Here is a 57,671-nt window from a genome sequence, read left to right on the forward strand (position 1 = left end):
GATGCCGGGGGACAATATTGAGATGACGGTGGAGTTGATCATCCCGGTGGCGTTGGAGAAGAACTCGAAGTTCGCCATTCGCGAAGGCGGCCTGACCGTCGGCTCCGGCGTCATTACGGAGATTCTGGACTAACATGGCAAGCAAATCAAAAGACGTTCGCCCGGTGATCGCGCTGGCGTGCGCGGATTGCAAAGAGCGCAACTACACCACGCAGAAGAATCGCCGGAACGATCCGAACCGGATCGAGTTGAAGAAGTTCTGCCCGCGGTGCCGTAAGCATACGGTGCACCGCGAGACGAAGTAGTCGAGTGGTCGAATAGTCGAGTGGTCGGGTAGCCAGAGATAGACTACCTGACTACTAGACCAAGTGACCGCTTGACTAAACAACACAGGCCAGTAGCTCAATTGGCAGAGCACCGCTCTCCAAAAGCGGGGGTTGTGGGTTCAATTCCTACCTGGCCTGCCTGATCTAAATCTTTAGGAGACCAAGCTGTGTCAAGGGTGTCCACGGTTATGAGTGATAATCCAGTTTTCCGTTACTTGCGCGAAACCCGCGCCGAATTGAGCAAAGTGTCCTGGCCCACCCGGCAGGAGGCCACCAATTTGACGATTGTGGTGTTGATCACGGTTGTAGCAAGCGCAGCGGTGCTCGGCTCCTTTGACATTTTGTTTGGGAAATTGTTCCAGTTGATCCTGGGGATCAGCTAACTTGCCGACTCTGGCTGAGAGATGATGTTATTCATGTCCGAAGAAGAGCGCACTGAAGAAGAAGGCGTGCCTGACGAAAACGAGGGCGCTGAAGAACAGGAATCGCTGTCGACTCCTGAGTCTGAGGCCGCCTCGGCTCCGGAATCGGAAGTGGATGAGACGCGCGGCTCGCCCTCGCCTGAAGTGGCCGAGATTTTGCAGGACGCCGACGATCAGCGTCATTGGTACGTCGTGCATTGCTATTCGGGCTACGAGAACAAAGTCCGGCACAATCTTGAGCAACGCATTGACACGATGGGCATGAAGAACAAAATCTTCGATGTCGTCGTGCCGACCGAAGAAGAGATCGAAGTTAAGGATGGACAACGCCGCACGGTCGAGCGACGGGTCTTCCCCGGCTATATTTTGGTGCAGATGGTTCTCAGCGAGGACTCGTGGTACGTCGTCCGCAACACACCGGGCGTCACCGGTTTTGTGGGCATGGGCAACACGCCCACCCCGCTCCAGCCGCAGGAAGTGTCGCAAATCATGCGCCGCATGGAAGCCGAAGCGCCCAAGATCAAAGTCAGCTTCAAAGTCGGTCAGAAGGTGCGGATTGTTGACGGGCCGTTCAACGATTTCATTGGAACCGTCGGCGAGATTGACGCCGAACGGGCCAAAGTGCGAGTCATGGTGTCGTTCTTTGGTCGCGAAACGCCGGTAGAACTGGATTTCTTGCAGGTGGAGAAGGCGTAGAAGATGTTGGCAACAAGCGAACCCGATGACCTGCCTTTTAATACCGGTCAAAAGGTGCGCGTGATAGAAGGGTCTTTTAGAGATTTCATTGGCATAGTATTTGAAGTTGAGAGAGAACACGCTAAATTGCGGATCAAGGTGTCGCTCTTTGGCCGTGAGCTAGTTTTGAAGTTGGACTTTTCGCAAATAGAGAAAGTGTAATCTCTAATTCTCCAATCCTCCAAAGTAAGGCAGAGGAATGGAGAATTAGAGAATTAGAGAATTCGTGGGAGGGCTGGCCCAGGCCGCCCGCTAACACCACAAAGGAGAGACCAAAGTGGCAAAGAAACTTAAAGCAGTCGTGCGCCTGCAACTTGAAGCAGGCAAGGCTAACCCTGCGCCGCCTGTCGGCCCGGCCCTGGCCGGCCACGGCATCAACCTGATGGGGTTCTGCAAAGAATACAATGCTCGAACCTCCAACCGGCCCGGCGAAGTGATTCCGGTGGACATCACTATTTACAGTGATGGCTCGTTCCAGCTTGCCCTGCGCACTTCACCAACCGCCGTGCTTCTTCGCAAGGCCGCCGGCCTGGAGAAAGGCTCGGCCGTGCCCAACCGCAATAAAGTAGGCAAGGTGACGCGAGCCCAGGTCAAAGAGATCGCCGAAATCAAAATGAAAGACCTGAATGCTATCGATCTGCCGGGCGCGATGTTGCAAGTGGAAGGCACCGCCCGCTCGATGGGAATCACGGTCGAAGGCTAAATTCCTTTGTTTCCCGTGTTTCCTTATCTTGCCTCAAAGGAAATGAAGGAACAAGGGGAAATGCGGGAAAGTGGGAGGGCCGTTGTGCCCGCCAGCACCACAGGAGACTCTAATGGCTAAACCAGGAAAAAAATATCGCGCCGCGGCGGCGAAAGTTGATCAGAGCAAAGCCTACCAGCCCAAAGAAGCGTTGATGCTGGCGAAAGAAACCAGCATCACCAAGTTCGATGCCTCGGTCGAGGTTCACATGCGCATGGGCCTCGATCCCAAGCAGGCCGACCAGCAGGTGCGCGCCGCAGTTGTCATGCCGGCCGGGCTGGGCAAGCACGTGCGGGTGATGGTCTTCGCCGAAGGCGACGCCGCCCGCGTTGCCAAAGAATCCGGGGCCGATTACGTAGCCGACGACGAAATGATGAAGAAGATTCAGGATGGCTGGACGGATTTCGACGTGTCCATCGCCGTCCCGGAAATGATGGGCAAGGTTGGCCGGTTGGGCCGTATCCTCGGCACGCGCGGCCTCATGCCCAATCCCAAAGCCGGCACCGTGGCTCCGGCCAACGACCTGCCCCGGCTCATCAAAGAAGCCAAAGCCGGCCGCGTCGAGTTCCGCCTCGACAAGACGGCCAACATTCACGTCGTCATCGGCAAAGCGTCGTTTACGTCGGACGCCCTGTACGAGAACTTCTCTTCGCTCATGGAAGCGATTAAGAAGGCCAAGCCCGCCGGCTCAAAGGGTATTTATATCAGGCGAATCACTGTCGCCACCACGATGGGGCCGGGCGTCAAAGTGGACGCCAATGCCGCCCAGTCGTTGGGCGGGGCGGCATAATCAATCCCCAATTCTCTAATTCTCCAATTCTCTATTTGAGAATTGGAGAATCAGAGAATTGCCTTCGCCATAGACCGCAGGCGTCGGGCGCACACTTCGCGCCCGACTTAATCTCCTGCCGAGGTGAAGACTTCTTCTAGAATCAGGCGGCCCCTGCAAAGGCGGCGCGCCCGTTCAGAAAGTCTTTGCGCGATGCGGGTCGAAGGCGTGAAGACTTTTTGATTTCCCTTTCGCTGAAATGATTGGGCGATCAAAAGGTCGAGTAAACAGATCGTCCATTCATCAGCGAAAGGAGGTGACTTACACTTGGCAATCACAAAGAAACGCAGGTCAGAGCTGGTGCAGGAGTACGGCGAACTGCTCAAGAAAAGCGAAGCCCTGATCATCACATCGTACAGCGGCCTCAACATGAAGGGCATTGACACGTTGCGCGGCAAGGTGCGCGACGCTTCGGGCGAGTTTCACATTGTGAAGAACACCCTGGCCGCCCTGGCCCTCAAAGAAGCCGGCCTGCCCGTCCCGGAAGATGTATTGACCGGAAGCAGCGCCATCGGCTTTGCCTTCAAAGATGTGCCGGCTGTGGCTAAAGCCATTGCCGATTTCGCCAAAGACTCGGAGTTTGTCAAAGTCAAAGGCGCAGTGATGGGCAGTAAAACCCTGAGTATCAAACAGGTGGAAGCGCTGGCGTCATTGCCGCCCTTGCCTGTGGTTCGGGCGCAACTGCTCGGCCTGCTCAACACACCCGCCACCCGCCTCACCGGTGCCATCGCCGGCGGCGTGCGGCAAATCGTCAACGTGGTCAAGGCTTACGCCGACAAAGAACAAGAAGTGGCGCCGGCCCAATAACCAATAACTAGTAACCAATAACCCATAACTTGTTATTAGTTATTGGTTATTGGCAAACCAAGGAGAATTTTGCAATGGCTGATTTAAACAAACTCGTCGAGGACCTGAGCGGTCTCACCGTCCTCGAAGCGGCAGAACTGACGAAGATGCTGGAAGCGAAGTGGGGCGTGTCTGCCGCCGCCCCGGTGGCTATGGCCGCCATGCCCGGCATGATGGCCGGCGCCGCCGCCGCCCCTGTTGAAGAGAAGACCGAGTTCACTGTCGTTCTCAAGGACGTTGGCCCCAAGAAGATCGAGGTCATCAAGGTCATCCGCCAGCTCACCAGCCTGGGCCTGAAGGAAGCCAAAGAGATGGCCGAGACTGCCAACGCCAAAGTGCTCGAAGCAGTGGGCAAGGAAGCCGCCGAAGACGGCAAGAAGAAGCTGGTCGAAGTCGGCGCGACGGTGGACATCGCCTAGTTCCAAACCAGACCTGCCGCGCTTGGTCGAAAGTTTGGCAAAACTTCACGGCGAAGCCGGTCAGGTCTTACCGCAACAAGCGCTCCAGAAGATACTCCTGGGGCGCTTTTGATTCTCTTGTTTGGGGCTTGTGCAACCCCTCCAACCCGCTCCCCACAAACCCTCTTCACTCTTAACAATGGACTGAATCCGCGCCCCGAAGCTATACTGTCTAACAATCACCCGGAGAAACAAATCGTGTTCTTCTCACTGTCGGTCGTCCTTATTGTCGTCATTAGCGTGCTCCTCGTCGAGGAGCGTTTGACGTTTGAGGCGGCGACGGTACCGGTGAGAAAAGATTAGCAACCGACATCCAGCCACAGGATCAACAATGAGCCGCCTCAAACGAGGCGGCTTTTTTGTTATCTGTGGCAGGAGCTTACTGTAGAGCGAATTGGCAAATCGCTCTACAAAAGGAGAGAGAACCTCATGAACGAAGAATTTACCCCTCAAGCCGATCTGTCTTACGACGGCGTCCCCGGCGAGCCGGTGGTGACGCCCGAGGCCGAAGCCGCCCAGTGGGTGAGCGACGCCATGTTTGATGCTTACAATGGCTGATAGCCGATAGCTCACCATGCGTTCCGATCTCATCAAATCCGGTTTCGAGCGCGCTCCGCACCGCGCCCTGCTCAAGGCCACCGGCGTCACCGACGCCGACATGAGCAAGCCCTTCATCGCCATCGTCAACTCCTACGTTGACGTTGTCCCCGGCCACGTCCATTTGCAGTCGTTCGGCAAAGTGGTGAAGGAGGCCGTCCGCGCCGCCGGCGGCGTCCCCTTTGAATTCAACACCATCGGCGTGGACGACGGCATTGCCATGGGCCACAAAGGTATGAAGTACAGTCTGCCCTCACGCGAGCTGATCGCTGACTGCGTGGAGACGATGATCGAGGCCCACCGCTTTGACGGGATGGTGTGCATCCCCAATTGCGACAAGATTGTGCCGGGCATGCTCATGGCCGCGATGCGCGTTGACATCCCGGCCATTTTTGTTTCCGGCGGGCCGATGGCCGCCGGCCGCACGCCCGACGGCGAAGCCATTGATCTCATCTCGGTGTTTGAGGGCGTAGGTGCATTCAAAGCCGGCAAGATTGACGAGAAGCGGCTGAAGGTGCTGGAGGACTTTGCCTGTCCTTCGTGCGGCTCGTGTTCGGGTATGTTCACCGCCAACTCGATGAACTGCCTGATGGAAGCCCTCGGCCTGGCCCTGCCCTACAACGGCTCGGCTCTGGCCCTCACCGCCGAACGTGAAGCCCTCGCCCGCAAAGCCGCCACCCTCATCCTCGACCTCGTTGCTCAAAACATCACTCCCCGCCAAATCGTCACCGCCGAAGCGCTGGACGATGCCTTTGCCCTCGACATGGCCATGGGCGGCTCGACCAACACCGTTCTGCACGCGCTGGCAATCGCGCAAGAGGCCGGGCTGGAGTATCCGCTCGCCCGCATCAACGCCGTTGCCGACCGCGTGCCGCACCTGTGCAAGGTCAGCCCGGCGGGCAAGTGGCACATGGAAGACGTGCATCGCGCGGGCGGCATCCCGGCCATCCTCACCGAGATCGCCTCGGACGGAAATACGTTACATCTGGATCGAGTCACGGTGAGCGGGGTAACGTTGCGCGAGTCCATTTCGGGCGCGGCGGTGAAAGATGCTGAGGTGATCCGGCCTCTGGATAATCCGCACTCCAAGACCGGCGGCCTGGCCGTTCTCTTCGGCAACCTTGCACCCGACGGGGCAGTCGTGAAAACAGGCGGCGTGAGCGATGGCATGAAGCGGCACAGCGGCCCGGCCCGGATTTACGAATCGCAAGAGGCGGCGATGCGCGGCATCTTGAATCACGAAGTGCAAGCCGGCGATGTGGTCGTCATTCGCTACGAAGGACCGGCCGGCGGCCCCGGCATGCAGGAAATGTTGTCGCCCACCAGCGCCATCATGGGTATGGGCCTGGGCGACAAGGTGGCCTTGATCACCGATGGCCGCTTCAGCGGCGGCACGCGCGGCGCTTGCATCGGCCATGTCAGCCCGGAAGCGGCGGCCCGCGGCCCGATTGCGGCTCTGCAAAACGGCGACATCGTCGAACTCGATCTTTATGCTCGGGCACTCAACGTCCGCCTCTCGGACGAAGAAATTCAATCGCGTTTGGCCGCCCTGCCGCCCTTCGTGCCTAACATCGAAAGCAAGTGGCTGAGGCGCTACGCCAAAATGGTGCAGAGCGCGGATAAGGGAGCGGTGTTGAGAGACTGAATGCGAATTCTCCAATTCTCTAATTCTCAAATCAGAGAATTGGAGAATTAGAGAATTCTTTGGAGGTAATTATGAAACGAACCGGCGCACAAACTGTTTGGGAATGTTTAGTTCGCGAAGGCGTGAAGACGATCTTCGGCTACCCAGGCGGGGCGATTTTGCCGACTTATGACGCCATGCTCGACTATCCGATCCATCACGTTTTGGTCCGGCACGAGCAGGGGGCCACCCACATGGCCGACGGCTACGCCCGGGCTTCGGGCAAAGTGGGAGCCGCCATCGCCACCTCCGGCCCCGGCGCTACCAACATGGTCACCGGCATCGCCACAGCCATGATGGACTCGTCGCCCATCGTCTGCATCACCGGCCAGGTCGGCTCAAAGGCCATCGGCTCGGATGCGTTTCAAGAGACCGACGTGACCGGCGTCACCTTGCCGGTCACCAAGCACAATTATCTTGTCACTCGCGCTGAAGATATTGCCCGCACGATTCGCGAAGCGTTCTACATCGCCGCCAGTGGCCGCCCCGGCCCGGTGCTGGTGGACATCACTAAAGACGCCCAGCAGAGTTCGTGCGAATTTGACTGGGAGGCCGCCGCCCCGCAACTCCCCGGCTATCGTCCCAACCTTCGCGCCCTGCCCGAAGAATTTCAAAAGGCCCTCGACCTGATCAACAACGCCAAACGCCCGCTCATTCTCGCCGGGCATGGCATCCTAATGAGTGGCGCGCGCAAGCAGGTGCTGGAGTTCGCCGAACGGGCGCAAGTGCCGATTGCGATGACGCTTCTCGGCCTCGGCGCCATCCCCGCCAGCCACCCGCTCAACCTGGGCATGATGGGCATGCACGGCGAAGCCTGGGTCAACAACGCCATCCAGCAAGCCGATCTTCTGCTCGCCTTCGGCATGAGGTTCGACGACCGGGTGACCGGTAACATCAAGACTTACGCGCTGAATGCCAAAAAGATTCACATTGAGATCGATCCTTCTGAGATCAACAAGAACGTGAAGGTGGACGTGGGCATCGTCGGCGATTTGCGGGAGACGTTGGACGAGTTGTTGCCCGGCGTGAAGTCTGCCGACCACAGCGAGTGGATCGATCACATCAACGAGATGAAGGGCGACACGGCGGTGCGCGACATCCAGAGCCTGCCCGACAGCGGCCACCTGTACGCGGCGCACGTCATCAACGACATCTGGCATTACACCAGCGGCAAGGCGATTGTCGTCAGCGACGTGGGCCAGCACCAGATGTGGGAAGCGCAATACTACAAGCACGACGACGAGCGTTCGCTCATCACCTCCGGCGGCCTGGGCACGATGGGCTTTGCTTTGCCAGCGGCCATCGGCGCAAAATTCGCCTGCCCCGACAAAGAAGTGTGGGTCGTCGCCGGCGACGGCGGCTTCCAGATGACGATGGCCGAACTGGCCACCATCGCTCAGGAGAATCTCAAGATCAACATCGCCATCATCAACAACGGCTACCTGGGCATGGTGCGCCAGTGGCAGGAATTTTTCTACGAGAAGCGTTACGCGGCCACGCCCATGCTCAGCCCCGATTTTGTGAAACTGGCCGACGCCTTCGACATCAAAGGCGTGCGAGTCACCAAACGCTCCGAAGTGCAGGTGGCTGTCGAAGAGGCCCGCGCTCACCCTGGCACGGTCATCATGGACTTCCGCGTGGAGCAGGAAGACAGTGTCTTCCCGATGGTTCCCGCCGGGGCTGACCTGCAAGCCATGATCCGCCGCCCCAAGCGCGATGTGATGGCCGAGACGGGCGCGGACGAGAGTGAGTGGGATTTGGGAGCAACCAAGTAGACAGGGAGACAAGGAGAAGGGGAGAGTCGGATTCTCCGTGTCTCCCCTTTTCCCCTTCTCCTTGTCTTGTGAAGAATGGCAAACCATATTTTCGTAGCTTATGTTGAAGACAAACCCGGCGTGCTCAATCGCGTCGCTTCGCTCTTCCGCCGGCGCGCCTTCAACATCGAGTCGCTCACCGTCGGCCACACCGAACAGCTTGGCGTGAGCCGCATGACGATTGTGGTGGACGGGGACGACCTGACCGCCCGCCGCATCGAGGCCAACCTTTACAAGCTGGTCAACGTTCTGCGCGTGGACGACGTAACCCACCAGCCCTCGGTCGTGCGCGACCTGGCGCTCATCAAAGTGGCCGTCACTTCCGCCAACCGCACCGAAGTCATGCAGTTGGCCGACGTCTTCCGCGCCCGCATCGTGGACGTGACCAACGACTCGCTCGTCATCGAAATCACCGGCGTCGAAGACAAGATCGAAGGCCTGATCGAAGTCCTGCGCCCGTTCGGCATCATCGAGATGGTGCGCACCGGTTTGGTTGCCATGTCGCGCGGGGCCAGTTCGGTCAGCCCCAACCCGCCGCTGGTGGCCGCCGCCGTGCCCGAAGGCGCGCCCGCCCAGCTTGACCCGGCGGTTGCAATGTCAGTTTAGTGATAGAGGATTGGAGAATTCTCCAATCCTCTAATTCTCAAATTTTTCGGAGAACTCATGGCAAAAATTTACTACGACAACAACGCCGACCTGGCCCTCATCCAGGCCAAAAAAGTGGCCGTCGTCGGCTATGGCTCGCAGGGCCACGCCCACTCGCTCAGCCTGAAGGACAGCGGCGTGCAGGTGAAGGTAGGACTCGCGCCCGACAGCAAATCGAAGGCCAAAGCCGAAGCCGCCGGCCTCACCGTGGAGGCAGTCGCCGACGTCTCAGCCTGGGCCGACGTGATCATGATTCTGGCCCCCGACACCAAGCAGGCCAAAATCTACAAGGACTCAATTGAGGGACATCTGACCAAAGGCAAGATGCTGATGTTCGGGCACGGCTTCAACATTCGCTTCGGGGCCATCGTTCCACCCGCCGACGTGGACGTGACCATGATCGCCCCCAAAGCCCCCGGCCACCGCGTGCGCGAAGTGTTTGTGGAAGGCGGCGGCACCCCGGCGCTGTTGGCAGTTCACCAGGACGCGACCGGGGACGCGAAAGCGCTGGCGCTGTCTTACGCCAAAGCGATGGGCCTCACCCGGGCCGGAGTCATCGAAACCACCTTCGCCGAAGAAACCGAGACCGATCTGTTTGGTGAGCAAGTGGTGTTGTGTGGCGGCGTCAGCGCGCTGGTCAAGGCCGCGTTTGAGACGCTGGTGAAGGCCGGCTACCAGCCGGAGATCGCGTACTTCGAGTGCATGCACGAACTCAAGCTCATCGTGGACTTGATGTATCGCGGCGGCCTCAACTACATGCACTACTCGGTGAGCGACACCGCCGAGCACGGCAGTTACACCGGCGGCCCGCGCATCATCACCGAAGAGACGATGGGTGAGATGAAGAAGATGCTGTCCGAAATTCAGGACGGCACGTACGCCAAAAAGTGGATCGCCGAAAACGAAGCGGGCCGCCCCTGGTTCAAAGAACAGCGCCGCCTCGGCCAGGATCATCCCATCGAAAAGATCGGCGTTGAGCTACGTGGCATGATGCCGTTTTTGAATCCGGTGGTCGTCAGGCCCGAAGAGCAAGGCTAGGCCTGGTAGTCAGGTAGTCGAGTGGTCAGGTAGTCAACGGATGAAGATCGAACGATTTGAAGATGTAAAAGCATGGCAGGCGGCGCGAGTGTTAGCGAACTTGGTTTACGATGCAACGGGGAGTGGCGCTTTTGCCAAAGATTTCGGGTTGCGCAACCAGATTCAATCTGCCGCCGGATCGGTCATGCACAACATTGCCGAAGGCTTCGAGTCCGGTTCCGATGCCGAGTTTGTTCGTTTTCTGAAATACGCCCGCCGTTCAGCGAGTGAAGTGCAATCGGAAACCTATCTTGCCTTAGATCGCAAATACGTTGACAACCAGGTCTTCCAAAGAATCTACGACAAGGCCACCGAAACCAAAAAACTTATCAACGCTTTCATCGGCTATCTCAACCATTGACTACTCGACCACTCGACCATTTGACTACTCGACTATGAACAACTACGTCAGTATCTTTGATACCACCCTCCGCGACGGCGAACAGTCGCCGGGCGCGACGATGACCTCTTCCGAGAAGATCGAAGTGGCCCGCGCCCTGGCCCGCCTCGGCGTGGACATCATCGAGGCCGGGTTCCCCGCCGCCTCGCCCGACGACCTCGAAGCCGTGCGCCGCATTGCCGTCGAAGTGGGCAACCCGCCCGAAGGCGGGCGCGCGCCCGTCATCTGCGGCCTGGCCCGCGCCAACAAAGGTGACATTGATAAAGCCTGGGAAGCAATTCGCCATGCGAAGCACCCGCGCATCCACACCTTCCTCGCCACCTCCGAGATTCACATGAAGTACAAGCTCAAGATGGATCCGGAGCAGGTCATCGAGCGTGCCGCCGAGATGGTGGCCTACGCCCGCAGTTTTTGCGAAGACGTGGAGTTTTCGCCGGAAGACGCCGGGCGGAGCGACCCCGAATTTTTATACGTGGTGCTGGCCGAGGCGATCAAAGCCGGGGCGACCACCCTCAACATCCCCGACACCGTCGGCTACACCACGCCCGACGAGTTCGGCAAACTGATTGACGGCATCATCAAGCACACGTCGGGAATCGAGAACTGCATCGTCTCCGTCCATTGCCACGACGACTTGGGGCTGGCCACGGCCAACACCCTGGCCGGCATCGCCGCCGGGGCGCGGCAGGCCGAGGTGACCATTAACGGCATCGGCGAGCGGGCGGGTAATACTTCCCTCGAGGAGGTGGTGATGGCCCTGCACACGCGCAAGCCGGTATTCAAGCTCGAAACCGGAATTGACACCACTCAGCTTATGCGCGTGAGCAAGCTGGTGAGCAACTACACCGGCATGGTCGTCCAGCCGAACAAGGCCATTGTCGGGGCCAACGCCTTTGCTCACGAGGCGGGCATCCACCAGGATGGCATGCTCAAGCACCAGCAGACGTACGAGATCATGCGGCCCGAAACCGTCGGCGTCACCCAGACTCGATTGGTGCTGGGCAAACATTCGGGCCGCCACGCGCTGAAGAAACGGCTGGCCGAACTTGGCTACGAGTTGAACGACGCCGAACTCGACAAAGCTTTTGAGCGCTTCAAGAATCTGGCCGACAAAAAGAAGACCATCACCGACGCCGACCTCGAAGCCATCATCTCGGACGAAATCTATCAGCCGCGTGAGGTGTTCGCGCTGGAAGAGATGCAGGTAGTGTGCGGCACGCTGGGGATGCCCACCGCCACCGTACGCCTGCGCGGGCCGGACGGCGCCAGTGTCGTGCGGGCGGCGATGGGCACCGGCCCGGTGGACGCAACCTACAAAGCCATTGACGAGATCGTCGCCATGCCGAACACCCTGTTGGAGTTCGTCATTCACGCGGTGACCGAGGGTATTGACGCGCTGGGCGAAGTGACGGTGCGCATCGAAGGCGGGAACGGCCATCACACGCTGGACGCGCAGAAAGAAACCGAACAAGTTCGCACCTTCGGCGGCCACGGGGCCGACACCGACATCATCGTCGCCAGCGCCAAGGCATATTTGTCGGCGCTGAACAAATTGTTGGTGGCAAGCGGGAAGTATGGCGAGCCAGAAACGATAGCGACGGTAGAAGCCGTTGCGTAATTCTCGCCACGAGTCGCACGAATTATCATGAATTGGCTTCAAAAGGAATTCGTGTTCATTCGTGGAATTCGTGGCAAAAAGCTATGACCACTTCTGACCCTCACGACGACTCCATGCCCGACTGGTATGACCCATTCGGCGAACCACACACCATTCCCGGCGGCTGGGATTTGTCGGGCATGGACGCCGCCAACCCGACTCCGAGCCAGCAACCCGGCCCGGCCCGGCGGCAACTGCTCGAACTTTTCTATCGTCTCGACCTCAACCCAAACTAAATCATGTCTCAGCCCCAAACCCTTTTTGAAAAAGTCTGGAACGCGCACGTCGTATCTCAGGAGCCGGACTCCCCGGCGGTGCTTTATATTGATCTTCACCTTGTTCACGAGGTGACCTCACCGCAAGCCTTCACCGGCCTGCGCGGGCGCGGCCTCAAAGTCCGCCGCCCCGATAAGACGCTGGCGACTATGGATCACAGTATCCCCACTCACGATCCGTCGCTTCCCATCTTAGACGAACTGGCGGCCAAACAAATTCGACAAATGGAAATCAATGCCAAAGAGTTTGGCATTACCCTGCACGGCATGAACAGCCCGCATCGCGGCATCGTCCACGTCATCGGCCCGGAGCTTGGCGCGACGCAACCGGGCATGACGATTGTGTGCGGCGACAGCCACACCAGCACCCACGGCGCGTTCGGGGCGCTGGCTTTCGGCATCGGCACCAGCGAAGTAGAGATGGTGCTGGCCTCGCAATGCCTGCTCCAGCGCAAACCGAAAACCTGTGAAGTGCGTGTTGAAGGTCAATTGAGCAAAGGCGTCTCGTCTAAAGACATCATCCTGGCCCTCATCGCCAAAATCGGCGTGGGCGGCGGGACGGGCCACGTGCTCGAATACACCGGCCCGGCCATTCGCGCCCTGACGATGGAACAGCGGATGACGATCTGCAACATGTCCATCGAAGGCGGTGCGCGGGCGGGGATGATTGCGCCCGACGAGGCGACGTTTGACTATATTGCCGACCGCGAGTTTGCGCCGAAAGGTGAGGATTGGGAAGCCGCCACTGCCAGGTGGCGGCGTCTGCCTACCGATGACGGCGCCACCTACGATAAAACCGTCACCCTGAATGCCGGCGAACTTGTCCCCATGATCACTTACGGAACGAATCCTGGTATGGGCATGGCGATCACCGACCGCATTCCCGACCCTGATCAACTGGCCGACGCTTCGCAAAAGCTGGCCTTGAGCAAGGCGCTCATTTACATGGGCCTCCAACCCGGCCAGCCCTTGCTCGGCCATCCGGTGGACGTAGTCTTCATCGGCAGTTGCACCAACTCGCGCATCTCGGATTTGCGGCTGGCGGCCTCGCTGTTGAAGGATCGCAAAGTCGCGCCTAGCTTGCGGGTGATGGTCGTGCCCGGCTCGCAAGAGGTGAAGAAGCAGGCCGAGCAGGAAGGCTTAGACAGGATTTTCAAAGAAGCGGGCGCAGAGTGGCGCGAAGCCGGTTGCAGTATGTGCATCGCCATGAATGGCGATCAATTGCAACCGGGCCAGTACGCCGTCAGTACCAGCAACCGCAACTTTGAAGGTCGGCAGGGCAAAGGCGGCCGCACGTTTTTGGCGAGTCCGCTCACGGCGGCGGCGGCGGCCCTGACGGGAAAGATTACGGATGTGCGAACGTTATTGAACTGACACGATGACAAGATGAAGGGATGACAAGATGATCTGTCGTTTTGGATCACCTTGTCACCTTGTCATCCTGTCACCCACTCATCGAAGATGGCTCAATTCACCACCCTCACCTCCCGCATCCTCCCTCTCCCCGTCAACGACATTGACACGGATCAGATCATCCCGGCCCGGTTCCTCAAGGCCACCGACAAGAACGGCATGGGCGACAACTTGTTCGCCGACTGGCGCTACAACGCCGACGGTTCGCCCAAGCCCGACTTCGCCTTGAACAAGCCTGAATACAAAGGCGCGCAAATTTTGCTGGCCGGCGACAACTTTGGTTGCGGATCGTCGCGTGAGCACGCGCCCTGGGCCTTGCGCGGCTACGGCTTCCAGGTCGTCATCAGCACCTCGTTCGCCGACATCTTCTGCAACAACGCGCTCAAGAACGGCTTGCTTCCCATCGCCGTTGACTCACAAACACACCGTGAACTGCTTGACCTGACCGAAGAGGCCTCGCAAGCTGAAGTTGCTGTTGATCTGGCCTCGCAAACCGTGACTCTGCCCGGCGGCAAAAAAGTATCGTTTCCGATTGACGGCTTCTCAAAGGCTTGCCTGCTCAACGGTGTGGACGAACTGGGTTATTTGTTGGGTTTTGAGGAAAAGATTGTGGCGTATGAAACTGCGCACGCCTGAGATGAGCACGTCAACATTTGAAGACCTGATGCGTGAGATGTTTCGCCTGTATGAGGAAAAAGCCTATGCAGACGGGTTGGCTATGCTCGTGCGAGAAGCTGATCGCTTCTCAGGGCACCGTAGCCGGACGCTGTTTTGGTGCGCGTGTTTCGCCTCGCTCACAGGCGACAGTGCTGGAGCGCTCCAGTGGTTGCAAACGGGCGTGGCTGAGGGTGAGTGGTTTTCGCCAGATCAATTGCGCGGTGACCCGGACTTGAAACCGTTGCAGGGCGTAGCGGAGTTTGAACACATCGTAGCTTACTGTGAACAGAGGTTGGCTGAGGCTGAAAAAGAAGTTGCACCTGACCGCCGTGTGCTCGTGCCACAGAACATCGCTCCGCCCTTTCCATTGCTCATCGCGTTGCATGGCTACAACGTAACGCAGGTCTATTTCGAGACCGTTCACCTTGATGCGTGGAAACCGGTTGTGGAAATGGGATGGCTTTTGGCTTCGCCTCGGGCCTCTCAGCGCGCCGGGCCGGATTCGTATGCCTGGCGTGACACGGCGCGGTCGCTACAAGAAGTGTATGACCATTACACCCAGGTATGTATGCAATATGCCATTGACCCGGAGCGGATTGTCATCAGCGGTTTCTCGCGAGGCGGAGCGTTGGCGCTTGAACTGGCGTTGCACGCGCGAATACCGGCGTGCGGGGTGATAGCTGTTGGGCCTGGCGCGGCGGTGATGCGCGAACTCAACGCGTGGTTGCCAACTGGCGATGCAAGACGTGCACGGGTGTATTTCGTTATGGGAGAACTGGACACACCTTGTCTGCCCGAGGTGAACGCGATGGCTGGGATTTTCAAATCATTGGGCATCTCGTATGAGATTGAACTGCATCCCAATCTTGGGCATGAGTTCCCGCCGACCTTTGAACAGAGCTTGAAGCGCGCTCTCGATTTCATTACCCAAAGTTAGAGCAAGGAGTTAGAGTCAGATCGCCTGACTCCAATCTCTAATCCTCTAATCTCCAATCTCTAACATGCACATCCAAATCTACGACACCACTCTCCGAGACGGCACCCAGCGCGAAGGCATTTCGCTTTCGTGCGAAGACAAACTTAAGATTGCCCAGAAGCTGGACGACCTGGGCGTGGAATACATTGAAGGCGGCTGGCCCGGATCGAACCCGAAGGACGCCGAGTTCTTCGAGCGGGTGCAGGACATGAAGTTTAAGAACGCCACCATTTGCGCTTTCGGCGCTACTTGTCGCGTGGACAGCGACCCTGCCGACGACCCCAACGTCAAGGCTCTGCTCGACTCGCACACTGGCGTTTGCACCGTGGTCGGCAAAACCTCCATGCTCCACGTCACCGAAGTTCTGCAAACCACGCCCGGCGAGAATCTGCGCATCATTGAAGAGAGCATTCGTTATTTGCTGAGTCAGGGGCGACGGGTGATTTACGACGCCGAACATTTCTTCGACGGCTTCAAGCTGGACAAGACCTACGCCCTCGAAACCCTGCGCGCCGCCTCGCGCGGGGGAGCCGACATCGTGGTGTTGTGCGACACCAACGGCGGCGCCATGCCCTGGGAGATTGCCGACATCGTCCGGGCCGTCAAACGCGATCGCGGCGGCCTGCTCGGAATCCACACTCACAACGACGGCGAGTGCGCGGTGGCGAACTCGCTGGCGGCGGTGCGCGAGGGCTGTGTGCAAGTGCAAGGCACAATCAACGGTTATGGCGAGCGGTGCGGCAACGCCAACCTGGTCTCCATCATCGCCGACCTTGAGTTGAAGATGGGGCACAAGTGCGTGCCCAACGGCAATGCCAAACGCCTGACAGAGGTGGCTCACTTCGTGGCCGAGATTGCCAACCTGTCGCCCGACGAGCACATGGCCTACGTGGGCAAGTCGGCTTTTGCCCACAAAGGCGGCATCCACGTGGCCGCCATCCGCCGCAACGTGGACTCGTATCAGCACATCAACCCGGAACTGGTGGGCAACAAGATGCGGATCGTCGTCTCGGAACTTTCGGGGCGGGGCAATTTGTTGAGCAAAGCCGAAGAATACGGCCTGGACGTGAACGGCGGGGCCGAAGTGGCCGAGGTGTTGAACGAAATCAAGGTCCTCGAAGCGCAAGGCTTCTCGTTTGAGGCCGCCGAGGCCTCGGTGGCGATGATGCTCAAACGGCAACAGTCCGGCTACACCCCGCCGTTTGAGTTGGTTGACTTTTCGGTGAACGTCGAACACCGCCAGGGCCGGGGCATCTTTGCCGAAGCAACAGTGAAGGTGAAGGTTGACGGCGAAACCATTCACACTGTGGCCGAGGGCAACGGCCCGGTCAACGCCCTCGACGCGGCGCTCCGCAAGGCGCTCACGCCCGTCTATCCTCAATTGAGTCACTTCCAACTGGCCGATTACAAAGTCCGCATCCTCGACGGCGAGAACGGCACTGCCGCGCTGACCCGCGTGTTGATTGACACCCAAAACGGCACGAATCGCTGGAGCACGGTGGGCGCGAGCACCAACATCATCGAAGCTTCGTGGCGGGCGCTGGCGGATTCGGTGGAGTATGGGTTGACAGTCGCAGGTTGACACGCTTCGCGTGACAGGATGACAAGATGACCGGATGACAGGATGACAGGATGAGTGTTATGGCGACAAAGATAATGAATCACACTGAGTTGCAGGTTTACCAAAAGGCCTTTGCAACAGCGATGAAGATTTTTGAGTTGTCGAAAGCTTTTCCTAAAGAAGAAACCTATTCGCTCACTGATCAGGTTCGCCGGTCATCTCGCTCGGTTTGCGCTAACTTGGCCGAAGCCTGGCGCAAGCGACGTTATGAAGCCGCTTTTATCAGCAAGCTTTCCGACTCGGAAGCCGAAGCGTCTGAAACTCAGGTGTGGTTGGAATTCGCGGTGGAATGCAAATATGTGAACCGAAACGATGCCGCCGAACTCTACAAGACCTATAATGAAATCATAAAAACTCTCGTCGGCATGATCAACCACGCCGACACTTGGGTAATCACAAAGAAGTGACCATCAGATCATCTTGTCATCCCTTCATCTTGTCATCGTGTCAGGGAAGAAGAGGAATCCTTGAAAGCTAGTATCACCACCATCCCCGGCGACGGCATTGGCCCCGAAGTGGTGGCCGAGGCCGTGCGCGTGTTGGACATCATTGCTAACAAGTTCGGCCACGAGTTCGCTTACGGCGAACGGCTGATGGGCGGTTGCTCGATTGACAAACACGGCGTGGCGCTGACCGACGAGGCGCTGGCTGACTGCAAAGCGTCCGATGCGGTTCTGCTCGGCGCGGTGGGCGGCCCCAAGTGGGACGACCCGAACGCAAAGGTGCGTCCCGAGCAGGGTATTCTGGCTTTGCGAAAGGGACTCGGCGTTTTCGCCAACCTGCGCCCGGCCAGGCCGCACCCGGCCTTGTTCGATACGTCGCCGCTCAAACCCGAAAAGCTCAAGGGTGTGGATGTGCTCGTCATACGCGAGTTGACGGGCGGCCTGTACTTCGGCCACAAGGCGCGCGAACGAACCAACGGCCACACCCGCGCCATTGACACCCTCGAGTATCATGACTACGAAATCGAGCGCGTGATCAACCTGGCCTTCCGGCTGGCCGATGGCCGCCGCAAAAAAGTTTCTTCGGTGGACAAGGCCAATATTTTGGAGTCGAGCCGGCTGTGGCGGCAGATTGCGGCCGGCATCGCCGCTGAACACGCCGACATCACCTTTGAGAACGTGTTGGTGGACACGGCGGCCATGCGCCTCGTCAACGCCCCGGCCAGCTTCGACGTGCTCGTCACCGAAAATATGTTTGGCGACATTCTCACCGACGAGGCCTCGGTGCTGTGCGGCTCGATGGGCATGTTGCCCTCGGCCTCGCTGGGCGACGGCGGCCCCGGCCTCTACGAGCCGATTCACGGCTCGGCCCCGGACATTGCCGGAAAAGGGATCGCCAACCCGGTTGGCACGATTTTGAGCGTTGCCCTGTTACTGCGGCATTCGCTTCACCTGGAGAAAGAAGCCGCCACTGTTGAAGTTGCAGTGGACTCGGCCATCACCGACGGTTGCCGCACCGCCGATCTGGGTGGGAAGCTGACGACGAGGCAAATGGCGGACGAAGTCATCAGCCGATTGTAGATTTTAGATTTCGGATTTTGGATTTCCCAAATCTAAAATCTAAAATCCAAAATCCAAAATGGAGAGAACTTATGGGCATGGAATCAAAATTCGTCTGGATGGACGGCGAGTTGGTGGAATACGAAAAGGCGACTCTGCACTTTCTCACACCCGCTCTGCATTACGGCATCGGCGTGTTTGAGGGCATTCGCTCTTACGCCACCGACGACGGCCCGGCGGTGTTCCGCCTCAAGGAGCACGCCGAGCGGCTGGTGAACTCGGCCAAAATACTTGGCTTCCGCGATTTGCCCTACACGGCGGAAGAGATCGCCGAAGCGATTAAGCTCACGGTGGCGGCCAATGGCTTTGCCGAGTGCTACATTCGCCCGCTCATCTATCTCACCGGCGGCGGCTGGAACTTGAACATTGACGGAGGCAAGGCGGCGGTAGGCATCGCCGTGTGGGAGTGGAACCAGTATCTTGGCCCCGAAGCGCTGGAGAAAGGCATTCGCGCCAACATCGCCTCGTTCACCCGTCACCACCCGAACGTGATGATGACGAAAGCCAAAGTGACCGGCAACTACGCCAACAGCGTGCTGGCTCGCACCGAGTCGGTGCGCCTCGGCTTCGACGAAGCCATCATGCTCGACCCGCAGGGCTACGTGGCTGAATGCACCGGCGAGAATTTGTTCATGGTGAAAGGCGGCAAGGTTTACGCGCCCAGCCTGGCCCCGCAACTCGAAGGCATTACCCGCGACTCGCTCATCACCCTGGCCGGAGATTTGGGCTACGAGGTGATCGAATGCCTCGTCTCGCGCGATCAACTCTACGTCGCCGACGAGGTGTTTGTGTGCGGCACAGCGGCAGAGTGCATTGCCCTGTGCGAGATTGACTTTCGCACCATCGGCGCCGGCAAAATGGGGCCGATCACCCGGGCCATCCAGCAGGCCTTCCATGCCGTCATTCACGGCAAGCACCCGCGCTCGAAGGAGTGGCTGGCTTACGTGAATACAACCGCAACGGTTCCGGTGCGAGAGACGGCGTCGGCGTAAAATAAGGAAATGAGGGAAATCAAGGAAAGGAAGGAATTTCCTTCTTCCCCGCGTTTCCCTGAGTTTCCAGCATTCATGCGAGTTGCGTTTCAGGGCGAGCGCGGCGCTTACTCGGAGGCCGCCGCGATTGCGTATTTTGGCGAGAGCATTCAGCCGGTTCCCTGCCCCTCGTTCGACGAGGTGTTCGAGGGCGTGGAGTCGGGCGCAGTGGAGCGCGGCGCGATCCCCATTGAAAATTCGCTGGCCGGGAGCATTCACCGCAACTACGATTTGCTTCTGCGGCACAACCTGCACATCGTCGGCGAAAAAATCTTCCGGGTCAAGCACTGCCTCATCGCTCACCCCGGCGTGGCCCTGGCCGATGTGAAGCAGGTCTGGTCGCACCCGCAGGCCCTGGCCCAGTGTGAGCACTTCGTCAAACGACTCGGCGCAACCATCGAAGCAACTTACGACACCGCCGGGTCGGTGAAACTGCTCAAAGAGGCCGGGCGGCGGGATGTGGCCGCCATTGCCTCGCGGCGGGCCGCCGAAGTGTATGAAATGCAGATTCTGGAAGAGGGCGTTGAAGATGACGCCGCCAACTTCACCCGCTTCCTCGTCCTCAGCCGCCAGCCCGAACCGACTGACCTCCCCAGCAAAACGTCAATCGTCTTTAGTTTGCGCAACACGCCCGGCGCGTTGTTCAAAGCCCTGAGTGTCTTTGCCCTGCGCGACCTTGATCTGACCAAGATCGAGTCGCGGCCCATCCCCGGCAAGACGTGGGAGTACTCGTTCTATCTCGATTTCGCCGGCAACACCGCCGAGCCGGTGACCGCGCGCGCGCTCGATCACTTGCAGGAGATTGCGACGACGATGAGGGTGTTGGGGTCGTATCCGAGGGATTTGAGCAACACTCAAACATAGGGGCGACTCACTGAGTCGCCCTGTATCCACAGCCCGTTCCAAAAGCCGCTCTTCGTGGCCGCCGCCTTCAGACATCACGACCTGGCACAATGGGCAGTGTCACGTGACATTGTCACGAGTCGAAGTAGGGAATAGTCAAAAAATCTCTACTTGTGAGCGCAACTTATTGACTCTTAGTGCCTTGTGCTTAATATATGAATTGTGACTTTTGTCTCAATTCGGACTAAGGAACTCGCATTACGCCCTCGCATTCGCCGTCAGGGTCTGCGTCAATTCACACTGCTCGGCGTCATTGCTCTGAGTCTGGCGGCTTTGCTGTTTCCCGGCGGAAGGCCAGTTGAAGCTGCCATCAATAACTTCACGCCTGTTTCTGGAACTGACACAACAAGTGGCGCGACCCAGCCCCTGACTGCCGCCGACATTTCCAATCTGAGTTCTAGTAACGATGTTCGTCAGGTTAGCGACGGAAACTGGCCGATGAATGGGGCTTATGACAAGAATGTTTATATCGAATATGCGTTCAATCCGGGCATTCCCCTCGGGCAAATAGTCTCCAGCGTCATTATCACCCATGAGTTTCGGCGCTCTGCAGTTCTCACCGCCGCCAAGCTGGAGGTGTACGAAGCCGATGCTAACACATGGCATGACGAGCCCCTCACTTTGCCGGGCGCGGCCAATACTGATCTCTCTCAAAGCATAGATGTTTCCGCTTATATCAACTCAGTTGCAGATGTTAATGGCTTGAAGATCCGTTTTCTGGCCTATCGCTCGACTGTGGTAGCGGCTATCACCACCAGCCACGATTTCCTTCAGGCGCAAGTAACTTACAACCCGCCAACGGATACGCCGACTCCTACCGACGTTGCGACCGACACTCCAACCCCAACCGACATACCTCTCATCACCGACACGCCTTCAAACACGCCGCCGCCTACCGACACGGCTACCCAGACTCCGACTGAAACCCCAACGCTGACGCCCAGCGCCACGTTTACAGCCTCAGATACGCCCACGCCGTCTGACACCCCGACCCCAACCGCCACTTTTACTGATACGCCTACGCCGCTTCCGCCCGGCTCGGTAGTGATCAACGAAGTGGCTTGGATGGGAACGAACGCAGACGCAAACGATGAATGGCTGGAACTCTATAACAACACTGGTGACAATATTGATCTCGCGGGTTGGACAATTTCCATTGGCGCTGGCGGGCCAATTGCTTTGACTGGCGCTGTCCCGGCTAACGGATTCTATTTGCTTGAGCGAACTGATCAGACGACTATCAGCGATACCACTGCTGATCTCATTTACACCGGCGCACTGGTGAATGGCGGCAGCACAATTACTCTGCGCGATCCATTTTCTAACGTAATTGACGCCGCGAACGGCGATGGCGGCCCCTGGCCGGCAGGTGATGCGGCCTTGCGCGCCTCGATGGAGCGCATCAATCCCGCAATGCCGGACACGGATAGTAACTGGACAACCAATGATGGCATCACAGTCAATGGCTTGGATGCAAACAGTAACCCTGTTCGCGGCACACCGAAACAGCCTAACTCGCCTCTCTTCCCTACAGCCACTCCAACCGAAACATGGACTCCCACGCCGACCGACACACCGACACCTTCAGAGACGCCGACGATTGCGCCGACCGACACACCCTCTGAAACACCTTCGCCGACTGCCACCTTTATTGATACATTGACGCCGACGACCACAGCAGTTCCACCATCGCCCGGTGACATCGTAATCAATGAAGTGATGTGGATGGGCACAAACGCTAACGCAAATGATGAATGGATCGAGCTTTACAACACAACTGCCAACTCAATTGATCTCGCCGGCTGGTCCATTGCCATTGATGCGGGTGCGCCAATTGTCTTGACAGGCACAATCTCCGCTAATAGCTTTTATCTGCTTGAACGCACTGACGACACGACCGTTAGCGATATCACCGCCGACCTTGTTTACACAGGCGCGCTTGCCAACGGCGGCGGCGCCCTCACCCTGCGCGATCCATCCTCTAACCTGATTGACACCGCTAACGGCGACGGCGGCCTTTGGCCCGCAGGCGACGCCGCCTTGCGCGCCTCAATGGAACGCATAAACGCCGGCCTGCCCGACACCGACGGCAACTGGGCCACCAATGACGGCGTCATCGTCAACGGCTTTGATGCGAACGGCGGCCCCATTCGTGGCACACCCCGGCAGCCCAACTCAACGCTTTTCCCGACCGCCACTCCAACCGCGACGTTGATCCCGACTGACACACTTACGCCTACCACCACCAACACCCCTGCTCCGCAGTTCGTGATCATCAACGAAGCGGTCGTTGACCCACAGCAGGACTGGAGCGGGTCGGGGTTTGCTTTACTTCCTGGAGCAGGCGCCGTGACCGCTGTTGACGAGTGGATTGAGCTTTACAATGCCGGCCCGGCCTCCATCAACCTGCTGGCCGGAGCGGGCTGGACGCTGGCGATGAATGACGGCCTGACCGCCGCCACCCTCAACTTCAGTGCGCCCGGCGCGTCAGTATTTGTCTTTAGCAGCGGCGGTTCGCTCGCCAACTTCCAGCCTGGCGAGTATCTTGTCATCGGCAACCCGCCGGGAGACATGAATTTGAACATCTACCTGGCGCTGAACAATGAAGTTGGCGTGAAGATAGACGATGTGGAAATAGGCAACACCGACTTTGAAGGCGACGGGATTGCGAACAATGCCCCCGGCGGCAACGCAACGGGTATCGCTGACGAAGCGGTTGCTCGCGCGCCGAATGCCGTTGATACTAATAACGCCGCCGCCGACTTCACCAAACAGCAGGCGACGATTGGCGGGACGAACAACCTGCCGCCTACCGCCACCCCAACCTCAACCGACACAGCCACTGACACTCCAACCCCGACAGCCACTCTCACTCCCAGCCCCACGCCCACCGCTTTTCCGGCATTGAGCGTGGTCATCAACGAAGTGGCCTGGATGGGCACAGGAGCCAGCGCCAACGATGAGTGGGTTGAACTTCGCAATAACACCGCCGCGCCGATTGACCTCGCCGGTTGGACACTGATCATTGACGACGGCATTCCACCCGATGACACCGCCATCGCCTTGAGCGGCGTCATCCCGGCGGGCGGCTTCTTTCTGCTGGAGCGCACCGACGACTCGACGGTGAGCGACATCCCCGCCGACTTGATTTACACCGGCGGTCTGGCCGACGCCGGACGCTTGCTAACCTTGCGCGACCCAACGCTGGCCGTCATTGACACGGCCAACGGCGACGGCGGCGCGTGGCCCGCCGGTGACGCCGCCCTCAACGCCTCGATGGAGCGCGTGAATGCAAACGCGCTCGACGGCGACGCCAACTGGACAACAAACTTCGGCCATGTGATCAACGGTCTCGACGCCAACGGCAACCCGATTCGCGGCACGCCCAAACAGCCGAACTCAGCCCTCGTGCCAACGCCGACCTTCACCCCGACAGAGACGGCCACACCCTCGTTCACGCCCACGAACACGCTAACGCCGACCAACACGCCTCTCGTCTCCAACACGCCCACACCTATCCCGGTCATTTTGATCAACGAAGTCGTGGCTGACCCGCAACAGGACTGGAACGACAACACCGGCGGCGATGGCATTGCCTTCAACAGCACGCCGGGAGACGGCTCAATCACCGACACCGACGAATGGGTTGAGCTTTACAACGCCGGAACGACCGCCGTGAACTTGCAGGCCGGCGCCGGCTGGACTCTGGCGATGACCGACTCGGCGACGGCCACGATCAACTTCCTCGACCCCGGTTCAGCCGTCTTTGTTTTCAGTAACGGCGGCTCGCTCGCCAACTTCCAGCCGGGCGAGTATCTCGTCATCGGCAACCCGCCGGATGCGATGAACAACGACGTTTATCTTGTGTTGAAGAGTCCTGATGGAACGACGGTGGACGACGTTGAGATTGGCGACAACCCTGAAAATGACACGACGAGCGAAGGCGCGCCCGACGGCGGCGCGAGCGACGCCAACGCGACCGGACTCAACGATGAAGCCGTCGCCCGCGCCCCGAACGCGATGGACTCGAACAACGATGTAGCCGACTTTGAGAAACAGGCGGCCACCATCGGCTCGGCCAATCACCCGCCCTCGCCGCCCACCGCCACCTTCACTCCCTCGCCGACCCGGACGCCCAGCCCGACCCGCACACCCACCCTCGCCCCAACTGCCTCCTCGACAACCGCGCCCTCGACCGGCCCGCATCGAGTCCTCATCAACGAAGTTGTCACCGACCCGCAACAGGACTGGAGCGACAACACCGGCGGCGATGGCATTGCCTTCAACAGCACGCCGGGAGACGGCTCAATCACCGACACCGACGAGTGGATCGAACTTTACAACGCTGGCTCGACGGCAATCAACTTGCTTGAAGGCTCAGGCTGGACGCTGGCAATGACCGACTCGTCGCCGGAGACGCTCAACTTCAACGCGCCCGGCACGACCCTCTTTGTCTTCAGCAGTGGCGGCTCGCTCACCAATTTTCAGCCGGGCGAGTACCTGGTTGTTGGCAATGCGCCGGGGGCGATGAACAACGACGTGCATCTGGCGCTGATGAATGCGCTTGGCGCGATCGTTGACGACGTTGAGATCGGCGACAACCCTGAGAACGATGCAACGGGCGACGGTGCGCCCGACGGCGGCACGAGCGACGGCAACGCCGGTAGTCTTGATGACGAATCCATCGCCCGCGCCCCGGATGCCGTAGACACCGATGACGATGCCGCCGACTTTGAAAAACAGGCGGTCACCATCGGGGCGGCCAATCACCCACCGTCACCCATTGCCGCGACGGCCACCCCGGCCTCACGGGCAAAGATTGCGCCCACCTCCACAATCATTCCCGTAGCTTATTTCGCCCGCGCTGTTGTCGTCAACGAAGTGATGTGGGGCGGGTCAAAGGCTAACGCTAACGACGAATGGATCGAACTGCTCAACACAACAGATGCGCCGATTGACTTGACGGCTTGGACGTTGCTTATCGGTGACAAAGAGATCGCCTTGAGCGGCGACATTTCGGCGGGCGGCTTCTTCCTGCTGGAGCGCACCGACGACTCGACCGTGAGCGACATCCCCGCCGACTTGATTTACACCGGCTCGTTGAGCAACGATGGGCTGGCGATTATCTTGCGCGATCCGTCTGGTCTGGTGATTGACACGGCTAACGGGGCCGGCGGCGCGTGGCCGGCGGGCGACTCATCTCTGCGCGCTTCGATGGAACGGTTGAGCGCCACGCCTGACTCGGACAACAACTGGGCGACGAACGACGGCCTGACCATCAACGGCCACGACGCCGACGGCAACCCGCTCCGGGCCACGCCCAAACAACCCAACTCGGCCCGCGCCAGCGCAACCGCGCCGACGGCAACTCCCAGCGCAACCTTTGCGCCAACGCCCACACCCGCCTCTTCTGTCGTCGAAGCCACGCCGACGGCAAACGTGTTGTTCCCGGTTGTTGAAGAGGGCGGCAATTCAAATGTGATTACCGGATCGTTCATCACCTTTGTCGGGCGCGTGACCGGGCCGGCGCCGCTGTTCGGTAGCCGGGTGATTTACGCGCAGGATGAATCGGGCCGGGGGCTGGCGATCTTCTTGCGTAGCGGCTCATGGCCGAGGATGCTGGTCGGGCAGGCTATCAAAGCCGGCGGTTATCTGTGGACGCGCAACGGCGAACGCACCCTGCTGGTGAAAGACGCCGGGCAGGTCTCGCTGGGCAAGATCGGTTCTGCGCCGGAGCCGGTGCTGGCGCGCACCGGCGAAGTTGGCGAAAGCTTTGAAGGCAGGCTGGTGACGGTGACGGGGAAAGTGATTGAGGTGGCCTCCAACGCATTTTGGATTGACGATGGCTCCGGCCCGGCTCGCGTCTTCTTTGTCAGCGCCACCGGCCTCAAGCGCCCCGACGCCCGGCCCGGCCAGGTTTGGTCGGCAACCGGCGTTGTGGACGAGTTCACCCACCGCCTCTCAAACGCCGAAGGCCACCGGGTGCTGATCCGGTTTGCCAGCGACGTTTTTCAAATGGCCGATGAAGACGCCATCATCGGCTTCCCTGCAAAAGACGCTCTCCCGGCGGAATAGCCCCGGTGAGGCCGCCTCGTGCGCACCATTGCAATATTAATGATGTGCTGGCCGTGAGAAGTAGTACAATGCTCTAAAAATAAACGGCTGGAGGTGTTTATGTTCCACCACATCCTCATCGGTTATGACGGCTCGGCCAACGGCAAGAAGGCGCTCGAATACGGCATTGACTTTGCCATGCACGCCGAGGCCGCGGTGACGATTGTCACTGTCTTTCCCCGGTTGCCCGACTATCTTGGCTCGCCTCAATACGATCAAATCGTCGCCCGGCTGACCACCGAAGCGAATCAGATCGCCGAAATGGCCGCCGAGCAGGCCCGCGCTTGCGGCATTGAGCAGGTGCGGGTGGAAGTGCTTGAAGGTTCACCGGCGGAGTGCATCCTCACTGTGGCCGACACGCGCAAGTGCGACTGTATCGTCGTCGGTTCGCGGGGCCGGGGCGAAATGGCCGGCCTCTTGCTTGGCAGTGCAAGCGACCGGCTGGCTCACCATGCCAAAGTGCCGGTGTTGATCGTGAAGTGATTCTATCCACAAGGAGGAGGGTACGCCCATGAAGAAAAACCGTTTATCGTTCCTGTCAGTGTTAGCGTTAATCTGGTTAGCCGGGTGTGGCGGCCCCTCGACTCCGCCGCCTACGCCCACTCCCACGCCCGACGAATGGCTCGACCGCGCCGCGCAGGCCGCCCTGGCCATCAAGAGCGCCCAGTTCACCCTCATTCGCGAAGGCGCTCCGGCGGTGCTCGACCCGGCCACCAACACCACCTTCACCGAAGCGGCGGGCAAATACCAGTCGCCCGATCGGGTGAGCGCCGACGTTAAGGTCAGCTTGTTCGGCAACGTCGTCTCAGTGCAAATGCTCTGGCTCCCTGAGGGCAATTTCATCTCCAACCCGCTCACCGGAGCCTTCAGCGAAGCCCCCGCCGGGGCCACCTTCAACGGCGTCGCCGTGTTCGGGGCCGACGGCATCCCCGGCGTGCTGAAAGACGGCATTCAAAATGCCACGCTGGTCGGCGCTGAGACCGTTGAGGAAGTCGAAACATATCACCTCAAAGGCGAAGCCGACGGCGATAAACTGGCGGCCCTCACCGCCGACACGCTTGCCGCCGGCACGTCGTATCCGGTGGACGTGTGGATGAACACAACCACCTATAACCCCGTCCGCCTGCACATCGCCGAACCCGACGGCAACGGCTGGACGATTGACCTCTTCGCCTTCGACGAGCCGGTTGAGATCAACGCGCCGTAAACGGATCAGCTTTGAAAGCAGAGATGAGGATGAGGGGGGCTTTTCTAATCCGCTAATCCCCTTTGTTCTTTCATCACCTTTGTGTCAACGGTGGAACTGCCCCGGCAGAGCGCGGGATCACTTAAGACCAAAGGTGATGGCGGATTAGAAGGTCCCTTACGGCTCACCGCATGATGAAAAGCCGCCCCGCCCTCATCCTGGCCCTCGTCTGCCTGCCGGTCTTCGTCGGCGCGCTCGACCTCACCATCATCTCCGCCGTTCTGCCCGCCGTCATCGCCGACCTCAACATTCCACTGCAAACCGGGCTGGACGACGCGGCCTGGGCGGTGAACGGATACTTGCTGGCCTATGCGGTGAGCATGACCTTCATGGGCCGCGTGTCCGACGTGTGGGGCCGCAGGCGCGTCTACCTGATCTGCCTGGCGATATTTTTCGCCGGCTCGTGGTGGGTGGCCGCCTCGGGTGGCGCGCCGGCCCAACTCGCTTATCAGGTTGCGCGGCTCCTTGTCGGCGGTCGCCCCGACCGCAGTCTCATGGCCCTCTACGCTCTCATCTTCGGGCGCGTGGTGCAGGCCTTTGGCGCGGGCGCGATGGTTCCGGTGAGCATGGCCCTCGTGGCCGACCTCTATCCGCCTCAGCGCCGCGCCTTGCCGCTCGGCATCGTCGGCGCAGTGGACACCGCTGGCTGGGTGCTGGGCCACCTCTACGGCGGCATCGCAGTGCAGTTCTTCGCCTGGCCGTTCCTGTTCTGGATCAACCTGCCCGTCGTCGCCTTGATGTTCGGCCTGACAGCCTGGGCACTGCGCGGTTTGCCATCCATGCAAAGTGATGGCCGGGTTGATTGGATCGGAGCCGGGCTGATCTCGTTGACTCTCGTTGGACTGAATCTCGGACTGGGCGCGGGCGCGGATGCGGCCGCCTCTGCTTCCCCGCCGCCTTATGCCGCCCCGGCCCTGCTCATCGCCGCCATCTGTTTCGTCCTCTTTCTCTGGGCCGAGCGCCGTGCTACGAATCCCTTGCTCAGCCTGCGCGTCTTCGCCGAACGAAACGTCTCGGCGGCGAGCGGCATGAACTTGCTCATTGGGTTTTGTTTGATGGTGGGACTGGTGAGCGTGCCGCTGTTCATCAACGTGGCTGGTGGAGCCGACAGCGGCCAGAGCGCGCTGGTGAGCGGCTATCTGCTCTCGGCCTTTACCGTGCCAATGGCGCTGGCGGCTGTGCCTGGTGGTTGGCTCACCGGCAAACTTGGCTACCGTTGGACGGCGGCCAGCGGCGTGCTAATTGCGCTCATCGGGTTTATACTCATGAGCAGGTGGCAGAGCGAGATGGCCGGGCAGGCTGTGGCCGTTTTCGTCGGCGGGGGAACGCCCGAAGCTGTGAACGGCATTCTGCAAATGATCGCCGGTTTGCTCCTCGGCGGTGTCGGGCTGGGGTTGACGGTGGCCCCGATTGGCGCGGCGGTGATCAACGGCGTGTCCGAGTCCCAGCGGGGCATGGCCTCGGCCCTGGTCATCATCTTGCGATTGATCGGCATGAGCGTGAGCATCAGCGCGCTCACGGCTTACGGCTTGCGGCGCTCCACCGAGATCAGCCGCCAACTGTTGGAAGGCGTGGCCCTCACCGATTTTGCGCGGCTGGCCGAGGCCGCGCTCCAGGCCGCCACGCGAGTGACGGCTGAAATGGCGTTGATCGCGGCGGCGGTGTGCGCCGTTGCCCTCGTCCCGGCGTTGATACTGCGTCGTCGTGATGCAGGCGTTCGATAATAAATGTCGTTCAATTATCTGGCTTCACTACAGCGCGTAGAGATCACCGAGTCGTTCATGAAAACTCAGTGTTCTCCGTGTTATCAGTGGCGACGAATAGGAGACTCTCACATGGCTCACAGACATTCCATCCTGTGCATCACCCCGCCTCACCTTTTGCGGGAAGTGGCCACGCGGGGCACGCCGGCCCAGCGCGACTGGGCCTTGCGAACGCTGACGACCACCGCCCAGTTTCGGGGGCAACGTCAGACCTTCGCCGAGTTCCCGGCCCTGGCCGCCCCGGCCGCCGCCCTGGCGGGCAGGCAACGCATCGTCTATAACGCCGATCAAGGTTCCTCATTGCCGGGCCGCAAGGTGCGCGGCGAGGGCGACCCGCCCACTGGCGACGCGGCGAGCGACGAAGCCTTCGACGGCTCCGGGGCCACGTACGATCTATTTCGCGACATCTACCAGCGCGACTCGATTGACGGCAACGGCTTGCGCCTGGACTCGACCGTGCATTATCAGAAGGGCTACGACAACGCCTTCTGGAACGGCCAGCAAATGGTGTACGGCGACGGCGACGAAGACCTGCCCCCGGCGGAAAGGATTTTCAACCGTTTCACTATTGCCATTGACATCATCGGCCACGAGTTGACGCACGGGGTGACGCAGTACGAAGCCAAACTTGTTTACGGCGACCAGCCCGGCGCGCTCAACGAATCCATGTCCGACGTGTTCGGCTCGCTGGTCAAACAACGCGCCCTCGGCCAGAGCGCCGATCAGGCCGACTGGTTGATCGGCCAGGGCTTGCTCACGGCCAACGTCAAAGGCGTGGCCCTGCGATCCATGAAAGCGCCCGGCACGGCTTACGACGACCCGGTGCTGGGCAAAGACCCGCAACCGGCGCACATGAAAGACTACAAAAACGTGAACTACGACAACGGCGGTGTTCACATCAACTCCGGCATTCCCAACCACGCCTTTTACGTGGTGGCGCGGGAGCTAGGCGGCAATGCGGGTGAGAAGGCAGGCCGAATCTGGTATGTGGCTCTGCGTGACAAGCTTCAGCCGCGCTCGAACTTTCAGAACGCGGCTGACCTCACCCACCAGACGGCGGGCGAATTATTCGGCGCGGGCAGTCTGGAGCAGAAGGCGGTGCAAAACGGCTGGGCCGCCGTGGGCATCACCGCCGGTGGCGGCGGCACCGAGCCTCCGCCGCCGGAGCCGCCAAAGGGATGCGGGCAGACCGTTCGTGAACTGTTAGGAATGAAGTGAGGGTATTATGAAAAACGAACCCATCAAGATCATGTTTGAGCGTTCGGGCGGCGTGGCCGGGATGCGGGTGACGACGACCGTGAACACCGACACCCTGCCGGCCAACGAGGCCCAAATGTTGCGCGAGATGGTGGACAAGGCCAAGTTCTTCGACCTGCCCGCTGTGCTGGCCGCGCCCAAGTCGAACAACGCCGATCGATTCCAGTACAAACTGACAGTGGAAGTAGGCAACCGCCGCCACACGGTGGAAACCGGCGAGACCGCCGCCCCGCCGACTCTGCAACCGCTGATCCAGCGCCTGGGCGAGATGGCGAAGAAGAGATAGAACCGGCGCGGCGAAGCTAAAAATGTTTGGCCAGGGACTGAAACAAGTACAGCAAGCGTTGGGCCACAGAGCAGACGGCATCCAGCGCGAGTTTAGCGCGGCCAATGACCGGCTGGGAGTCATTGGCCGCAAATTGTTGGAGAGTGAGGTCGAGAACCGCGAACAGTTGGTGGCCGAGCAAGAGGCCCTGCGCGAGCGGCGGGCCGAGTTGGCCGACGAAGTCAACCTGTGGCGCGACCGGGCCAAGAACTTGATGCAACAGCCGGGCGATAACGCCCTCCGCATCTATTTGAAAGAACTGCTGGAAATAGACGATGAGACCCTTCGCCCTGCCGTCGAACACGTTTTATATTTGCTTGACGCTTCCGACGAAGAACTGGCGGGCCTGACCGAAAACCGCGCCGAGGCCAAGCCGCTCACCGCCGCCGGGCGCTTGCTCGAACGCGCCCGAACGTCTTACGACTTGCGCGGAAGCGACCCGGCCCCGCGCCAGCAAGCCGCCTCGGAGTTTGCTGGCCGCTCCGGCATGGCTCAGGACGAGCAAGCCATTGCCGAAATAGAGGCCGCCGGCAACGACCCCGACGCCATCGTGCGCGAACTGGCCGTTCTAACCCTCATCCAACTTCACCGCTATCGAGCCATGCGTTTGGCCGACCTGGATGCGGCGCATCACTCTGTTGAGCAACTGGCGCGCCTGACTCATCCCGCCGTCGTGCCGGTGCTCATCGGCGTGCTGGAGACTCCGCGCGCCGGGTTTGCCCGAAGCCAGGACAGTGAGGCGCCGGTGGACTCCAACAACGACCGCGCGCGCCTCGTCGCCCTCAAACGATTGATCGAGTGGCATACCTCTGAAGCCCGCATCGCCGTCCAGTCGCGCCAATTTGATCGCGACTCGAAAATTAGCGAGTTGGCCGTCAAGGCTCTGGAGGCGTTTCCCGGCGAGTGGGCCGGGCGGCTCCGATGATTTCCGTGACAGAGTTGTAATGATTGGCACTTTGCCAGACAAGGATTTTGCGCCATAATAGCCCCTGTCATCAAACCCTTTTCTCAGGAGACCCTTATGGCCAAAACAAACAAAAAAGCAAAGGCAAAGGCGAAAACCAAAGCCCCGGCGCGAAAGCCCACCCCAAAACCCGCGCCTAGTTTCAAACCCACCAAACTCAAACTCCTCTCCCCGGTTCCATCCGACATCGAAATTGCCCAGGCCGGCAAACTCAAGCCCATTCTGCAAATTGCCGCCGAAGTCGGCTTGAAAGAAGCCGAGTTGGAAATGTATGGGCCGTACAAAGCCAAAGTGCATTTGAATGTGCGTGACCGCCTGGCCCGGCGCAAGAATGGCAAGTACATTGACGTGACGGCCATCACCCCCACGCCGCTCGGCGAAGGCAAGACCACCACCACCGTCGGCCTCTCGCAGGCGCTGGGCGCGCATCTCGGCCAGAAAGTCTTCACCTGCATTCGCCAGCCCTCGCAAGGCCCCACGTTCGGAATCAAGGGCGGGGCCGCCGGCGGCGGCTACAGCCAGATCATCCCGATGGAAGATTTCAACCTCCATCTCACCGGCGACATCCACGCCATCACCGCCGCTAATAATCTTATGGCCGCCGCGATTGACGCCCGCATGTTCCACGAGCACGAACAGCCCGACGACGAAAAACTGTTCAATGCCTTCTGCCCCAAAGATAAACAAGGCAAACGACATTTTGCGGAAGCCCATTTGCGTCGCATGAAGAGAATCGGCATTGTGGCCGATGACCCTGATCAACTGACTCTTGAACAAAAACGCGCCCTGTTCCGGCTCGACATTGACCCCGCCTCTATCACCTGGAACCGGGTGGTGGACATCAACGACCGGATGTTGCGGCAGATCACCGTCGGCCAGGGGCCGGAAGAAAAAGGCTTCACCCGCACCACCGGCTACGACATCACCGTAGCCAGCGAGATCATGGCCATTCTGGCCCTCACCACTTCGCTCGAGAATATGCGCGAGCAACTGGGACGCATGGTCTTTGGCACCAACAAACGCGGCGAGCCGGTGACGGCTGAAGACCTGGGTGTGGCTGGTGCGCTCACCGTGCTGATGAAAGACGCCATCATGCCCAACCTGATGCAGACTCTCGAAGGCACGCCGGCCTTCGTCCACGCCGGGCCGTTCGCCAACATTGCTCACGGCCAGTCGTCCATCGTCGCCGACCAGATCGCCCTCAAGCTGGCCGACTACGTCGTCACCGAGTCCGGCTTCGGGGCCGACATCGGCATGGAAAAATTCATGGACATCAAGTGCCGCTACTCCGGCCTGACGCCCGACGTGGTGGTGCTGGTGGCCACCGTGCGCGCCCTGAAGATGCACGGCGGCGGGCCGAAGGTGGTGGCCGGCAAACCGCTCGACTTTGCTTACACCAACGAGAATTTGGATCTGCTCCGGGCCGGCCTGCCCAACCTGTTGCGCCACATCAAGAACGCCAAAGGCTACGGCGTGCCGGTGGTGGTGGCCGTCAACTCCTTTGCCACCGACACCGACGCCGAGATCGAAGTGATCCGCCAGGCCGCCGTCGAGGCCGGGGCTGAGGGCGCGTACAAGTGCACCCACTGGATGCACGGCGGCAAGGGCGCGCTCGACCTGGCAAAAGCCGTGATTGCGGCGGCAGAGAAGCCCAAGAACTTCCAGTTCCTCTATCCGCTCGAAGCCGGCGTCAAAGAGAAGATTGAAGCCATCGCTAAATTCTACGGCGCGGACGGCGTGGATTACTCGCCCGAAGCCGAAGCCAAGATCGATCTTTACACCCGTTCCGGCTTCGACAAACTGCCGATCTGCATGGCCAAGACTCACCTCTCGTTCACCGACAAGCCGGAGATCAAAGGCGCGCCGACCGGCTTCCGCATTCCGATCCGCGACGTGCGGGCTTCGGTGGGCGCAGGCTTTATCTATCCGCTCGTCGGCTCCATGCGCACCATGCCCGGCCTGCCCACCCGGCCCGTGTTCTTCGACGTGGATTTGGATTTGGCGACGGGGAAGGTGAAGGGGCTGTTCTAAACAGACAAGGAGACAAGGAAGCACGGAGACAGGGAGAGCGCCATCTCCCTGTCTCCCCTTCTCCTTGTCTCGCAGTCAAGCTGGGATGCGCGCGATTTCCCTCTTCACCCTCTTCGGTCTCAAAACCACCATCTCGCCGTTGGGCATCGTCTGGTTTCTCGGCCTCATCCCGTTCTTTGCGTGGGTGGCGGCGCGTGCTTTGTCGCTTTCGTTTTGGGAGGCGGCGGCTGCCGGGGTGCTCTCGACGCTGGTGATATACGTGTTCGAATGGGTGCACCAGTTGGGCCACGCGCTGGCCGCCCGCCGTGTGGGCTACCCGATGATCGGCGTTCACTGGGGCTGGTGGCTCTCGTCCTCCATTTACCCAAAAGACGAGCCGCCTCTGCCGCCGCGCACGCACATTCAGCGCGCGCTGGGCGGATTCTGGATCAACGTGTTGATTGGCTTACTGCTTACGCCGCTGGCGTTTTACCTGTGGCCGCGCGGCGGTCTCTGGGCCTGGGTGGCCGTGTTCACCGCCGCCTGGAATTTTTTCGTCCTCGGCCTCGGCGCGCTCACGCCGATTGACATCCCCGGTGTGTTCACGATTGACGGAGGCACAATCTGGCGTTACTGGCGCGAGAGTCGACAAACGTCAAACGACAAACGTCAACGGTGATCTTTGACGTTCGCGTGCTTTTCGCGGGCCGTGCCTGACGTTGGCGTAGCCCCCTGTGGGTGTCGTTTGATCTCCCTCTTTTCCCAAATTTCTCTAATCCTTCTCAGTTCTTCCGGCGTGTTGCAATTCAAAAAAGTTAATAGCTCCGGGTCGAACTGCTTGATCTCGTCCTCATCCAGCCAGCGCAGATTCATGTCGGGGAAGAAACTGATGACGCGCATCTTGCCCGCGTCGAGGGCGCGGCGGATTGGCTCGAGGCAGGCTTTGCTATAAACGGCGCGAAAGGGTTCGGCTTCGACCCTTTTCCCCTCCCCTGCCGGGTGCGTTTCCGGCGGGGGAGGGGTTAGGGGTGGGGGCGGGGTGATGCGCGGTACGACGGCGTCGAACTGCGGCGCGAGGGAGATCATGTGTTCAAGCAGGGGGCGGTTGACGAAGGGCATGTCGCAAGCCAGCACCAGCACATAAGGTTGGGCCGCCGCGTGAATGGCGGTGTAGAGTCCACCCAAAGCGCCCTTGTCCGGCAACACATCCTTGAATATTGGCAGGCCGAGGTAGGCGTAACCTTCCGGCGTGTTGGTGATGATGATCTGCTCGCCCAGCCCGGCGGTTCCGGCGATGATGTGCTCGATCATAGGCCGCCCGCCAACTTCCAGCAGGGCTTTGTCGGATCCCATTCGCGTGGACTTGCCGCCGGCGTTGATGGCGACGGTGACGGCGGCCATCTAACCTGTTGTCCTTTCGTTCCCGTAAAGCGTCGAGAACAAGTGGCGGAAAAGAATCGCGATGGCGGCGAGCAAAGCCACCGCCAACAGCGGCAGGGGGACGACTTCGATTTTGAACAGGAAGAGGAAATAGGTGAACAGTGACGTTGTCCCCACGACGAGAGGGATGAAAAAGTAGCGGGGAAAATAAAAGGCAAAGACGATTGACAAGACATCCGCCGCGAAAAAATATCGATCGTGCATCTTGGGCAGGAAGTAGGGCATGATCAAAACAGAGATGGCCGCCAGTTCAATCGTCAGTTCGTTTGTGAGCAACAAGCGGCTTTTGTGGACGATCAACAGCAATAGGAAGACAACGGCGGCGGTCCCGATGACTCCGGCCGGGTAGAGGATGTCGTAGTATTTATTCGAGAACCATTGATAGATGTTGGGGGCGTTCTTTGTCAGGTCATTGTAGAAATCGGCCTGCTTGAAGTAGATGGTGAGCAGATCGGGCAAAGGCCGGCCCAACAGCCACGCCGGCAGAATCGCCGCAATGTAAACGCCCGGAATGATCAGGAAGCGCCTGAGGGAGATGGCGCGTTTTATCAGGAGGGTGAGAAGCAGTGGAGCGAGAAAGACCGCCTGAAGCTTGAAGGCGAAGGCCAGGCCGAAGGCGACGAAGGCCGATGTTTCGCGCCGGGTGAGCAGAAAGTAGAGGCAGGCCAGGAGGCCGGTGGTGTAAATGATGTCCACCTGGCCCCAGAGTGAACTGTTGAGGACGACGGTAGGCGCGAATAGAATCGCGAAAAAGGCAAAGAGCGGCGCCGGGCCGCTCGGGTATTTGAGGCGGACGATTCGATGAACGAAGAAAGCGCAAATGAAATCGAAGGGGATCGAGATCAGCTTGATGGCGAAAACTTTGGGGATGCTGGAGAAGGGGATCGCCATGAGCGCGATCAGGTAGAGATAAAACGGAGTGTAGTTGGCGAAGTCGTATTTCAGCGCGCCGAAGCCGCTGTTGTTTTGGATGAAGTCGTACCAGGGGCTGGTGAAGCTTCGGAAGTCGCCGCTCTCGAAGTTGCGCAGGCTGAAGCGAAGGAGCAGGGCCAACAGCACGCCGAGGGCGAGGATGGCGTGATCTTCGTATTGCTTTAGTCGGCTTAAGCTGAGGCCATTCACGGTCGGGCGCTCTCCTCGAGAAGGAGTGTATCACGGTTAGCGCTTCACTTCTTCATCCGCATCTTCACCACACTTGTAGCCAGCGCCTCCTCCGGCGGTTCGGGTCGGTAGGCGGCGATGTCCACTGCGTCGGCCAGGTCGGCAAATTCGGGGCGCAGAGTGGCGTGCTCTTGCGCGGTTTGGGCCGGGGCACGTTTGGAGCGCAAGCGGCTCTGGGCGCGGCGGTAGGCGTTGAAGATTTTGCGGCGTAGAGGATGATTTTGTAGGCCGCGCGGGCGCGGTGGATGATTCCCTCTCCAGTTGGACCATAGAGTCCACAGCCCCCAGGCGATGGCGGCCAACCCGGCGAACGTGCCGACGACGATCAACGGTTTGGCCGCTACTGCAAAAATGGCCGCGCCGGTTTCCGCAATCGCTCCAATTGGCAGTCTCGGCAAATTCAAATTCTCCCCAAGTCCCGAAAATATCCACGTCTTCACCGGGCCGGTGCGCGGGTCGCCGTTCCAGCCCGGCGTGGGGTCGAACGGAACCCATTCGACGTTTGGGAAATAAACTTCGGCCCAGGCGTGGGCGTCGTTCGCGCGCACTTCGTAGAGGTTGGTAACGGGGTTGTAGTCGCCCGTGCCGTAGCCGGCCACGAGCCGGGCCGGGATGCCGAGACTGCGAAGCATGACGACCAGGGCGCTGACGTATTGCTCGCACACGCCTTCCTTGTCTACGAACAGAAATTGGTCAACAGAGTCCGTGCCGGGTTGTTGCGGCGGCGGGAAGTAGTTGTAAGGATAAGTGTCGCGAAGGTAGTCGCGCAGGATGATGACTTTGTCGTAGGGCGTGAGGGCGTTGCGAGTCAGTTCGAGGGTGAGGTCGCGGGTGCGTTGGGTGACGGTGTCGGGAAGTTGTAAGTAGCGATTAGTAATTGGTAATTGGTAATTGGTTCCGGCGGTGCGGAGGGCTTCGGGCGGGAAGTCCTGGCTGACGGAGACGACGGAGTAGTACATGGGCGGCTTGAGGGCTTCGCCTACGCGGACGCCGCCGGAGTTATCTATAGCAATTTCGTTGGAGGCGATGTAAAGCTCAACCGGTGCGCCGCCCATGAAGACGAGGTTGGGAAGCGGCTGGGCGATGAAGAACGTTTGCACGAATTGCTGGCCGGGCGGCGCGGGCGAGCGCAACAAGAAACGACCCGGCTGAATGTTGTACGAGTACGTTTGGACTTCGCCATCGCCGGTTTGCGACCACGAGCGACCATCGTAAAAATCGTAGCCGTGACTGCGCCAGTAACTCCGCGCTGAACTGCGGACGTACATCATGATTTTGTCGCTGAGACCGCCGCGATAGCTCAAGTCGAGACTGCCCGCGAAGCCGTAATAGTATTCGCCGCTGTCGGTGGACATGCCCTGAATTTGCACCAGCGGCACGGCGGGGTTGATGATCTCGGACGAGGGATTTTGCCGGATGGGAACTTGGAGCGAGATGGGCATGAAGATGGGGCGGCCGGCGAAGTGGGGGGTGAGGAGAAAGACGAGGGCGGTGGCGAGGAAGATGGGGAGGGTGAAGCGAAGAGCGAAGAGAGAAGAGGGAAGAGAGAAGAGAGAGGAGCGAGGAATGTGAAAGCTTGATGTTTTTAGGATGGTTGGGTTGTCCTTCACCCCATCTTCCGAGTCGGCTTGCCAGAAGAAGGCCAGGAAGAGGATGAGGAAGGCGGTGAGGAAGAGGGCGAAGGCGAGATCGCGGCTGAGGGTGGCGGCGACGTAGAGGTTGATGAGGGCCAGGCCGAAGCCTGAATACAGGTTGAGGCGGCTGAACTGTTCGAAGCTGACGATGCCCATCGCCAGCATGGCGAACTGGGCTTGTGGGTAGGGCTGGCCGATGAACAACCCGGCCATCATCCACAGGAAGGCGAGATGAAAGGCGGCGAAGATCGCCACGCGCACGGTAAGGATGGGCTTGTGCTGGATGTGGTAGAGCGCGTAACGATGGCCGAAGATGAGTAGGGCGGCTGAGAGCAAAGCGGCGATCCATACTTGCGAGGTGTAACCGAGCGCCAGCAGGCCGGTAAGCTGTGCACCGAAAGTGAGCCAGCGCAGGCGCAAAGATTTTTCCGGCTCTTTGCGGACGGCGTAGCTCAGGATTTTGAGTTGCAGGCGCGGGAGGTAGAACAGGGCGGCGGCCCCGGCGAACATGATGATGGCCGCCAGCAAGCGCAAGGGCGTAAAGCGAAAGAGAGCTATCGCCAGCCACATCAATCCCATCAGGCTGAAGACGGCGCTGAGGGAATAGCAGAGGAGTTTGGCGGCGCGGTTGAAAAGTGACATCTTCTTTGCCGCGAATTACGCGAATTGCCGCGAATTGGTTGTTGGTAATTCGCGTTCATTAGCGAAATTCGCGGCTGGTGTTTTCGTGTCAGCCAACTTCTGTTCCCAGTCGTCGCCAAACTTGACGAGGCGGGATTCGATTCCGAGCGCGCTCAACTCGTCGGCCAGGGCGCGGGCGGAGGGGCCGCTTGCTGGAAATGACTCGGGGTCGAGGAGGATGGCCAGCACTTCGAGGCCGCGATGGCGAAGGGCGACGAGGGACTCGACGACGGTTGAGTCGGGCCAGGGGAGGAGGACGGCGACGAAGGTTTGGGCGGCGCGGTTGTTAAGTACGTCAACTAATTTGTTTTCGCCAACGGGTTGAACACGGGCCAGATATTCAAGCAGGGCGATGCGAGTCACTGCGCCTGAGGGCGCGGGCCAGGCTGAAGAGTCAGTGGCCAGGTGAACGGGGTAATTTCGCCGCAGGGCGTAGTCGCCGATGCTGGCAACAATTTTGACAGCCCACTCGAACGGCGTGTGCTTGCTTTGAGTTTGCGGGTAAGGGTGGCGAAAAAGGTCGAGGGCGAGAGTCAGGCCGGGCTGGGTTTCGTCGGCGAATTCTTTGCTGGCAAGCTGGCCGGTGCGGGCGGCGGTACGCCAGTGAATGTGGCGGGGCGAGTCGCCACTGCGAAACGGGCGCACGCCGATGATTTCGGTGCCAAGCCCGGCGCGGGGGTGAGAAAGCTGGGCGGCGGGCTGGCGGTCCAACAAACTGAGGCGGCGCAACCGGCGAACTTCGGGGTAGACCAGCACGCGAGTCGGCGCGAGCAGAGTCCGCTTGCGTTGGAAGAATCCGAACGGGGCGCGGGAGGCCAGCTTGAGCGCCGGAAACTCATGCAGGCCACGACGATCTATTGTGACTTCGTAATCGAGTCGAACCGAGCCATTGGCTGGGAGCGAGGGAATGAAGAGTTGGAGAGGCATCGACTCGGCAGGCATGAGCGGGCAGTGCTCGGCGGCGTGGATGAGGGCGGCGTTGGCGCGGCCTGTGTTGCGGAGGGTGAGGCCGACGGTGACGGCGTCACCTTCGTAGAGCGAGATGCCATCTCGCTCTACAGTTCGGTCGGCGGAGATGAGGCGTAGAGCGCCGCGCCCCAGCCACCATGCGGCCAGCACTGTGCCGGCCAGCAGGGCCGACATGACGTACAGCCAGCCGACTTGAGTCTGGTTGGCGAAGAAGTAGAGGGCGAGGGCGGCGAGGAGGAAGGAGGCGGCGCGGGAGGTGGGCATAATAATGACAAATGATGAATGACAAATGATGAATGACACATGACAAATGATGAATGACAAATGACAAATGATGAATGACAAATGACAAATGACAAATGATGAATGACAAATGACAAATGATGAATGACAAATGATGAATGACGAATGACGAATGACAAATGATGAATGACAAATGATGAATGACAAATGACGAAAGGCCGACTACTCTACGGGAACCGGCACTTCGCTCAACACTTGCGCTACAATCTCGCGCGCGGTCTCGGTGCGGCGGTCACGGGCGAGGAGGCGGTGGGGCATGACGGCGTGGGCGGCGGATTTGATGTCGTCGGGGGTGACGAAGGTGCGCTTGCGGATGAGGGCCAACGACTGGGCGCATCTCTGTAGAGCCACGCCGCCGCGCGGGCTGAGGCCGAGCACCGCGTCGGGGTGGGCGCGAGTGGCGGCGGCCACCCGCACGATGTACTCTTTGAGCGGGCGCACCACATCCACAGCGCGGGCGGCGTGTTGCAGAGTCATGATCTCTCCCAGGTCTACCGCCGGTTCGAGTTTGTCGAGCGGGTCGTCGTGCTCTTCGCGCTCCAAAATCATTACTTCGTCTTCGTAACCGGGATAACCCAGACTGAGGGCGACGAGGAAGCGGTCGAGCTGGGCTTCGGGCAGGGGAAACGTGCCGGCCATCTCCACCGGATTCTGGGTGGCGATGATGAAGAACGGTTGGGCCAGAGCGTGGGTGAAGCCGTCACTGGTTACCTGGCCTTCGGCCATGCTCTCCAGCAGACTCGACTGGGTGCGCGGCGAGGCGCGGTTGATCTCGTCCACGAGGACGACGTTGGCGAAGATGGGGCCGGGCGCAAACTCGAAGCGCCCCTCACGCTGGTTGTAGATGGCACTGCCGGTGATGTCGCTTGGTAAAAGGTCGGGTGTGCATTGGATGCGCTTGAACGAGGCATGGATGGAGCGGGCGAGCGCTTTGGCGACAAGAGTCTTGCCCATGCCGGGCACGTCTTCCAACAACACGTGGCCCTGGGCCAACAGCGCCGCCAGAATCAACTCCAGCCTGGCCGGGTCAATGACGACGGCCTGCCGCACCGTGTCCATGAGTCGTTGAATAATGTGGTCAGACATGTCGGGGGTTGATTTGGTATCGAGGGCGAAGGCGAGGTCAGTATACACTTAAAGGCAACCTTTCTTCGGGTGCTATAATGATCAAGGTGGAGGCGCGCATCCCTTGAGATTAAGATAACGCGGGAAGCGTGCCGAGTCGAGATGGCAATCGGTGACGACGGGGAGGCCGCCGGTGACGATGGGCGGCACGAAAGTGCCGAGACGGCTTCCCCGGCGTTTGATGGAGCAGTAAGATGGCTCAGTCACTTGAAGCGCTGTTGGATTCGCTGACGATGGAAGGCACGTTGTACGAGCGCTTGCCCGACAACGCAGTGCGATGTTACGCCTGCGGCCACCGTTGTCTGATCAAGGAAGGCCGGCGCGGCATCTGCCAGGTGCGCTTCAACGAAGGCGGGACACTCAAAGTGCCCTGGGGCTACGTGGGCGCTTTGCAGTGCGACCCGACCGAGAAGAAGCCCTTCTTCCACATTTATCCCGGCTCGGATACGTTGACGTTCGGGATGCTGGGATGTGATTTTCATTGCGCCTACTGTCTCTCGCCAAACACGCATATTGCAACTTCAGAAGGAACAAAGCCGATCGCGTCGCTGTTTGCCGAAGGCCGAACACTTCGACGAGCAGGCGACGAAGAAGTACGCCGCCCCACACGGGAAGTCGCCGTTTACACTCGCACCGGGCAGGCCCGCCGGGTCGAAAAACTTTTCCGCCATCCGTATCGCGGCCAGATGAAACGCATTCGGGCATGGTACCTGCCGCCGCTGGAATGTACACCTGAGCACGAGCTTTTGGCAACGACTGCGCCCTCGGTTTCCCCGCAGTTCGTTCAGTCTGGCCGTCTTACCCCTGACCACCTTTTGGCTGTTCCGAAGCGTTTTGCATTCTCTCATTCTGTCACTGTTAATACTGCCGAGTTGCTCAAGCCGCTGGTCAAGCCTTATCACGTCGAGCACACGATCAATCGCGAAACACTGGCCGAAGTCTTGCAACTATCAGCAGAAGGCTTGTCGTCGCGCGAGATTGGCGGGCGGATTGGGAAAGAGGCCTCTCACGTCCGGCATCTGCGGAGCAAGCTCAATCGCGGCGTTTGGGATTTGGAGCGGCTGGGCAAAGTGAACGCAGGGCTGACGGTTGAAGACGGGTATGTTCGTTTGCCGAAAGAGCACCGGCCCGGCATCCCGTTGGCGCTTGCGTTGGACACGCGGCTTGCCAAACTGCTCGGCTACTACTGCGCCGAAGGCTGTGTCGTTCGCTCGAAAGACAGAGTTCACTCGGCGGTGTTGAATTTCTCTTTCGGTCATCACGAAGAATCGCTAGCCGACGAAGTAATAGGGCTGTTGAACGACGTGTTCGGCGTGCAGGCTCAGAAGGTTTACCGCGAGACAACCGTTGGCGTTGCGGTGAGCAAAGCTTCTATCGCTTTGTGCTTTGAGTCGCTCTGCGGGCACGGGGCGCGAACGAAGCGCGTTCCGCCGCCCCTCTTTGAAGCGCATCGCGAAGTGGCCGATGCGTTTCTGCGGGCTTACGCTGAAGGCGACGGTAGCACTCGCGCCAACGGCCTGACTCAGATTCACACCGTCTCGGAGGAACTTGCTCACGGCGTTGCCTGGCTTGCCCTCAAGCTGGGAATGTTGCCCTCACTCTCCCGCCACCATTTGGGCGATCGCCCAATCCTGGGGCGGCAGGTGAAGGCTTCGCCGTACCAGTATGCCGTCAACTGGTATTTTGGCGAGCATCGCCGCAAGTTTGCCTTTGAAGACGACAACCACTGGTATGTTCGTATTCGGGGAATTGAGACTTTTGATTACGACGGCGATGTTTACAATCTTCAGGTTGAGGGCGAACATTCCTATCTTGCAAATTTGCTGGCAACTCACAACTGCCAGAATTGGCAGACATCACAGACACTGCGAGATGATGTGGCTGGAGCGCCGCCGCAAATTGTGACGCCCCAGGAATTGGTGAACTATGGTTTGCGCGCCGGGGCAAAGCTGGTCGGGTCGTCGTATAACGAGCCGCTCATCACGTCTGAATGGGCGGTGGCGGTGTTCAAAGAGGCGGGCAAACACGGCCTCCAGTGCGTCTACATTTCAAACGGCAACGTCACGCGCGACGCTCTTGAGCACATTCGCCCGTACACGATTGGCTACAAGATCGATCTCAAGTCCATGTCGGATAAACGCTACCGGCAGTTGGGCGGCGTTTTGCGGAACACGCTCGACGGCATCAAGCTGGCGAAGGAGATGGGCTTTTGGGTGGAAGTGGTGACTCTTGTCATCCCCGGCTTCAACGACAGCAACGAGGAGTTGATGGAGGCGGCTCAATATATCGAGTCGGTGTCCCCGGAGATTCCGTGGCACGTCACCGCCTTTCATCCTGATTACAAGATGACGGAACCCGATCCGACTCGCGCTTCGACACTGATCCGCGCCGCCGAGATCGGGCAGGAGGCGGGCTTGCAGTTTGTGTATGCCGGCAACCTGTCGGGGCAGGTGGGTGAGTATGAAAACACCTTTTGCCCGTCCTGCAACCACAAGCTAATTGCTCGCTACGGCTACGTTATTCTCGACTACCAGATCGCCGACGACGGTTGTTGCCCCAACTGCAAGGCGGCCATCCCCGGCATCTGGCCGAAACGCGCCGAAGTGCGGCTGGGGACGACGGGCGATTTGTATCGCCGCGTTCCGCGCCGAGTGCGATAGAATTAAGGGTATGACAGAAGACTTAACCAGCTACACCAAAGTTTTGTTGAGCTACGACATCATTCCTGAAACGCAGGAGTCGTATTACCAGTTCATGCTTGGCGAACTGGTGCCGACGGTTCAGAAGATGGGCCTGGGCATGGCCGAAGCCTGGCACACCGCTGTGGGCGATTATCCGCTGAGGCTGGTGGCCTTTGTGGGCGAGTCGCGGGAGACGGTGGATGAGGTGATGGAGAGCGAGAAGTGGGAAGAGCTTGAGGATCGGCTACAACAGTACGTCACCAACTACACGCGGCGTGTGGTGCCGTTCCGCAACCGGTTTCAATTCTGATTGAAGACTTCAAGGTACAGAAGCCGGAAGACAGCGTCCTCGCTGTCATCTGGCTTCTGTTTTTTTGGCTCTCCCGTTTTTAACGGGAAGTGGGACGCAGACGCAAAGCGCGCGGATGAACGCGGTTTTGTTTTTTATCAGCGAAAATCAGCGCGCAAAGCGTCTGCGTCCTAAAAAATTTTTCACGTTAAATCTGGTAGAGCCGTTTTTTGAAATCCGTTTCACGACGTTGGGGTAGCCGGAACAATAGCCGGAGCGGCATTGGCCGCCCGCCACTGGCGGAAGAGCAACCACATCGCGCCCACGCCCACCAGAGTCACGGCGATGCCGACGAGCCAGCCCAACAGCGGGATCGCGCGGAACAAAACATAGAGCGTCACGCCTGCCACCAGCGGCCACCACTTATTGTCGGGGGCTTGTGGGGCAAAGGCCTTCACAATTACCTTGCCCACAAGATAAGCCACCACCAGTTTACTGCCGTACGACACCAACAGGGTGAAGACGGTGAAGGCCAGGCTGAGGGTGGAGAAGCCCACGCCGAAGATCGTCTGCGAGAGGCCGCCGAGGGTGATGATGCCGAACAGGATGCCCGCCACAAAAATCATCACGCCGATGATGGCCGCCCCAACGTAGCCCACGATCACGACGACCAGCCCCCAGCCCGCCGACGGCAAGAGTTTGGCGCGTGCCTGTTCCGTGGCCGAGGTGAGCAGTGACGGAAGTTTCCACACGGCCAGCGCGCCCAACAGCATGAGCGTCACGAACTCGCGGAGGCGATCAAATATCCAGCCGAAGATGTTGAAGGTAAAACCGGCGCGAGGTTGAGGCCCGGGTGTCTGGCCCGGCTGAGGCGTTTGATAAGCCACGCCGCCTTCAGGCGCAGATTGAATTGCGGTGGCTTGTTCAACTGAACTGGTGTAGGTGAGCTTGCCGCCAATCGCCGCTCCTTCGCTCACCCGCAGTCCGGGCGCGACTGCCTTTGGCATTCCGGACATGAAGGTGAACGGTCTCGATTGGAAACTAGCGTCGGGCGACTCGACTTCGGCCATCACGTCGCCGCCTACCTTGCCATTCAGTTCCAACGCGCTTCCGCCAAACTTCAGGTCGCGCCCGACCTCGCCGTCGAGCAAGGCTTGATAGCCGCCCATCAGCAAGTCGCGGTTGACGACGCTCCCCGACTCGGCCTTGAGGCTGAAGCCGCCGAAGAGCGCGTTGCGCCCGACGCTGGCTTGCGGCCCGAAGGTTAGCGACATTGCGCCTCCGTACACTGAGCCGGTGACCGTGCCGTTGATCTTCACCGTCTGGCCGCCGACGAACAGACTGCCGTTGACCACGCCATTCACTTCCACGTCCGAGCCGCTGGCGAACAAATCTCCGTTCACCGTTCCATCCACGACGACAGTGTTGCCGCCAACGAACAGGTCGTCGTCAACCACTTCGCCGGCTCCGATGGTGACGGTGTCGCCGCCGCGAAAATCAAAGGCGGCGGCCCGGCCGGCGGTTGCGCCGATCAGCAAGAGCATCAGGCTGACGGTCGCAATAAGCCGGACTCTATTTCTACGATTTGTGTGCATATTGCCCTCCTCTGGGAATTGTCCCAATGAATAAGACAGGCGGGCGGGGTGAAAGTTTCAGGAGAAAAAAGCGCCCTGGTTCTCAAACACAACCAGGGCGCTAAAATTACGGCGTCGGGGTGGGGGTGGCCGTCGCTTCGGCGTTTGCCCCTTCGGGCAACGTGGTGCCGGGGCCGTATTGGTAAACAGCTTGCCAGGGCAGGTAGTGGGTGCGAATAGCGTCTTCCCACAACACTTGCCCGTCGCGCTCCACCTTGCGAATCACCACCGTATCCGCGCCGTCGGCCTTGAAGTCCACCTGCTTGATAGTGCCTGTTGCCAGTTCCGCGTTCTCTTCGTACTTGTCGTTCGGTGCCGGCACGACGTTCTTGACATCGGGCGTGCCCACCGTCACCTTGCGCCCATCGTCCGCCGAGTAAAACTTGAACTGCAAAACGCCGTTGTTGTAAACGTATGTTTCAATCAACAGCCAGGCCTGTCGGTCGTTGATAAATTTGAAATCGGCCACCGGCGAAAAGATCGTGGCGTCGAGGCCGGGGCCAAACCCTTTTTCGTAGTAGCCCACGCGATAAGCGTGCGAGTGGCGCTCGACGATGGGGTAGCCGCCGAAGAGGGCGGCCCGGAACGCCGTCGTGCTCACCTGGCAGATTCCGCCGCCCACGCCTTTGATCGTCCGCCCGGCGTAAATGATCAAGGCTTCCGAGAAACCGGTGTCGAGGCTGATGTCACCCAGAACCTCGTTGAACGAGAACGTGCCGCCCGGCGGCACCAGCACGCCGTGAAAGGCCGCCGAGCCGGTGCGAATGTTATTGATGCGCTCGGCGCTCGACCCGGCGAAGTAAGTGACCTGATCTGACACCAGGCCGGTGATGCCGAGGTCGGCGGCTTTGGTGTCCTTGCCGATTTGGGGCGCGACGATGTCGAACACGAGCGGGATGGTGTGGCCGCCGGTCACGGCCTGGGCGTTGATGTTCTGAATGGTGGCCGCCACGTTTAAGAGGCGGCCATCCACTGCCTCCTTGCCCGGAATAATTTCCAACTCGTGTTTCTCGTCGTTGAAAATGAAGCGGGCATCTTGAGGCTTGACCTCCAGCAACGGCGTGAGCGTCTCTAGGAACGGCGTGAGCTTGGTTGCCTCCAGCCCCACTTCGTAGCGCGCCCCGTTGGCGTCTTCAGTGCGATTGATGGTCAGCATCGAAGCCAACTCATTCTGATCGAACGTCCACGGGCCGGGGTCGCCGGGTCTTGGGTTTTCGACGACCAGCGTCATGGGCTGGCTGAGGATGGTTTGGGCAATCGCCGCTTGTTGGGAAGCATCGAGGACGCCGGGACGATATTCGACGATGACCAGCGGCACGTCGGCGCTGCCGAGGGCGCGAAGCGGGGTGATAATTTGATCCAGTGTCCCACCGACGTTGACGGTTCGACCGTAGGCGCCGGGTGTGACGACGACTTGTGTGCCATTCACCGTGAGCGCCGCTTCAACCGGCGGGGTGTCAATCTGGGAAGCGATACTGCTCAAATAGGCGGTTGCCCGGTTAGGATCGAACATCATCACTGGCGCAATGTCGGTTCCTTCGTACCACGCCCAAAACTGATCTTCGAGATCGAGCCGCAAGTTGCCGGAGCGGCCATAAGCAAAGGCCCGGTTCACCGTCTCTTCGACGGCGAAGGTTGCGCCGAGTTCTGCCGGGGTGGCTGTCCACGCTTTGTCGCCGTCGCGGAAAGTGAACGAGGGCGTTTGCGGGTAGGTGAACGCGCGCGAGAGCAGGTCGCTGGCCTCGGCCTGGCTGAGGCCGGAAAGATCAATGCCGCGCACCGACACGCCGGGATACAGGGTGTTGCCGTAGGCGATTTCCACCCCGCCCAGCCCGAGGCCGAGAATGGAAACGGCGATGACGGCCAGGGCGGCCAGCATCGCCAGCCAGCGGCTGAGGCTGTTGAGAGGTGATTCCTGGGAAGAATAGGAAGCAGAAATGGAGGCCATCGTTTGGCTTTACAACGGAAGAAAAACCACCTGATTGTCCAAGTCCTCGGGTTCGCTGGCTTTGGCGATGATCTCCAAATCATAGATGCACGTGCCAATCGAGACCCGAAGCTGATGCGCATAAATGACGCCGTTAAAGGGAACACTGCTCCTTTGCCGTTTGACTGCCTCGGCCAGAAGATCGTCGTCTCGTGTGAAAAGCGCGTGCCAGTTCGCTTGCGCGATCCAGCAGATCTGAATCGCTCATCTGGCTTGCGTCATCTTCATGGGCTGTTATCACATCCACCTCGCGCAGGCGCAGGCCGACGGTGATAGAGCGCGGCACGTGATGATCCATGTAGAGAGAGACAGCCAGCCATCAGATTAGCCTCTTGGCTTTCAATTTGGCTATTAAGGGCGATGGGCCGATTTCTTTCTGTGTGTTTTCTACAAGTGCCAGTCGCCGCTCGATGTCGCGATCAAGCTCTTCGGCGTGGTCCCAATAGTAAGCCAGGGCCGAGTGAATTTGGCCCATTGTCAAATCGGGATGGTTGAGTTGAATCTCTTCCGGACTCCAGCCATAGGCAATCTTGTCGAGCACAAGCTCGACAATCTTCATAGTTGTGCCGATGATAACCGGGACTTTATCTTCGTTGAGAGCAACATGCTCATAGCGAGTTTCAGTCATCAACATGGCTTGTTACCTCACTTTCCAGACTTGGAAAGTATATCATCTTGCCTCGCTCGGAATGCTCAATTCCCCCCGGCCTGCAACCACACCTTCGCAAACTCCTGCAAATAGGCCTGCGCAATTTCCGGGCTGTGGATGATGAGCACGTTCTCGTCGTTCTTGTCCTCGGCGGCTTTAGTGAAGTTATAGGAACCGGTGACGACAATCTGGTTGTCAATGACGAAGAATTTGTGGTGCATGGTGTACTGGTTGCCGTCGAGTAGAACTTGCACGCCGGCCCCTTTGAGCAAGTTGTATGACTCGTCCGAGCCGGCGCTCACCTGCCGCGTTTCGTATACGCCGCGCACGGCCAGGCCGGCGTTGGCTTTGGCGACGATGGCTTGCGAGAAGTCGTCGCGGGTGAAGGTGAAGGCGGCGAAGTAGATGCTCTGGCTGGCGCTGTTGAGCGCGTCGAGGATGTGCTGGGCCACGCCGTCTTCGGATGAGAAGTAGTTTTCGACCAGCACGCCGTCCACGGTGACTTGCGGGTAGGGCGTGTTGGCCGACGACTTCGGGCCGAATTCATGCCGCTCGAACATCTCGTCGAATTCGGTCTGGTAGTTGGCGACGATTTTTTGCGAGGTCAGGGCAAGCAAGTTGTTGTTGTTGCGGTAGGTGTCGTTCTCGGTGAAGTTCCACGAGCCGGCCCACACGGTTGTCCCGTCCACGATCACAAACTTGTCGTGCATGATCGGTTCGCGGTCGTCTTCCACCACCGGGATTCCAGAGTCAATAATTTCCTGCACCGCTTCTTCGCCCATGCTGTCAGTGTCGGTCACCAGCCGCACGATCAGGCCGCGATTGTGGGCGTCAATCAAGGCCTCTTTCATAGATGGCAGGTTGAACTCGTAGCTGACGGCATCCACTGTGCGTTTGGCCGAGTGGATGCTGGCGACGACGTAATCGTCAACGCTTTCTTCAGGCCGGTTGTTCTTGTCGTCTGGATTGCGCGGGTCGGTAAAGTAAAGTTGATACCAGCTGCCACTGGTCGGGGCGGATTCAACAGCCGGGGTTGGCGTGGCGGCTGAACCGAGCAGGCCGCCAAAGAGTTGTTGCGCGCCGTAAATTAGCCCAATGCAAAGCAAGACGCCGAGGCTGGCGGCAAGTGAGGTGGTCGTTCGACGGGATGAGGAGCGGCGACGTTTGGACATGGGGGGAGTTTAGCAGTGATCGCGTTCGGCGGCAATGGAAATGGGGCGGTGATTATTCACAAGTGCTCTTGGCCCGCGTCCTCGCGGACGGGGATTTGTCTCATTGTTCCCCTTCTCTTTCCTTTGGTATGATTACCTCAATGCTTCCCACCCTTTCCTTTGGCCCAATTGCGTTTTCCACCTATACCGTCCTCGTTGACCTCGGCCTCGTCGCCACGCTGGCCTGGCTGTGGTTTCGCGCCCTAGCGCATGGGCGCGAGTCGGGCCGCTGGCTTGATGCTGGGCTGTTTGCGGCGGCGGGCGCGCTCGTGGGCGGGCGGCTGGCCTTTGCTTTTGGCAACTGGGCTTATTTTCAGAATCATGTCGGCGAAATGTTTCGGCTGTGGGAAGGCGGCTACGCCTGGCCCGGCGCGGCGATTGGCGGGTTGATCGGCCTCTTTGTGTTTGGCTGGCTCCGTCGTGAACCGATCGCGCCGATCCTGGATGAACTGGCCCTGCCGGCCTTACTCCTTTCGGCGCTTGGCTGGCTGGGTTGCGCCGCCGCCGGTTGCGCCGCCGGTTTGGATGTGCCGCCCGGTGCTCTGCCCTTCGCCGTCAACTGGCCCGACCTGTACGGCGTCGTCCTGCCGCGCTGGCCGTCACAGATCATCGGCCTTGGCCTCAGCCTGCTTGCATTCGGCTACTTATTCTCTCAACGTTCTCGTTCGCGGCCACGCGGCTTTCGCTTTGCGCTTGCGATCACACTGATCGCCGTCGCCGGTTCTGCCGTCAGCTTCGTTCGCGGCGACGACATGCCCCTGGTCGGCAGTTGGCGATTGGATGCGGCGGCGAACGCCGTTATGATCGTGCTGGGCCTCGTCGGTCTCGTAGTTGCCTGGGCGCTCGAACCGGGCGCCGCCGCCAAACAAACCGAATCGAACCGCGAAGACGCGAAGGACGCTAAGACCTTATAAAAGCTTTGCGCTCTTTGCGCCTTCGCGGTGAATCTTTTCTATGACGACTCTCACTCTCGGTCTTGCCCAAATCAAAACCAAACTTGGCGACGTGCCAGCCAACCTTGAGAAGCACCTGGCTTACGCCGATCAGGCTGCCGCTCAGGGCGTGCAGGTGTTGTGCTTCCCCGAACTCTCGCTCACCGGCTACGTTCTGCAAGACCTCGTGCCCACCGTCGCTCACCGGCCCTCGCCCGACGATCCGATCTTCGCCGAACTGCTGACCGCCAGCCGTAAACTCGATCTCATGGTCGGCTTTGTGGACGAGGACGCCCGCCACCGTTTCTTCATCGCCGCCGCCTATCTCTCAAAAGGGCAAGTCGCCCACGTCCACCACAAAGTCTATTTGCCCACTTACGGCATGTTCGACGAAGGCCGCTTCTTTGCCTGGGGCGATGCCATCCGCGCCTTCGACACGCAGTGGGGCCGGGTGGGCATGTTGATCTGCGAAGACTTCTGGCACGCCAGCCCGCCGTATTTGTTGTGGCTCGACGGGGCCGACATTTTGCTCATGCAGTCGGCCAGCCCGGGGCGCGGCCTCGACAACGCCGACAAGCTGGACTCGGCCCGTTGGGTGGAACACGTCAACCAGGCTTATGCCAGCCTGTTCACCAATTTTATCGCGCACACCAACCGGGTCGGGTTTGAAGACGGCCTCAATTTTTGGGGCGGCGCCACTGTGTTCGATCCGGACGGCAATTTAGTCGTTCGCGGCCCGTACTTCGACGAAGCCCTGACCGTCACCACCATTGACCTGAATCAACTGCACCGCACCCGCGCCCGCCTGCCGATCCTGCGCGACGAACGCACCGGGCTGGTCGCTCGTGAATTGAGTCGTATTGTGGGCAAAGAGTAATTTCACCGCAAAGACGCAAAGGACGCAAAGAATTTAAAAGATTTCTTCGCGCTCTTCGCGCCTTCGCGGTTCCAATTTATGAATGACATTTCGGAACGACTGCGTATCAACACTGATCTGGCTCGCAAGATTCTAGTTTCATTCATCCGCGAGGAGGTGACGCGCACCGGACTCTCGCGGGCGGTGATCGGCTTGTCGGGCGGCATTGATTCGGCGCTGTCGTGCGCGCTGGCCGTTGAGGCGCTGGGGGCCGGGAACGTGCTGGCCGTGCGCATGCCTTACAAAACCTCCTCGCCCGAAAGCCTGGCCGACGCCGACCTGCTCATCAACAAGTTCAACCTTCACAACAACCTTGTGGTCGAGATCACCTCGATGGTTGACCCGCTCTTCGAGCATGTGCCGGACGCCGACAGCAAGCGGCGCGGCAACGCCATGGCCCGCGCCCGGATGATCGTCCTCTACGATCAGTCGTCGGCTTTCAACGGGCTGGTGATCGGAACCGGCAACAAGACCGAAATCCTGCTCGGCTACACCACCATCTTCGGCGACGCGGCCTCGGCCCTCAACCCGCTGGGCGACCTCTACAAGACGCAGGTGCGCCAACTGGCAACCGCCGTCGGCGTGCCAGCGCCCATCATTGACAAGCCGCCCACCGCCGACCTGTGGATGGGCCAGACCGACGAGGGCGAACTCGGCTTCACCTACGAGCGCGTGGATCAACTGCTCTACCTGTTGGTGGATCAGCGCTACCGCCGTGACGAAGCCATCGCCGCCGGTTTCGAGCCGGAGTTCGTGGACAGAGTCCTAACCACCATCCGCCGCAACCAGTTCAAGCGCATGCCGCCCCTCATTGCCAAGCTTAGCAACCGGACGGTGGGATACGACTTTTTGTATTTGAGGGATTGGGGGAGTTGAGGGGAAGGATGAATTAGGAACGCTTCGCGTGAAGGACGAAGTAATACAACAGAGCGATATATAAAGGTAGCCCACAATGTGCCGAAGCATCAAAAAACTCCGCAACCCCGACGAACCGCCCACCGACGATGAAGTGCGCGCCGCCGCTCTGCAATTCGTCCGCAAAGTGAGCGGCTACCGTGCTCCCTCACGGGCCAACGAAGAAGCCTTCAATCACGCTGTTGACGTTGTTGCCGAAGCAACGCGCCGGTTGTTGGCCGATCTGAAAACCCCCGGTCAAGAGAAGCCGCCAACTGATTTCGGTTAAAATAGCTCCATGTCTAAATTCACTTCACTACCGCTCAAGGCGGCATTTTTATTTCTGCTCATAATTGCGTTCAGCGCGTGCGCCTTCGGATCCATTGATGGCAATGGCCCGAATGCAACTCCGGCCGGGGCGACGAGCGAGCCGCCCCCATCAGAGGCGGCCCCCACCCAGAGTCCAACGGTGGAGCCGCCACCCACCGCCCCGCCTGTTTCTACCGTCACCGTTGGCTTTGTCGCCCGCGCCGCCAACGCGCCCGCCGGTTCAATCCCGGCCCTGAGCTTGAACGGCATGCAACTTGTTGCCTCCACGAACTCGGCCCTCTTTCAGTTGGACCTCATCGAGATTGAGGCGCTGGACTCGGCAGACCCGGAAGCGGCGATCGCCATGGCCGTCGGTCACGGCGATACGATCATTGTGGTCGCGGGAGCTGACCTGGCTGAAGTCACGCGCAACGCGGCGCAAGCGCATCCAGAAGCCACATTTGTCGGCGTGGATCAACCCGGCGACGAAACGCTGGCCAACTACTACACGTTGGGCGGGCCGGGGAGCCGGCTCGATCAGGAAGGATTTGTGGCCGGGGCGCTGGCCGGATACGTCACACAGGAGCGCATTGTGGGCCTGGTAGTTGTCGCCAACACGCTCGAAGGCAAGCTTTACACGAACGGCTTTACTCACGGTTTGCGTTACGCTTGCGGCGATTGCAAATTGTGGACGATTGAACTGGAGAACACGACCGACCTTGAAACCGGGGCGGGCACAGCGGCGCGGCTCAAAGAAGTTAAAGCGGATGTGATATTCGCCGCCGCCGGCGAGGCAGGCAACGCCGGGCTGGAAGCCGCCGCCGCGCAGGGGACGTGGGTGATCGGCCTCGGGCAGGATGAGGCGGCCACACTCACCGTTGGCGCTGACAAGGTGTTGAACAGCGTCCTTCGCCGCCCCGATTTGTTGTTGCCGTCGGTGATCATGAATCTGCTGGCCGGCACGCCGCCGGCTAAATCCATTCCATTTGATCTGGCCAATGGCCTCTCTCTGGCTTCCAACTTTGGCCCGAATGTCAGCCCGGCAGTTGCCGGATTGATGGATGAACTGCTGCCGCAGTTGGCCTCCGGCTTTTTGGATACGGGCGTTGACCCGGCGACGGGCGAGGTGCGATAGAGCAATCATGACAATTGTCATGTGAAAAAGTGAAAAAGCACACGCCAGCAGTCTGCTGGCGTGTGTTAGTTTAAGCGGCAGTCCAATTTCCCAAAGTCTGGGGAGGCTTTGGGCGTTTGGTTTCAGGACTCGAGCGTGTCTTTGAGGTTGTGTTTAATGGCGTAGGCGGCGGCTTCGGCGCGGTTGGCAACGGACAGTTTGGAAAGAATGCTCGACACGTAGTTGCGCACCGTGCCTTCACCCAGGTGCAGGCTGTGGGCGATCTCGCGGTTGGTCTTGCCGTCGGCCACCAGGGCCAGCACCCGGCGTTCCTGTTCGGTAAGCTTGGCAAACGCTTCGGATTCAAATTGGCGGGCGGCCCGGCGCACTTCGGCAAAGACGCGCTCGGTGATGGCCGGGTCGAGAAGCGAGTCGCCCCGGCCCACCGTTTCAATCGCCCGGATCAAATCCTGGCCGCCGGCCTGTTTTAGCACATAGCCCGCCGCGCCGGCGCGAATGGCGGCGAAGAGCATTTCGTCTTCGGCGTAGCTGGTGAGCATGATGATTTTAGTTCCGGGCAGGTCGGCGGAGATTTCGCGGCAGGCGTCAATGCCGCTCGCGCCCGGCAGGCGGATGTCCAAAACGACGACATCCGGTTTGTAGGCGTTGGCTTTGGTCACGGCTTCACTGGCGCTGGCGGCCTCGGCCACCACTTCCATGTCGGGGTGGCGGTCAATCAGGGCGCGCAGGCCGAGCCGCACCACTTCATGATCATCTACTAACATAATGCGTTGGCGTTTCATGAGACAAAGTATAACCGCAAGCGGCGAAATCGGGCAACCGATTCCTCCAGAGAGACCCAGTTACCTGGGTTTACGAGAACTAGTCTTGATATTGTCGGAATGGCCGTTCGTCGTTACAATCGGGGCTTGTGACCCAGCCTCTCAAGTTGCAATCCCGGCAGGAGCTTGAGCAGATGAACGCTCAACTGCTCGCTCTGCGCGACTCGGTACTGGCAATTTCGACAGACTTGTCTCTGCCGGAAGTGCTTCAGCGGATTGTGAACGCCGCCGCCCTGCTGGCCGACGCTCAGTACGCGGCCCTCGGTGTCCCCGACGAAACCGGGCGGGCGCTGGCCGAGTTTATCACTGTTGGGCTGTCGCCCGAAGAGCGCGAGCGCATTAGCCACTGGCCGCGCGGGCTGGGGTTGTTGGGCATCATTTTGCGCGAGGGCCGATCAGTGCGCGTCCGCGACATTGCCGCCGACCCCCGTTCAGTCGGTTTCCCACCCGGTCACCCGGTGATGGGCAGTTTCCTGGGCGTCCCCATCCTCTACAAAGGCCAGTGCCTCGGCAACCTTTACCTGACCAACAAGAAAAGCGCCGACGAATTCAGCGAGGCCGATCAGGCGCTGATCGAATTGCTGGCCGCTCACGCCGCCAGCGCGATTCAAAACGCCCGTCTCTATCACTCCATAATGAAGCACAGCCGGGAACTAGAGGAGCGCAACCGCGAACTGGCCGCTCTCAACGCCGTGGCCGTAGCCACCAGCCATTATCTTGATCTCAATCGAGTCATGATCGAGGCGCTGGATCAGGTGTTGTCGGTTTCGGGCGCGGAGGCGGGCGAGATTTTCCTGCGCCACGAATTGACGGACGAGATGGTCATGGCCCTGCACCGGGGCATATTTCCGGAAGCGTTTCAATCCATCACCACCTTCAGACTGGGCGAGGGCTTTCCGGGCCAGGTGGCTTTGACGGGCCAGCCGATAGTATCGAATGACCTGGCGAACGATGGCCGCTATTTGCGGAAGCAGGTGGTGAGCGCCGGTTTCAAAGCCTACGCCTGCATTCCTTTGTTTGCCAGAGGCAAGGTGGTGGGGAGCCTCGATCTGGCGGCTCGCGCTCCGGGCGCTTTCGACGAATCGAGCCTGACTTTGTTGACGGCCATCGGCCACCAGATCGGCGTGGCCGTTGAAAATGCGCGGCTGTATGAGCAGGTGGCTCAATTGGCCGTGCTCGAAGAACGCCAGCGCATTGGCATGGATTTGCACGATGGAGTCATTCAGTCCATTTACGCCGTCGGCCTCCAGTTGGAGTATATTCAGGGCCTGATTGACGACGGCGAAGCGGCCAACGCCCGCGAACGGCTGGGCGGGGCTATTGACGGCCTGAACAATACCATTCGCGAGATACGCTCTTACATTCTCGATATGCGCCCGCTTAACTTTCAGGGCGACGACCTCAACGACGGCTTGCGGCGGCTGGCCGCCGAGTTCAAGGCCAACACGCTGGTAATCACCGATCTGGAACTGGCCCCGGAAGCCAACGACGAGTTAAATTCGGAAGCGCGCATCGCCCTCTTTCAGATCACTCAAGAGGCGCTGGCCAACGTGGCCAAACACGCCCACGCCAACCGGGTTTTGCTTCGGCTTGCGACAAACTCCGAGCGAGTCCTGTTGGAAATTCAAGACAACGGCCAGGGCCTGCCGCCTCGCGGCACGCCGAGGCGGGTGGGGCACGGCCTCTCGAACATGGCCCGGCGGGCGCAGGCCATTGGCGCCGAGTTTGAAACGAACAGCCTGCCCAGCAAAGGAATGGCGATCCTGGTGCGCGTGCCCAAACATCGCCAACCATAAACAAAACATACTTCACGGAGAATTTAATGACTTACCAATATATCAAAGTCCCGGAAACGGGCGACAAGATCAGCATTGCCGGTGGCGCGCAGGGCATTAGTGTGCCCGATCGGCCCATCATCCCTTTTATCGAGGGCGACGGCACGGGGCGCGACATCTGGCGGGCCTCGGTGCGCGTGCTCGACGCGGCGGTGGCTAAAGCCTACGGCGGCCAGCGGCAGATTCAGTGGATGGAGGTGTACGCCGGAGAAAAATGCTTCAACCTGTTCAGCACCTGGTTGCTGGATGAAACCGTGGACGCCTTCCGCGAATACCTGGTGGGGATCAAGGGGCCGCTCACCACGCCCATCGGCGGCGGCATCCGGAGTCTCAATGTGGCCCTGCGGAAACTGCTCGACTTGTATGCTTGTGTCCGCCCGGTGCGCTGGTTCACCGGTGTGCCGTCGCCGGTGAAACGGCCTCAGGACGTGGACATGGTGATCTTCCGTGAGAACACGGAAGACATTTACACCGGCATCGATCTCGAAAACGGCTCCGACGACAACAACCGCTTCAAGCAGTTGCTCAAGGAACACTTTCCGAAAGAGTATGCCAAGATGCGGTTCCCCGACACGGCGGGCATCGGCGTGAAACCCGTTTCGCAGGAAGGCACCGAGCGGCTGGTGCGAGCCGCGATCCAGTACGCGCTGGCGAACAAACGCAAGAGCATAACCCTGGCTCACAAGGGCAACATTATGAAGTACACCGAGGGCGCA

General features: G+C 59.8%; 53 protein-coding genes, 1 tRNA gene and 1 pseudogene (1 of these 55 running past the window's edge). 43 read left to right on the plus strand and 12 right to left on the minus strand.

Going from position 1 to position 57,671, the window contains the following annotated elements:
- From tuf to HYZ49_20085, 34 genes are all read left to right on the plus strand, one after another.
- The coding region (gene tuf, locus HYZ49_19920; GenBank protein MBI3244554.1) for an elongation factor Tu at positions 1 to 133 on the plus strand (133 nt) is incomplete at its 5' end.
- Between the two features lies 1 nt (position 134).
- Positions 135 to 305, plus strand: a complete 171-nt coding sequence (gene rpmG, locus HYZ49_19925) for a 50S ribosomal protein L33 (protein MBI3244555.1) — start codon at positions 135 to 137, stop codon at positions 303 to 305.
- Positions 306 to 391: 86 nt separating this feature from the next.
- Positions 392 to 464, plus strand: a tRNA-Trp gene (locus tag HYZ49_19930).
- 50 nt (positions 465 to 514) lie between these two features.
- The gene (gene secE / locus HYZ49_19935) at positions 515 to 709 is read left to right on the plus strand and encodes a preprotein translocase subunit SecE (GenBank protein ID MBI3244556.1); all 195 of its coding nucleotides are present in this window, start codon (positions 515 to 517) and stop codon (positions 707 to 709) included.
- 183 nt (positions 710 to 892) lie between these two features.
- A complete protein-coding gene (gene nusG, locus HYZ49_19940) occupies positions 893 to 1,444 on the plus strand; it encodes a transcription termination/antitermination protein NusG (GenBank protein ID MBI3244557.1) in 552 nt (183 codons plus the stop codon).
- 3 nt (positions 1,445 to 1,447) lie between these two features.
- The gene (locus HYZ49_19945) at positions 1,448 to 1,645 is read left to right on the plus strand and encodes a hypothetical protein (protein MBI3244558.1); all 198 of its coding nucleotides are present in this window, start codon (positions 1,448 to 1,450) and stop codon (positions 1,643 to 1,645) included.
- Between the two features lie 115 nt (positions 1,646 to 1,760).
- The gene (gene rplK, locus HYZ49_19950) at positions 1,761 to 2,186 is read left to right on the plus strand and encodes a 50S ribosomal protein L11 (protein ID MBI3244559.1); all 426 of its coding nucleotides are present in this window, start codon (positions 1,761 to 1,763) and stop codon (positions 2,184 to 2,186) included.
- Between the two features lie 112 nt (positions 2,187 to 2,298).
- The gene (locus tag HYZ49_19955) at positions 2,299 to 3,015 is read left to right on the plus strand and encodes a 50S ribosomal protein L1 (protein MBI3244560.1); all 717 of its coding nucleotides are present in this window, start codon (positions 2,299 to 2,301) and stop codon (positions 3,013 to 3,015) included.
- A 306-nt stretch (positions 3,016 to 3,321) separates the two neighbouring features.
- Positions 3,322 to 3,861 carry a 50S ribosomal protein L10 gene (locus HYZ49_19960; protein MBI3244561.1) on the plus strand — a complete coding sequence of 180 codons (540 nt, stop codon included), beginning with the start codon at positions 3,322 to 3,324 and terminating at the stop codon, positions 3,859 to 3,861.
- A 74-nt stretch (positions 3,862 to 3,935) separates the two neighbouring features.
- Entirely contained in the window at positions 3,936 to 4,319 is a 384-nt protein-coding gene (gene rplL, locus HYZ49_19965; GenBank protein ID MBI3244562.1) for a 50S ribosomal protein L7/L12, read from the plus strand.
- A 613-nt stretch (positions 4,320 to 4,932) separates the two neighbouring features.
- Positions 4,933 to 6,600 carry a dihydroxy-acid dehydratase gene (gene ilvD, locus HYZ49_19970; protein MBI3244563.1) on the plus strand — a complete coding sequence of 556 codons (1,668 nt, stop codon included), beginning with the start codon at positions 4,933 to 4,935 and terminating at the stop codon, positions 6,598 to 6,600.
- 71 nt (positions 6,601 to 6,671) lie between these two features.
- Positions 6,672 to 8,414, plus strand: coding sequence for a biosynthetic-type acetolactate synthase large subunit (ilvB, locus tag HYZ49_19975; GenBank protein MBI3244564.1), 1,743 nt, complete (start codon positions 6,672 to 6,674; stop codon positions 8,412 to 8,414).
- A gap of 75 nt (positions 8,415 to 8,489) precedes the next feature.
- On the plus strand, positions 8,490 to 9,059 hold the full coding sequence (gene ilvN, locus HYZ49_19980; protein ID MBI3244565.1) for an acetolactate synthase small subunit: 570 nt from the start codon (positions 8,490 to 8,492) through the stop codon (positions 9,057 to 9,059).
- Between the two features lie 57 nt (positions 9,060 to 9,116).
- Positions 9,117 to 10,136: a ketol-acid reductoisomerase gene (gene ilvC, locus HYZ49_19985; protein ID MBI3244566.1), complete on the plus strand. Its 1,020-nt coding sequence runs from the start codon at positions 9,117 to 9,119 to the stop codon at positions 10,134 to 10,136.
- A gap of 40 nt (positions 10,137 to 10,176) precedes the next feature.
- Positions 10,177 to 10,536: a four helix bundle protein gene (locus HYZ49_19990; GenBank protein MBI3244567.1), complete on the plus strand. Its 360-nt coding sequence runs from the start codon at positions 10,177 to 10,179 to the stop codon at positions 10,534 to 10,536.
- Positions 10,537 to 10,570: 34 nt separating this feature from the next.
- Positions 10,571 to 12,193 carry a 2-isopropylmalate synthase gene (locus HYZ49_19995; protein ID MBI3244568.1) on the plus strand — a complete coding sequence of 541 codons (1,623 nt, stop codon included), beginning with the start codon at positions 10,571 to 10,573 and terminating at the stop codon, positions 12,191 to 12,193.
- A gap of 83 nt (positions 12,194 to 12,276) precedes the next feature.
- The gene (locus HYZ49_20000; protein ID MBI3244569.1) at positions 12,277 to 12,468 is read left to right on the plus strand and encodes a hypothetical protein; all 192 of its coding nucleotides are present in this window, start codon (positions 12,277 to 12,279) and stop codon (positions 12,466 to 12,468) included.
- Positions 12,469 to 12,471: 3 nt separating this feature from the next.
- Positions 12,472 to 13,881, plus strand: a complete 1,410-nt coding sequence (gene leuC / locus HYZ49_20005) for a 3-isopropylmalate dehydratase large subunit (GenBank protein ID MBI3244570.1) — start codon at positions 12,472 to 12,474, stop codon at positions 13,879 to 13,881.
- An 87-nt stretch (positions 13,882 to 13,968) separates the two neighbouring features.
- The gene (gene leuD / locus HYZ49_20010; protein MBI3244571.1) at positions 13,969 to 14,556 is read left to right on the plus strand and encodes a 3-isopropylmalate dehydratase small subunit; all 588 of its coding nucleotides are present in this window, start codon (positions 13,969 to 13,971) and stop codon (positions 14,554 to 14,556) included.
- Positions 14,537 to 15,514 carry a dienelactone hydrolase family protein gene (locus HYZ49_20015; protein MBI3244572.1) on the plus strand — a complete coding sequence of 326 codons (978 nt, stop codon included), beginning with the start codon at positions 14,537 to 14,539 and terminating at the stop codon, positions 15,512 to 15,514. The genes leuD and HYZ49_20015 overlap by 20 nt, the downstream gene beginning before the upstream one ends.
- 64 nt (positions 15,515 to 15,578) lie before the next feature.
- Positions 15,579 to 17,135: a citramalate synthase gene (locus HYZ49_20020; GenBank protein ID MBI3244573.1), complete on the plus strand. Its 1,557-nt coding sequence runs from the start codon at positions 15,579 to 15,581 to the stop codon at positions 17,133 to 17,135.
- Between the two features lie 59 nt (positions 17,136 to 17,194).
- Positions 17,195 to 17,581 carry a four helix bundle protein gene (locus HYZ49_20025; GenBank protein MBI3244574.1) on the plus strand — a complete coding sequence of 129 codons (387 nt, stop codon included), beginning with the start codon at positions 17,195 to 17,197 and terminating at the stop codon, positions 17,579 to 17,581.
- A 60-nt stretch (positions 17,582 to 17,641) separates the two neighbouring features.
- A complete protein-coding gene (leuB, locus tag HYZ49_20030; GenBank protein MBI3244575.1) occupies positions 17,642 to 18,697 on the plus strand; it encodes a 3-isopropylmalate dehydrogenase in 1,056 nt (351 codons plus the stop codon).
- A gap of 71 nt (positions 18,698 to 18,768) precedes the next feature.
- Entirely contained in the window at positions 18,769 to 19,728 is a 960-nt protein-coding gene (locus HYZ49_20035) for a branched-chain amino acid transaminase (protein ID MBI3244576.1), read from the plus strand.
- Between the two features lie 75 nt (positions 19,729 to 19,803).
- Positions 19,804 to 20,631 (plus strand): prephenate dehydratase, encoded by an 828-nt coding sequence (gene pheA, locus HYZ49_20040; protein ID MBI3244577.1) that lies wholly within the window; start codon positions 19,804 to 19,806, stop codon positions 20,629 to 20,631.
- Positions 20,632 to 21,108: 477 nt separating this feature from the next.
- A complete protein-coding gene (locus tag HYZ49_20045; GenBank protein ID MBI3244578.1) occupies positions 21,109 to 26,745 on the plus strand; it encodes a lamin tail domain-containing protein in 5,637 nt (1,878 codons plus the stop codon).
- A 99-nt stretch (positions 26,746 to 26,844) separates the two neighbouring features.
- Positions 26,845 to 27,267, plus strand: a complete 423-nt coding sequence (locus HYZ49_20050) for a universal stress protein (protein ID MBI3244579.1) — start codon at positions 26,845 to 26,847, stop codon at positions 27,265 to 27,267.
- Positions 27,268 to 27,295: 28 nt separating this feature from the next.
- Positions 27,296 to 27,991: an LppX_LprAFG lipoprotein gene (locus HYZ49_20055; GenBank protein MBI3244580.1), complete on the plus strand. Its 696-nt coding sequence runs from the start codon at positions 27,296 to 27,298 to the stop codon at positions 27,989 to 27,991.
- A gap of 170 nt (positions 27,992 to 28,161) precedes the next feature.
- Positions 28,162 to 29,754, plus strand: a complete 1,593-nt coding sequence (locus tag HYZ49_20060) for an MFS transporter (GenBank protein MBI3244581.1) — start codon at positions 28,162 to 28,164, stop codon at positions 29,752 to 29,754.
- A 111-nt stretch (positions 29,755 to 29,865) separates the two neighbouring features.
- Positions 29,866 to 31,011, plus strand: coding sequence for a M4 family metallopeptidase (locus HYZ49_20065; GenBank protein MBI3244582.1), 1,146 nt, complete (start codon positions 29,866 to 29,868; stop codon positions 31,009 to 31,011).
- A 22-nt stretch (positions 31,012 to 31,033) separates the two neighbouring features.
- Positions 31,034 to 31,336: a hypothetical protein gene (locus tag HYZ49_20070; protein ID MBI3244583.1), complete on the plus strand. Its 303-nt coding sequence runs from the start codon at positions 31,034 to 31,036 to the stop codon at positions 31,334 to 31,336.
- Between the two features lie 22 nt (positions 31,337 to 31,358).
- On the plus strand, positions 31,359 to 32,300 hold the full coding sequence (locus HYZ49_20075) for a hypothetical protein (GenBank protein ID MBI3244584.1): 942 nt from the start codon (positions 31,359 to 31,361) through the stop codon (positions 32,298 to 32,300).
- 96 nt (positions 32,301 to 32,396) lie between these two features.
- Entirely contained in the window at positions 32,397 to 34,370 is a 1,974-nt protein-coding gene (locus tag HYZ49_20080) for a formate--tetrahydrofolate ligase (protein MBI3244585.1), read from the plus strand.
- Positions 34,371 to 34,455: 85 nt separating this feature from the next.
- Positions 34,456 to 35,028: a hypothetical protein gene (locus HYZ49_20085; GenBank protein MBI3244586.1), complete on the plus strand. Its 573-nt coding sequence runs from the start codon at positions 34,456 to 34,458 to the stop codon at positions 35,026 to 35,028.
- Here the strand turns inward: HYZ49_20085 and HYZ49_20090 are convergent.
- From HYZ49_20090 to HYZ49_20115, 6 genes are all read right to left on the minus strand, one after another.
- Entirely contained in the window at positions 35,019 to 35,750 is a 732-nt protein-coding gene (locus tag HYZ49_20090) for a molybdenum cofactor guanylyltransferase (GenBank protein ID MBI3244587.1), read from the minus strand. The two genes, HYZ49_20085 and HYZ49_20090, sit on opposite strands and share 10 nt — an antisense overlap.
- On the minus strand, positions 35,751 to 36,911 hold the full coding sequence (locus tag HYZ49_20095; GenBank protein ID MBI3244588.1) for a DUF2029 domain-containing protein: 1,161 nt from the start codon (positions 36,909 to 36,911) through the stop codon (positions 35,751 to 35,753).
- 44 nt (positions 36,912 to 36,955) lie between these two features.
- Entirely contained in the window at positions 36,956 to 39,226 is a 2,271-nt protein-coding gene (locus HYZ49_20100) for a hypothetical protein (GenBank protein MBI3244589.1), read from the minus strand.
- 15 nt (positions 39,227 to 39,241) lie between these two features.
- The gene (locus HYZ49_20105) at positions 39,242 to 40,498 is read right to left on the minus strand and encodes a DUF58 domain-containing protein (protein MBI3244590.1); all 1,257 of its coding nucleotides are present in this window, start codon (positions 40,496 to 40,498) and stop codon (positions 39,242 to 39,244) included.
- A 201-nt stretch (positions 40,499 to 40,699) separates the two neighbouring features.
- Complete coding sequence (locus tag HYZ49_20110; protein MBI3244591.1) at positions 40,700 to 41,623, minus strand: AAA family ATPase; 924 nt, start codon at positions 41,621 to 41,623, stop codon at positions 40,700 to 40,702.
- An 81-nt stretch (positions 41,624 to 41,704) separates the two neighbouring features.
- Complete coding sequence (locus HYZ49_20115; GenBank protein MBI3244592.1) at positions 41,705 to 41,869, minus strand: hypothetical protein; 165 nt, start codon at positions 41,867 to 41,869, stop codon at positions 41,705 to 41,707.
- Here HYZ49_20115 and HYZ49_20120 point away from each other — a divergent pair.
- Together HYZ49_20120 and HYZ49_20125 are read left to right on the plus strand one after the other, a co-directional pair.
- Positions 41,857 to 44,322: a radical SAM protein gene (locus tag HYZ49_20120; protein MBI3244593.1), complete on the plus strand. Its 2,466-nt coding sequence runs from the start codon at positions 41,857 to 41,859 to the stop codon at positions 44,320 to 44,322. The two genes, HYZ49_20115 and HYZ49_20120, sit on opposite strands and share 13 nt — an antisense overlap.
- A 10-nt stretch (positions 44,323 to 44,332) precedes the next feature.
- Positions 44,333 to 44,653 (plus strand): hypothetical protein, encoded by a 321-nt coding sequence (locus tag HYZ49_20125; protein ID MBI3244594.1) that lies wholly within the window; start codon positions 44,333 to 44,335, stop codon positions 44,651 to 44,653.
- Between the two features lie 221 nt (positions 44,654 to 44,874).
- On the opposite strand, the gene HYZ49_20130 is transcribed toward HYZ49_20125, so the two are convergent.
- The 5 genes and pseudogenes from HYZ49_20130 to HYZ49_20150 all read right to left on the minus strand — a co-directional run bounded on the left by HYZ49_20130 (position 44,875) and on the right by HYZ49_20150 (position 50,074).
- Positions 44,875 to 46,227, minus strand: a complete 1,353-nt coding sequence (locus tag HYZ49_20130) for a hypothetical protein (protein ID MBI3244595.1) — start codon at positions 46,225 to 46,227, stop codon at positions 44,875 to 44,877.
- Positions 46,228 to 46,333: 106 nt separating this feature from the next.
- Positions 46,334 to 48,214 (minus strand): VanW family protein, encoded by a 1,881-nt coding sequence (locus HYZ49_20135; protein MBI3244596.1) that lies wholly within the window; start codon positions 48,212 to 48,214, stop codon positions 46,334 to 46,336.
- Between the two features lie 9 nt (positions 48,215 to 48,223).
- A pseudogene (locus HYZ49_20140) lies at positions 48,224 to 48,569 on the minus strand (DUF5615 family PIN-like protein).
- A 3-nt stretch (positions 48,570 to 48,572) separates the two neighbouring features.
- Positions 48,573 to 48,887, minus strand: coding sequence for a DUF433 domain-containing protein (locus HYZ49_20145; GenBank protein MBI3244597.1), 315 nt, complete (start codon positions 48,885 to 48,887; stop codon positions 48,573 to 48,575).
- A 59-nt stretch (positions 48,888 to 48,946) separates the two neighbouring features.
- Entirely contained in the window at positions 48,947 to 50,074 is a 1,128-nt protein-coding gene (locus HYZ49_20150; protein MBI3244598.1) for a DUF1669 domain-containing protein, read from the minus strand.
- Between the two features lie 140 nt (positions 50,075 to 50,214).
- Here HYZ49_20150 and HYZ49_20155 point away from each other — a divergent pair, with 140 nt between their 5' ends.
- From HYZ49_20155 to HYZ49_20175, 5 genes are all read left to right on the plus strand, one after another.
- Positions 50,215 to 51,027 (plus strand): prolipoprotein diacylglyceryl transferase, encoded by an 813-nt coding sequence (locus HYZ49_20155; protein MBI3244599.1) that lies wholly within the window; start codon positions 50,215 to 50,217, stop codon positions 51,025 to 51,027.
- A gap of 40 nt (positions 51,028 to 51,067) precedes the next feature.
- Positions 51,068 to 51,922 (plus strand): hypothetical protein, encoded by an 855-nt coding sequence (locus HYZ49_20160; GenBank protein MBI3244600.1) that lies wholly within the window; start codon positions 51,068 to 51,070, stop codon positions 51,920 to 51,922.
- Between the two features lie 78 nt (positions 51,923 to 52,000).
- Entirely contained in the window at positions 52,001 to 52,837 is an 837-nt protein-coding gene (locus HYZ49_20165) for an NAD+ synthase (GenBank protein MBI3244601.1), read from the plus strand.
- A gap of 76 nt (positions 52,838 to 52,913) precedes the next feature.
- Complete coding sequence (locus HYZ49_20170) at positions 52,914 to 53,144, plus strand: DUF2277 domain-containing protein (protein ID MBI3244602.1); 231 nt, start codon at positions 52,914 to 52,916, stop codon at positions 53,142 to 53,144.
- A gap of 9 nt (positions 53,145 to 53,153) precedes the next feature.
- On the plus strand, positions 53,154 to 54,299 hold the full coding sequence (locus HYZ49_20175; protein ID MBI3244603.1) for a BMP family ABC transporter substrate-binding protein: 1,146 nt from the start codon (positions 53,154 to 53,156) through the stop codon (positions 54,297 to 54,299).
- A gap of 122 nt (positions 54,300 to 54,421) precedes the next feature.
- On the opposite strand, the gene HYZ49_20180 is transcribed toward HYZ49_20175, so the two are convergent.
- A complete protein-coding gene (locus tag HYZ49_20180) occupies positions 54,422 to 55,081 on the minus strand; it encodes a response regulator transcription factor (protein MBI3244604.1) in 660 nt (219 codons plus the stop codon).
- Positions 55,082 to 55,254: 173 nt separating this feature from the next.
- On the opposite strand from HYZ49_20180, the gene HYZ49_20185 reads away from it, so the two are divergent.
- Together HYZ49_20185 and icd are read left to right on the plus strand one after the other, a co-directional pair.
- Positions 55,255 to 56,916: a GAF domain-containing sensor histidine kinase gene (locus HYZ49_20185; GenBank protein ID MBI3244605.1), complete on the plus strand. Its 1,662-nt coding sequence runs from the start codon at positions 55,255 to 55,257 to the stop codon at positions 56,914 to 56,916.
- A gap of 26 nt (positions 56,917 to 56,942) precedes the next feature.
- A protein-coding gene (icd, locus tag HYZ49_20190) for an NADP-dependent isocitrate dehydrogenase (protein ID MBI3244606.1) crosses the window boundary here: on the plus strand, positions 56,943 to 57,671 show its 5' portion. It continues 690 nt past the right edge of the window; only the first 729 of its 1,419 coding nucleotides appear in the window; its start codon is at positions 56,943 to 56,945; the stop codon falls past the right edge of the window.

The sequence above is a fragment of the Chloroflexota bacterium genome, assembly GCA_016197225.1.
Classification (GTDB): Bacteria; Chloroflexota; Anaerolineae; order Anaerolineales; family VGOW01; genus VGOW01.

Bases quoted from the DNA above. Each gene is read 5' to 3' on its own strand.
- HYZ49_19995 (MBI3244568.1), top strand. From the start codon at position 10,571: ATGAACAACTACGTCAGTATCTTTGATACCACCCTCCGCGACGGCGAA.
- HYZ49_20110 (MBI3244591.1), bottom strand. From the start codon at position 41,623: ATGTCTGACCACATTATTCAACGACTCATGGACACGGTGCGGCAGGCC.
- HYZ49_20065 (MBI3244582.1), top strand. From the start codon at position 29,866: ATGGCTCACAGACATTCCATCCTGTGCATCACCCCGCCTCACCTTTTG.
- HYZ49_20160 (MBI3244600.1), top strand. From the start codon at position 51,068: ATGACGACTCTCACTCTCGGTCTTGCCCAAATCAAAACCAAACTTGGC.
- HYZ49_20105 (MBI3244590.1), bottom strand. From the start codon at position 40,498: ATGCCCACCTCCCGCGCCGCCTCCTTCCTCCTCGCCGCCCTCGCCCTC.
- HYZ49_19945 (MBI3244558.1), top strand. From the start codon at position 1,448: ATGTTGGCAACAAGCGAACCCGATGACCTGCCTTTTAATACCGGTCAA.
- HYZ49_20060 (MBI3244581.1), top strand. From the start codon at position 28,162: ATGATGAAAAGCCGCCCCGCCCTCATCCTGGCCCTCGTCTGCCTGCCG.
- rpmG (MBI3244555.1), top strand. From the start codon at position 135: ATGGCAAGCAAATCAAAAGACGTTCGCCCGGTGATCGCGCTGGCGTGC.
- HYZ49_20165 (MBI3244601.1), top strand. From the start codon at position 52,001: ATGAATGACATTTCGGAACGACTGCGTATCAACACTGATCTGGCTCGC.
- ilvN (MBI3244565.1), top strand. From the start codon at position 8,490: ATGGCAAACCATATTTTCGTAGCTTATGTTGAAGACAAACCCGGCGTG.
- HYZ49_20015 (MBI3244572.1), top strand. From the start codon at position 14,537: ATGAAACTGCGCACGCCTGAGATGAGCACGTCAACATTTGAAGACCTG.
- HYZ49_20145 (MBI3244597.1), bottom strand. From the start codon at position 48,887: ATGTTGATGACTGAAACTCGCTATGAGCATGTTGCTCTCAACGAAGAT.
- HYZ49_20125 (MBI3244594.1), top strand. From the start codon at position 44,333: ATGACAGAAGACTTAACCAGCTACACCAAAGTTTTGTTGAGCTACGAC.
- rplL (MBI3244562.1), top strand. From the start codon at position 3,936: ATGGCTGATTTAAACAAACTCGTCGAGGACCTGAGCGGTCTCACCGTC.
- HYZ49_20180 (MBI3244604.1), bottom strand. From the start codon at position 55,081: ATGAAACGCCAACGCATTATGTTAGTAGATGATCATGAAGTGGTGCGG.
- HYZ49_19990 (MBI3244567.1), top strand. From the start codon at position 10,177: ATGAAGATCGAACGATTTGAAGATGTAAAAGCATGGCAGGCGGCGCGA.
- pheA (MBI3244577.1), top strand. From the start codon at position 19,804: ATGCGAGTTGCGTTTCAGGGCGAGCGCGGCGCTTACTCGGAGGCCGCC.
- HYZ49_19955 (MBI3244560.1), top strand. From the start codon at position 2,299: ATGGCTAAACCAGGAAAAAAATATCGCGCCGCGGCGGCGAAAGTTGAT.
- HYZ49_20055 (MBI3244580.1), top strand. From the start codon at position 27,296: ATGAAGAAAAACCGTTTATCGTTCCTGTCAGTGTTAGCGTTAATCTGG.
- HYZ49_20035 (MBI3244576.1), top strand. From the start codon at position 18,769: ATGGGCATGGAATCAAAATTCGTCTGGATGGACGGCGAGTTGGTGGAA.
- HYZ49_20150 (MBI3244598.1), bottom strand. From the start codon at position 50,074: ATGTCCAAACGTCGCCGCTCCTCATCCCGTCGAACGACCACCTCACTT.
- HYZ49_20080 (MBI3244585.1), top strand. From the start codon at position 32,397: ATGGCCAAAACAAACAAAAAAGCAAAGGCAAAGGCGAAAACCAAAGCC.
- ilvC (MBI3244566.1), top strand. From the start codon at position 9,117: ATGGCAAAAATTTACTACGACAACAACGCCGACCTGGCCCTCATCCAG.
- HYZ49_20130 (MBI3244595.1), bottom strand. From the start codon at position 46,227: ATGCACACAAATCGTAGAAATAGAGTCCGGCTTATTGCGACCGTCAGC.
- HYZ49_20025 (MBI3244574.1), top strand. From the start codon at position 17,195: ATGGCGACAAAGATAATGAATCACACTGAGTTGCAGGTTTACCAAAAG.
- HYZ49_20120 (MBI3244593.1), top strand. From the start codon at position 41,857: ATGGCTCAGTCACTTGAAGCGCTGTTGGATTCGCTGACGATGGAAGGC.
- HYZ49_20175 (MBI3244603.1), top strand. From the start codon at position 53,154: ATGTCTAAATTCACTTCACTACCGCTCAAGGCGGCATTTTTATTTCTG.
- secE (MBI3244556.1), top strand. From the start codon at position 515: ATGAGTGATAATCCAGTTTTCCGTTACTTGCGCGAAACCCGCGCCGAA.
- HYZ49_20155 (MBI3244599.1), top strand. From the start codon at position 50,215: ATGCTTCCCACCCTTTCCTTTGGCCCAATTGCGTTTTCCACCTATACC.
- HYZ49_20050 (MBI3244579.1), top strand. From the start codon at position 26,845: ATGTTCCACCACATCCTCATCGGTTATGACGGCTCGGCCAACGGCAAG.
- HYZ49_20045 (MBI3244578.1), top strand. From the start codon at position 21,109: ATGAATGGGGCTTATGACAAGAATGTTTATATCGAATATGCGTTCAAT.
- HYZ49_20135 (MBI3244596.1), bottom strand. From the start codon at position 48,214: ATGGCCTCCATTTCTGCTTCCTATTCTTCCCAGGAATCACCTCTCAAC.
- leuD (MBI3244571.1), top strand. From the start codon at position 13,969: ATGGCTCAATTCACCACCCTCACCTCCCGCATCCTCCCTCTCCCCGTC.
- HYZ49_20170 (MBI3244602.1), top strand. From the start codon at position 52,914: ATGTGCCGAAGCATCAAAAAACTCCGCAACCCCGACGAACCGCCCACC.
- HYZ49_20090 (MBI3244587.1), bottom strand. From the start codon at position 35,750: ATGGCCGCCGTCACCGTCGCCATCAACGCCGGCGGCAAGTCCACGCGA.
- HYZ49_20100 (MBI3244589.1), bottom strand. From the start codon at position 39,226: ATGTCACTTTTCAACCGCGCCGCCAAACTCCTCTGCTATTCCCTCAGC.
- HYZ49_20085 (MBI3244586.1), top strand. From the start codon at position 34,456: ATGCGCGCGATTTCCCTCTTCACCCTCTTCGGTCTCAAAACCACCATC.
- ilvD (MBI3244563.1), top strand. From the start codon at position 4,933: ATGCGTTCCGATCTCATCAAATCCGGTTTCGAGCGCGCTCCGCACCGC.
- HYZ49_20185 (MBI3244605.1), top strand. From the start codon at position 55,255: ATGAACGCTCAACTGCTCGCTCTGCGCGACTCGGTACTGGCAATTTCG.
- leuC (MBI3244570.1), top strand. From the start codon at position 12,472: ATGTCTCAGCCCCAAACCCTTTTTGAAAAAGTCTGGAACGCGCACGTC.
- ilvB (MBI3244564.1), top strand. From the start codon at position 6,672: ATGAAACGAACCGGCGCACAAACTGTTTGGGAATGTTTAGTTCGCGAA.
- HYZ49_20020 (MBI3244573.1), top strand. From the start codon at position 15,579: ATGCACATCCAAATCTACGACACCACTCTCCGAGACGGCACCCAGCGC.
- HYZ49_20000 (MBI3244569.1), top strand. From the start codon at position 12,277: ATGACCACTTCTGACCCTCACGACGACTCCATGCCCGACTGGTATGAC.
- HYZ49_20075 (MBI3244584.1), top strand. From the start codon at position 31,359: ATGTTTGGCCAGGGACTGAAACAAGTACAGCAAGCGTTGGGCCACAGA.